We start from the raw sequence: 57671 nt of genomic DNA, 5'->3' as shown, positions 1-57671 counted from the left end.
TGTTCGGCTAATATTTCATGTAAGCCTGCCAACACATCTTCTGGAGTTGGTAGTGCATCGTTAATGTACAACGCGCTAGGAATATCAGCTGTTACATGTGAAAGGACAAAATCGGCCAGTGGTTGTAACCCATTTTCTCGAGCTATCATTGCTTTTGTACGCCTTTTTTGTTTATAGGGTAGATATAAGTCCTCCACAATTTGTAATGTTTCTGCCGATTGAATTACTTTTTGCAAATCCGGTGTGAGTTGCTGCTGCTCTTGCACTGCTTTTAAAACAGTGTGCTTACGGTCAGCCAAATCATGAACTTTTTTAGCCGTTGATTGAATATCTCGAATTTGTACTTCATCAAGTTCACCCGTCATTTCTTTACGATAACGAGAAATGAAAGGTATCGTGGCGCCATCGCCTAATAACGTGAGTGTTGCGTTAACCTGCTTAAAGGTGATGTTAAGTACTTGAGACACTTGTTTAGCAGTATCTGTTTGTGTTAGTTCTGTTATAACGAGCTCTGTCATGTTGTTGTTTACCGTTATCTTCTTTCAAAAAATAAATTATCGCACACATATCAATTATGTCGTCCGTACTATTAATTATAACGTGAATCCGAAACTGTCATCACATAAATATTTGTTCTAATTGACTATCGTGTAAATCATCAAATTACAATCTGTTGCTAACAAACTAAAAAACGCCACTTACTCCGAAGAATAAGTGGCGGGTAGGTAGATAGATTCTACCCAGTTGGTCCTTTTTATTATAGCTCACTTTTTTAAGAATAGCAATCCTTTTTTTAATGAATATGTCATAGTCATGCTAATACTAACAAGAAGATAACCTTTTCTAAACATATAACTGCCAATCTAATTCTAAATTAGTTAATGTTTTAAAATGTTTGGTCTATTTCTTGCAACAATTTTTTTGCTGCACGACCGCGGTGTGAATAACCCACCCTTTCGTTCATAGGCATTTCAGCAAATGTCTTACCATTTTCGGCTACAAATAGTGCATCAAATCCAACTGAATAGTTGCCACGTTCATTTTGTGCAACAATGATCCCACCACGACCATGGCTAGAAACTATTCTACCATGAGGCATAACTAGAACAAATAAAGCCTCTAAGTAGGCACTGCGAGTAACATCTGAATTATAAAGATGCAATAAATAATCGTTTTCTTCATGAATTGATTTTAATCCAAGTGCCTTTAATTCTCGTGAGGTTGTTAATCCAAAACGTTCAGGAAAAGCTGCAAAATAGGCGCCAGTATCATCAGCCAAGATATTATCATTTGGTAAAAATTGTTGAATATATTGTGCCTTATTTAAGGCATTAAGATATTGATTTGAGGCTGTTTCAATCGGAAATTTTTGTTCATCAATTAATTCACGATAATTAATAATTGATACGCCAAATTCCGCAAAAACACCTTGTATTTCACGTGTTTTTGCGGAATTATTGGATGCTACGATTATTTTTTTAATCATTTAACTACTCGATTCATATATTTTAACAGCGCCTGTTATTTATTCTACCATGCTGCGTTGTTTGCACCAAGTAGCATTAAAAAGACCTCTTTTAAACATCTTCAATATCATTATGAATCATTTTGTCTAGCCATACGCCATATTGGATAAGCGACGCCGCTATTTACAATATAATATAAATATTTTCCAACATTAGCAAAATTGCCTTGCATAGTAGCTTTCACTAATTGGACAAAGTTATAAAAAATCCAAAATAACCACTGGTCTTCAATTTTGAAAATATTTAATATATTTGGAATTAAAGAAAGACTAAAAACTGCACTTGCTAACCAAAATAACGGACTTGTATTTTGAAAAGCTAAATAATTCAAACCTAAACTTAATATGATTGCGCCGCCAACTACGAGTGGCAGCCATTTCTTGAAATCAGTCGCACGATTAACACGTTTGTCTTCATATTGGCGCCAGCCCTTAATCGATGCAGCATTGAGTAAAAAAGACACTGGATATGTCAATATAGCACCGTTGTTGCCGAGCATAAAATCAATGACACCTGACATGAGCGTATTGATAGTTCCCACAATGTTCCCAACTTTATTCAACCTAGCGGTCAAGCGTGTAGAAATAATAGATAAACTAGATGATATCACTGAAATTATACCAAATGGTACATATTTAGCCCATTCATTTTTTGAAAAGAATACAGTTTGCGTTAGATTATCAAAAAGATAGCCCGACGTATAGGCCGCAAAAATAACAATAAGTACCCCAAATGAGTCAAACAACCATGATTTATTAAGCGCTTTTAACATGTCGTCAAATCCTCCGTTTGTTTTTTGAAAGCTGATCTGTTGAGAACGCTCGTAGCATTCTTTGCTAAACTACTTTTCTTAGTTGCCAACAGTAACTCTTATAGGTTAACAAATTTTGTTATGATTGTGATTGATTTAACAATTTCTTAAAACTCTATTCTTTACAACCTGTTCTATTTTTTCTACAGACGTTACCTTATTATTCTAAAATATTATTATTTAGCTGTCTATTGTCGTACGATATCGACTAAAGTACGCATTTTTTCCAGATTTTTATTGCCGGCTACCTCATCACCACTAGAAATATCAACCCATTCTGGCTGGACTTGATTTATCGCATCTTGCAAATTGTCAGTTGTCAAGCCACCCGCCAACATTAAAGGTGTTTGGCGTAAGGGCTTTGGTGGTACAATACGCCAATCAAATGTTTTTCCAGAGCCAAATTCGTTATCTAGCAATACATAGTTTGCTGCTGTTTTAAGCATTGCTTGCTGTGGTTTAACCACTTGAATCACAGGAACATTTCTTTCCCGTAATAATGTTACTTCTAATTCTGATTCTTCACCATGTAGTTGTACACCTTGGATGAGGCCATTAGCAAAAAAAGTTAACATGTCCATCACATTTTGATTAACAAATACACCATATAGTGGAATACTATCATTTAAACGTTCGCGTATTTTAAGCGCCGTCATCAAATTTACTGTTCTACGCTGTCCTGGTGCAAAAATAATGCCTGCCATATCAGGTTGCACTTTATTTAAAAGGTCAGCATCTTCAACACGAAAGTTACCACAAAGTTTAATTTTAGTCATACGCACGTATTATCCCATCCACTTTTAATCATATCTATTTTATCTTTACGCTTCATAAAGATATCATCAATTGAAATATCGTCTACTTGTAAGATCTCCAGCAATACTGTGTCAGCATGTGTTTTGATGCTCAAATCAGACATGACAAGTATATCTTTAGGCATCATGTCACGTAAACGTTGTGTATTGTTAAAATTAATTGAAAAATTTTTCAAGTTACAATTACTAATGCCAAAAATTCATAAGTTCATAAGTTCGCTATGCAAGCGCAACCCCTTGTTGACAACGGACACCAATAACTCAAGAATAAATTGTCCTTAACCTATACTTGATGTTATCACTTTATTTTTCAAATATTTCTACATGTACAAGTATTTTTAGAGTCAATAAAAAGCTGTCCTGAAAATATTTGCTCATTGCAATATTTTCAGGACAACTTTCCACGGTGCCATCTGATTTTAAGATATCAAAACCATGTTAAAAAGAATGATCTCATAACTTAAGGCCCCATAGACTGCTAATGCAGACCTGAAAATTACTTTCAATTGATCTTCAATGAATTTTTTGTCAAACTGCTTTCGCCCCAGATCTCAATATCTTGGCTTCCCTGAACACACACAATTGGTTTTATTTTCATCTCATGAGTTTACTTAGACGATGAAAATATCAATACATATTAAAACTAAAAGAACATTTTAATAACCTATTTCAATATTTTTCTGACGCAAACATCGTTTAGAAAAATTTCAAACTATAAGTCCCGTTGAATGTGTCCCCTGCTGCCAAAACATTCACACCAAATTTTTCTTTAAAGTTGCCAGTTGAATCAACTGTATCAGCAATTCCCCACCATGGTTCTAATGCAATAAAGGGCGCCTCTTTTCCAGCTGGTGTCCAAATACCTAAAAATTGTGCATTATCTAACGTCATACGTAACCCATGTTGGTTAGCTAAACGTGCAAGTAAAAATGACGTTTTTTGACGATCCAACTTTAAAATAATCGCATCATCATGATAATCTTCTTGACGTAATCGTAATGGAATATTTGCATTAAAAGGAGTCGGTACATTTGGATTTGAGTAAGGACCTGTCAAACGAACGCGATCATAAAGTTTTTCCGGCTCAATCGAAACATAATAATCTGAAAATTTACCACCATCAAGTGGTAAATTAAATGCTGGATGTCCACCAACACTGAAAAATAATGATTCTTCTGTGTCCGTATTGTGAACAATATACGCAATTTTAAGATCATTATCATCTGTTAAATCATAGCGAATATCTAGCTGAAATTTGAATGGATAAACACGCATTGTCGAACCCGTATCATGAATCCGAAAAAGAGCATGATTATCGTCATGTTCAATCACGTCAAAAACTGTGTTTCGCGCAAAACCATGTTGATTCATAAAATAGGTTTCACCTGCAACTTTGTACTGATCACCACGTAAACGGCCCACAATAGGGAACAAATTAGATGCATGGCGCCCCCAATATTTTGGATCGCCAATCCAAATATATTCCAATTCGGCTTGTTTGTGCCACACGCTAGTTAATTCGGCACCTTCTTCATTAATCATCACTTTTAAGTTTTTATTTTCTAGTTTAATCATAATACCTATATTCTACCAAATTTTGAGAGATAAATGTAATTAATGTTAAGCGTTTACAGCTTTTTTTTGGCACGTGGAAAAAAATTTTGGTAATTTTTTTGTAAATTTTCACGCGTCACATGCGTGTACATTTGTGTTGTCGATAAATTAACATGACCTAATAATTCTTGTACTGTGCGCATATCAGCGCCATTATTAAGCAAATGCGTCGCAAATGTGTGACGTAACATATGTGGATGAATTTTACCAGTTAATGTCGAACGCTTCATTAATTCGTTTAAAATATATGTAATCCCTGCAGTTGTTATTGGTTCACCACGGTGATTAACAAACACAAAATCATGTGGTACTTGCTTTGCTATCAGTTTAGGACGTGTCTCTTTTAAATATTGCGATAGCGCTTGTGCTGCAAAATGACCAAATGGCACGTATCTATCCTTATTTCCCTTGCCATGAATTAAAACTAATCGCTGCGAAAAATCTAATTGCGTCATCGTCAAATTGGCAATTTCTGCCACACGTGCACCTGTAGCATACAAAAACTCTAATATAGCTGCATTTCTTTGCCACAATAAATCTTCGGGATTATATGCGACATCGAATAGTGTGGTCATTTCTGTTTCATAAAAAAATTCTGGGAGATGATTTTCATGTTTTCGAAGGGACACGTTATCAAATGGATTATCAGTCACAAATTGATTGGCAATCATGAATTGGTAGAACATACGTAAACTACTGATTTTCCTAGAAATAGTTGTTCGCGCTAATTTCCGTTCATACAAGTCGTTTAAGTAGACTCTTACATCTAATATTTGTACTGTTTTAAAGTTAGTGAATCCACCATTTTTCGTTAAAAACATCACAAATTCGTCAATATCAGATACATATGCCTTCAAAGTCAACGGCGAATATTGTCGCTCAGATGCGATATAGACTTGATACAATTGTTGTTCTCGTGTTTGCATAATTTTATTATACGCGCTATTCACTCGTTTCAAAAATTAAGAAGACTTTAATTTAGTTACAATCATTCAAACATACCCAAATTATGTTTTTTTTTCGATATAATTAGGGTTAGAAATAGTTTGACTAAATTCTTAAACTAATCACAGAGGAGTCTCCCTATGAAAATACCTATCCAAACACCATTAGAACAATTACATCAAAACGTTTTATTTTTTAAAAATAAATCATTACGCGCGATTAGCAGTTTTCGTCAAAACATTTTAGCTAATCGTGATGCGCATCATATTAATCCAAAGCAATTGAAATTATCTGATACGAGAGAAATTGCCATTGTCCCCTACGAATCAAATGCTAAAGTTGTTGACTCAAACAGTTTTGCGTATGCACTCGAGTCTGCCATGACAGAGAGCAACAGTGGCACACAGCAATCATCCAAGATACGAAACCATATAACATCTTTTTTGCATCGCCCAGCTCGTGTTTTGGCAAGTATCGTCATTATCGTCTTAATTGTCTATATTGCTATTATGGCTGGACAATCTAATTCAACAAATCAACAACCTATAGAACAAACACCACAGAAATCAAAATAATTCATGTGATCAATATTAAAATATAAAAGCGATCTTATCAAAAAGATAAGATCGCTTTTATGATAATCATAATGTTTTCACATTAATCATGTATTATGCCATGCATTTTTAGTTTTTAAATGAATGAATAGGTGCGGGAATATGGCCACCACGATTAATGAATTCTGCACTTGATTTCTCAACTACTGACATCACTGGTGCCGTTCCCAATAAACCACCATAATCAATCATATCCCCAACTTTAGCGCCATTAGTTGGTAAAATTCGTACTGCGGTTGTTTTATTATTTTGTACACCAATTGCCGCTTCATCAGCAATCATTGCCGCAATAGTTGTTGCATCGGTTTCACCTGGAATTGCAATCATGTCTAGTCCAACGGAACAAACAGCAGTCATTGCTTCAAGTTTTGCTAACGATAGTACTCCTGCCTTAACAGCATCAATCATACCAGCATCCTCAGAGACGGGAATAAAGGCACCAGATAAACCACCAACGCGTTGCGATGCCATGACACCACCTTTTTTAACAGCATCATTTAGTAACATTAATGCTGCTGTTGTCCCATGTGTCCCAACCATTTCAAGTCCGATTTCTTCCAGTACTTCCGCAACTGAATCACCACGCGCCGGTGTAGGCGCTAAGCTCAAATCAACTATCCCAAACTCGACACCCAAACGTTCAGCCGCTAATGCACCAACCATTTGACCAACACGTGTAATTTTAAAAGCTGTTTTCTTAATCGTTTCGGCAACAACCTGAATTGATTCGCCCTTAACTTTTTCAATGGCACGTTTTACAACACCTGGTCCAGAAACACCGACATTAATAACAACGTCAGCTTCACTTACACCGTGAAAGGCACCAGCCATGAATGGATTATCTTCTACCGCATTAGCAAAAACAACCATTTTTGCGTTCGCAGTATCCGACTTATCAGTAATCGCTTTAATTGTTTCACCCATCAGTTTGATGGCATCTAAGTTAATACCAGCCTTTGTCGACCCAATATTAACACTTGACATAACCAGATCTGTTTCAGTTAACACGCGTGGCAACGACTTGATCAAGGCTAAGTCACCATTGGCAAACCCTTTTTGGACTAATGCGGAATACCCGCCAATAAAATCTACTCCCACAGCCTTAGCAGCATCATCTAAAGCATGCGCGTAGTACAGCATCTCATCAGGCGTTGCTTTCCCGGCAATCAAAGCAATAGGCGTCACACTAATGCGTTTGTTTGTAATCGGAATACCAAATTCACGCTCAATTTGCTGTGTTACTTTAACAAGATTCTTTGCATAAGTTGTAATTTTTTGATAAATATTTTTTGCAGTTTCTTGTGGTGTGCCAGCTATGGTATCGAGCAAAGAAATACCCATCGTAACAGTTCGAATGTCTAAATGCTCTTCTGAGACCATATTAATGGTCTCAGTTATTTGAGTAGTTTCCATAATTTCTCCCAATTTTTTGTGTAACTAGTCTGCTATGATGCTTGACGTTACTCAAACACGACTCATTGCATCAAATATTTCTTCGCGTTGTGTATGAATTTCAACAGTAAGTTGCTTGCCAAGTAGATTTAAATCATCTTGAAGTTTATTAAATTCTTCATCTAGTTGTGCCAAACTAACTAGCATACTCATTGTGAAAATATCAGACATAATTGTCTGTGATACATCTAAAATATTAATGTTATGGTCCGATAATGTCTTAGAAACACCGGCTATAATTCCAGGTTTATCTTTCCCTATAACTGTTACAACTGCTTTAGCCATTTTTTTCCTCTTTAAAAGTTATTTAGATTATTATACAGTATTTACTTGTTCAATGCCATTTTTTTGAGAATGCTCACCTATAAACACGTTCACCATTGTGCCAACCTAAAAATTGGAATAACTTGGTGTCTTTAACAGCATTTGAATTGATATTAATATGAGAATCATACAGCTGGGATTTAAACATAGTTTCATACTGATGCACAGAAACAAGTTGCCGTTTCGATAATAATTGTTGTGTCATTTTAGCTGGTACGTGATTTTCAAAACCGTTTTGAAGGGTGACAGAATAAAGTTCTGCCTCTGCACCTGATCCATAACTAAAAACAGCTAATTTATCCCCAGATTTTAAATCAGTAGCATAACTTAGTAATGACAAGAGGCTTAAATAAACCGAACCAGTGTAAAGATTGCCAACTTCTCGGTTGAATTTTTGACTGGCTTGCAAATGATGTGTTAGCTTTTGTTGATGTGCCAGTGTTGCTTCATTTATGATTTGATCAAGTGCTTTTTTACCCATTTTTGTATAAGGTAGATGAAACGCAAATCCTGCAAAATCATTTAATTGTTGCTTTGTTTTTAATTGGTAACGCTGCCACAATGTCAGAAACATTTCTTTATAAATATCAGTTGATAAGTGCCCATCGACAAGTGCTTCTTGACGATCAACTGGACGCCAAAAATCAGAAACATTGCGACTCATATATACAGAATCAGTATTAATACTAACAATTTTAGGTGCCTCCGATACTATCATAGCGATTGCACCAGCACCCTGTGTAACTTCCCCAGGCGTTGATAAACCATAACGGGCAATATCTGATGCAACAACCAATACGCGTCTTCCAGGATGCGTTGCGACGTAATCACGCGCTTGCATTAAACCATAAGTACCCGCGTAACATGCTTGTTTGAGTTCAATAGTCCGCACAAATTCAGAAAATCCAAGCAATTTTTGTATATAAAGCGCACTTGATTTTGAATTATCGATACCAGACTCTGTCGCAAAAATAATGAGATCTGTTTTTTCACGATCATCAGCCGTCATAATTTTTATAGCTGCATTGGCACCCATTGTAACGACATCTTCAAAGTTAGGCACGACGGTTTGTCGATTCTGTCCGATGCCTATTGTATATTTATCTGGTTCATCACCACGAGACTTTGCTAATGTGACAAGATCTAACACATAGTTAGGAGTGTAGAATGCCATTTTATCAATACCTATTATCATTATTTAAAATTCCTCTGAAATTATTATACCATGCAAAAAAGCGCTACTAGGCGCTTTTTTGCATGGTATTTATTCATTACAATTTTAGTAAAGTGCCGCAACTTTTTCTTGTGTGCTCTCGGTTGAAATAAATTCATCATAAGATGTATCTACACGGTCAACAACACCTTTAGCAGAAACTTCAATAACATGATTTGCCGTCGTTGCTAAGAACTCATGGTCATGTGAAGTGATAATGATACCGCCCTTGAAATTAACAACAGCGTCATTTAAAGATTGAATCGACTCCAAATCCAAATGATTTGTTGGATCATCCATTAATAAAACATTTGCCTTGAGTAACATCATTTTGGCTAGTGTTATACGAACTTTTTCACCACCCGATAAAACTTTAATTGCTTTGAGCGAATCATCACCACGGAATAATAACTGTCCAAGCATGCCACGAAGGCTCGTGTTATCTTTTTGTTCTTCTTCTGCAAAATCACGTAACCAATCTAAAATCGTCACATCTTGATTTTCAAAGTTATCATTTAAATCTTTGGCAATGTATGACTGTGTTGTTGTCACACCCCAATTAACAGTACCGGTGTCTGGCGTCATTGTGCCAGCAATAATTTGCATTAATGTTGTCGTTGCCAAATCAGAACGTGATAAAATTGCAATTTTATCACCGGGACGCCCAATAAACGAGATGTTATCCAACACTTTTTCGCCATCAATTGTTTTGGAAATATTTTCCAAACGGATCATGTCATTTCCCATTTCACGGTTAAGTGGAAAATTAATAAATGGATACTTACGTGATGAGGGTTTAATATCATCAAGTGTAATTTTATCTAATTGTTTTTTACGTGCAGTTGCTTGCTTAGATTTCGACGCGTTCGCTGAAAAACGTGCAACGAATTCTTGTAATTGTTTAATTTGTTCTTCTTTTTTAGAGTTCTGTTGTGAAGCCAAACGTTGAGCTAATTCTGAAGATTCACGCCAAAAATCATAATTACCAACAAATGGTGTAATTTTACCGAAATCAACATCTAAGATATTGGTGGACACAGCATTTAAAAAATGACGATCATGCGATACAACAATCACTAGGTTGGGAAAATCTGCTAAGAAATCCTCTAGCCAGTTAATCGTTTGCACATCTAAGCCGTTTGTTGGTTCATCTAATACCAAAATATCTGGGTTCCCAAATAATGCTTGCGCTAACAAAACTTTAACTTTGTCGTTTTCTGTCAGTTCTCCCATTAAAGTATTATGCATCGTATCTGAGATACCCAATTTACTTAATAACTGTCCAGCTTCAACTTCAGCGTTCCAACCATCAAGCTCTTCAAATTCTGCACCTAAATCAGCAACACGGACACCATCCTCATCATTGAAATCAGGTTTAGCGTAGATCGCATCCATCTCAGTTTTAACTTCATATAGTCTTTTATGTCCTTGAACAACAGTATCTAGTACTGTGAAGGCATCAAAAGCAAAATGATCTTGTTGCAAAGAAGACAATCGCTCCCCATCACCAATGGTAATTGTCCCTTCAGTTGGTAATAGTTCACCCTGAAGTAATTTTAAAAAAGTCGATTTTCCGGCACCATTGGCACCAATAATGCCATAAGTATTTCCAGGTATCAACTTTAAAGAAACATCCTGATATAATTTAGGTCCAGCAAAGCTGAAACTCATTTCTGATACTGTGATCAATTTTTTTCCTCCAATTAAATATGTTCAATTCGCACATATCGGTAAAATACCTTATATAACTATACCAGAAAAAGCGCGAAATTTCGCGCTTTTTCACAATAATGACAATCTATTTAGTAAAAGTATACTGCTCACTTAAGACTTAAACCCACCATCAATCGGTAGCGAAAAATCTTTTTCAGTCCCAGAGGCTAGATCCTGAAAACCATTCTCAATTGGAATCAAATTTTCATCAGGGTCATCACGTGTATCACCAAAAAATGTAAATAGACTGAGCACAATATATAGCAAACTAAAATAGAAACCATATTGCGTAGCAACGAGTTTTAACCAAAACGTTGAAACACCACCAAAAATAGCTGGTACGAGTAAAATCAATAATGGCGAATAGCCATGCTTACGAATAGCATAACCAAAATATAATGTGTAACTGCCATTAACAATAAGGTACAACCAAATGACTTGATGAATTTCGCGAAAACCAATTTGTTGCGCAAAGAAAGGTAAAAAAAAGCCCAATAAAATGGCAGTCAGCCACTGATAACCATAAAATTTGTTAAATGCTTTTTTCATATCTGACCACCCTTTAATTAAAAAAAAATATGTAAGTATGTATTATTTATTATAAACTATTCATTTAACTCGCGCAAGACACTAATTGCCGACAGCGCATATAAAGGCGCTGTTTCTGCGCGTAAAATTCTTGGTCCTAGTCCGGCTGGATAATATTCACGACGAGCCAACGCTTCAATTTCTAAAATCGTCAATCCACCCTCTGGCCCAAAAATAAGATTCACATCTGTATCTATAGGCATCTCATTAATTGATTTAACCAAAGTTGCAACTTCACCCGTACGAGCAGACTCTTCCCAAGCTACCAACCCCATTTGTTTAGGTAAATCAAGCACATTTTGCCAAGTTAAAAATTGAATTTGTGGAATTAACAACCGATGAGATTGTTCAGCAGCAGCTTGTGCAATTTTTTGTAACCGCACTGCTTTTTTCGCTTCTTGTTTTTTCCAGTCAACCACTGTACGTGTCATTTCAGCAAATACAATTTGCTTTACCCCCAACTCAGTTGCTTTTTGAACAAGCCAATCGGAACGGTCATTTTTAAGTGGTGACACAATAATTGTGACATTTATTGGTAATTCAACATTGCTTTCTAATCTTGACTTAACTGCCAACGTGATCTTCGCTTCATCAATAGCTACAACTTCACCAATGACAACTTTCAAATCAACGCTCACAAACTCTGCCTGTGAGCCAACTCGTGCACGTAATACTTTGCCAAAATGTTTGAAAATATCTTGATCTTTTGTCAACGTTATATGATCACTGTTAATTAATTTTTTTAAAAAGTAACGTTGCATGATTATTTTTCCTTAATTTGTGTAATATAACTATGCCACTCACCCATTTGGGATTTTTGAACAATTTCATAACCATTAGCATGTAATTGTTCTTCAATATGTGGCGCAATGGCGTCATAAATACCCGATACTAAAAAATAGCCTTTTGGTTTTAACCGTGAAATTGTCTGTGGAATTAATCTTTCAATAACATCCGCCAAGATATTTGCCACAATCAAATCAACAGGTTGTGAATCAACATTTAATAATAAATCGCTCGTGATAACCTTGATATCTGCCGCAATTGGATTTAACATCAAGTTTTCTTTTGCAACTTTTACGGACACATCATCAATATCTGTCGCCAAAACAGAACGAACACCTAATAGTTTAGCCGCGACTGCTAAAACCCCAGAACCTGTACCAACGTCAATCATGGATTCACCACCACGTACAACTGTCTCTAATGCTTGCATCATAAGACGCGTTGTTTCATGTGTCCCCGTACCGAAGCTCAATTGCGGATCCATAATAATTGGCATTTCTTCTGATTGTTGTGGTTTAAATGTCTCCCATGATGGCACAACTGTCAAATGCCGCGTGATGCGCTGCGCATGATAATATTTCTTCCAATTATTTTCCCAATCTGACTGAGATATACCACTCACATGCACAGTTGCCGGTGAAGGATCTACCGCCATTTTTGATAATAATTGAAGTCGTGCTTGGATGTTTGAAAGGATAGGGGATAATTGGTCATTATCTTCATAATAAGCGATGACTGATATCCCATTTGTTTCATCGATTTGAACGCCATCAGCACCAACAGATATTAATAAATCGCATACAAATTCGACTGCCTCAGTATTCGTGTCGACCCTTACTGCTTGCCAATTCATAATGGTTCCTCATCGTGTAAAATAACAACTTTACCAATCATATGTCCACTCTCAACATCTTGAGTGGCCTGTTTAATGTTGTCAACAGTCAGTCCTTTGTAGGTCTTAGTTAGTGTGGATTGAATCACTTTATTATCCAACAAGTCAGCTATTTTGTTCAATGCTTCACCTTGACTTGACATGTTAACACCATAATTTCCTTTTGCAAACATAAACACCCAGTTGAATTGCGCACCAATATTTTTGAGTGGACCAATATCAATTGGTCCACTCGTTTCTACAATCGATGCAATACGACCAAATGGCTTAATTGACTCTAATACTAGTGGCCAATATTTATTGGTATCTTGTAAAATAGCAATATAGTCGACTTTATCGTGCTTGATTTGAATTAACTGTTCATGTAAATCTTGATGATAGTCTAAAATATAATCCGCGCCAAGTGATTTTACCCATGTCACAGATTCCGGTCGCGAGGCCGTTGTGATCACTGTTAGCCCTAAATATTTTGCCAGTTGAATGAGAGTTGAGCCAACCCCGCCAGCACCATTCAAAATAAAAACACTTTTACCAATTCCCTCATTTTCAATCACATCAAATCCAAAAGACTGTAGAATTTCAACTGCAGTAATTGCTGTCAAAGGCATAGCAGCAGTTTCAGCTACACTAATTTTAACTGGGGCATGTCCGACAAGTGATTCATTGACAACTTGATATTGCGCGTTAGCACCCGGATTTATTTGAACACCTGCATAATATACTAAATCACCAATTTCAAATTTTGAGACGTTTTTTCCTAATCCAATTACCTCACCAGTCGCATCAAATCCAAGAATACGAAATTGACCATCCTTTTGATAAGTACTGCGCATTTTTGTATCAACAGGATTAATGGCACTGGCAGCAACTTTGACTAATAATTCATGATCAGAAGGTTTAGGTTGCAAAATATTTTTCTCAATAAAAACGTTTGGCTGATCAATCGTTAAAGCGCGTTCGAAACCGATTGCGCGCATTCTATGGCCGCCAAACGGCCAATATTTTTTTATTTTGTCAAATAATGACATATCTGTCTCCTTGTAATATGCCTCAAATGCTGGTTACTAGCATTTTTTGACATAAGTTCATCTCATTGCACCTCTTGAAAACAGTACATTTAAATCACAAAATAGCATTAATTTCCACGTGCGTACTGCGTATCATCATCTGTTTTCAATACTGCCATGAAAGCTTCTTGTGGCACTTCAACTGTACCAACTGACTTCATACGCGCTTTACCACGTTTTTGTTTATCTAACAATTTGGCACGGCGATCCGGATCGCCTGTATGGATTTTTGATGTCACGTCTTTACGATAAGCTTTGATATTTGTACGTGCCAAAATTTTTGCACCAATGGCTGCCTGAACCGGAATCTCAAAATTTTGACGTGGAATAATTTCTTTCAACTTTGATGTAATGACACGACCACGTTCTGCTGCAAAATCACGATGAACAATAAAGCTCAGTGCATCCACTTTTTCAGAGTTTAATAATATATCAATTTTAACTAGATCAGACTGACGATACCCAAAAATTTCATAATCTAATGATGCATATCCTCGTGTGCTTGATTTGAGTTTATCAAAAAAATCAAAAATTATTTCTGATAAAGGAATTTTGTACTTCACGTTCACTCGAGTCTCATCTAAGTATTCCATCGTATCAAAATCGCCCCGTTTACGTTGTGCAAGTTCCATCACAGCGCCAACATACTCATTTGGCACCATAATTTGAGCATCAACATAAGGTTCTTCGATATATTTAATTTTTGAAGCATCAGGCATTTCAGATGGATTTTCAATTTCAATGAGTTCGTCATCATTTGTCATCACATGGTATGTAACAGAAGGTGCAGTGGTCACCAAGTCCAAGTCAAACTCACGTTCCAAGCGTTCTTGAACGACATCCATATGCAATAGGCCAAGAAAACCAACACGATAGCCAAATCCTAAGGCTTGTGATGTTTCAGGATCAAATGTTAAAGCAGCATCGTTGAGTTGCAACTTTTCTAACGCATCACGTAAATCTGTGTACTTAGCATTATCAGATGGATATAGACCCGAATAGACCATGGGCGTCATAGGTTTATAGCCAGATAATGGTTCACTGGCCGGATTATTAACAGAAGTTATTGTATCACCAGAATGCGTTGTGTGAATATCTTTGATTGCTGCTGTTAGATAACCGACATCCCCAGCCATTAAATAATCACGTTTCTGGGCACTTGGTGACATCACACCAACCTCATTGACTTCATACTCTGCGCCAGTGTTCATCATCTTAATTTTATCACCAGGCTTAACGATACCTTCACGCACCCGCATATTGATCACAACACCTCGATAAGCATCATAGGCTGAATCAAAAATCAACGCGCGTAATGGCGCTGTTAAATCGCCTGTCGGTGCGGGTAAATCAACTACAATTTTTTCCAATAATTCAGGAATGCCAATGCCTTTTTTAGCTGAAGCTAATACCGCCTCCGATGCATCAATGCCAATAAGATCTTCAATTTCTGCACGAACTTTTTCTGCATCAGCAGCAGGTAAATCAATTTTATTGATAACCGGCAAGATTTCTAGATCATTATCTAACGCTAAATAAACATTAGCAAGTGTCTGTGCTTCCACGCCCTGTGCTGCATCAACAACTAGTATAGCCCCTTCAGCAGCAGCTAGTGAGCGCGACACTTCGTAGGAAAAATCAACATGTCCTGGTGTATCAATTAAATGAAAAATGTAGGTTTCACCATCATTTGCATCGTAATGTACTTCGACTGCATTTAATTTAATTGTAATCCCACGTTCACGCTCTAAGTCCATAGTATCAAGCAATTGATTTTGCATATCACGTTCAGCTACAGTGTGTGTCTGCTCTAAAATACGATCTGCAATCGTTGATTTTCCATGATCGATATGTGCCACAATTGAAAAATTACGGATATGCTTTTGTCGTTCTTTAAGTTGTTCTAAGTTAATTTCTGTCATTTTTTTATCACGCGAGTTATGCGTATACTTTCAATTTTTCTATCTAGTCTATTTTATCATGAATAGACAGAAAAAAACGTGAGCCGTACCATTTCTGATGCGCAACACGTCTATTTTTTGAAATGATTTAATTAGTTGATATTAAAAGGATACCAATTTGTTGGAATCAGTTGACACACCTGTTGATAATAATTTCATAACCGTTAACATTTGTTCGTCACTGACAAGTTTTGGCGCACCGTTCACCAAGGTATCAAATACACTATCATATATACGCCCATAATCACCTAAAACACTAGGAACCATTTTTTCAATACGATCTCCGCTTTGATTGAAATAAACAAGTTTGCCATAATTTTGTGGTGTATCTAACCCAAAACCAACAGTTCCTGGCATAATTCCAGCTTTTAAATCGTTTTCTTGTTCATCAACATCATATTTAATAAAGGTGCCATGTGTACCACGCAATTGCCATTTTGGATACTGAATAGTTGCTAATTCAGTTGTTTGTATTGTTGCCTTCAGTGCATTTTTATAGAACATATTGACTTCTATTTGATCATCCAAAGTTGCCTCTAAAATACGTGTTGCTCGTAAATCGTACATTGCTGATTTTGGTGCGCCAAACAAACTGACAACTTGGTCGACTAAATGAACACCATGTCCATATAAAGAGCCATCAATAGCAGGCCCTTCAAAGATGCCGTCATTTGGCCTATAGTGATCCATGTGGACCTCTAAGTCTACTAAACGACCCAAATAACCGTTCTCTATGACTTGTTTTACAGTTAAAAAATCGCTATCAAATCTACGACTCTGATATGGCATAATGAATAGACCTTGTTTACGTGCTAAATCAACAAGTATTTTTGCTTCATCAAAATTTGCTGCCATTGGTTTATCAACCAGTACATTTTTACCAGCTTCAAGTAGTTTTTTAGTCATCGCGTAATGACTAGAAGATGGTGTGACAACAACTACAAGATCAATAGTACTATCGTTGATAATATTTTGTACATCAGTAGAAAAAATAGTGCCTGTTGTTTCCCATTCAAATTGATCTGCCGGCCGTTTCCCGAGTGTTGGTGTCACAATACGACTTACTTTGAACTGGTTTAATCGTAGTTTTAAGTATGGTAAATGGTAACGATTTGTACTTTTTCCAAAACCAATATATGCAATATTTAACATAATCATTCACCCTTGTTTAGTTTCATTGGTAAGTCATATAATTTTATAACTATTTAATCACAATTTGTTCTAAATCACCCAACGCAGCAATAAGTTTATCAATCATATGTAATTGCATATAACGATTGTTTTTAACCTGCTCATCATCAGCATTAACCATTGTCACTTCAAAGTAAGCTGCAATTGGTTTTTGTAGTTCAGCTAATGCACTGTACACTGCTTCTTCACCTTGAGATTTTAGCATTTTCAAATCAATCTTTTTTGTTGCCATAAATAGTGCCTGTTCGGCTTGATTTTCAAACAAGCTTTCATCGATAAGACCTTCTGTTGCTTGCTTCATGGCCAAACGCGAAACACGGGTTAATGCTTCAATAATATCACGGAAATTATCATCACCAGCATGATTTGCCAGCGTTTGCGTACGATCTGCAATGTAAACAACATCCACGTCAGGCGTCAGAGCTGTTCCCGCAGCCACAATATCTGGCCGTACATCGCCATCCAAAGCTAGTTTACGAACACGATCTAAAATAAATGTCATAATCGCAGTTACATCAGCATTCTCGGTGACCTTACCATTAGATTTTATAAATTCAGACAGTAATGGGCGTAATGCAACATGCCAGTGTTTACTTTGAAGCGTCCTAACCACCCCGTTTGCTGCGCGTCGCAAACCATACGGGTCATTTGATCCAGAGGGAATAAGATCAGCCGAAAAGAAAGTAACAATGGTATCTAGTTTATCAGCTATTGCTAACACGGCGCCAACTTCAGTTTCTGCAATGCTACCATTAGCAGAAACTGGCATATAATGTTCTCTTATGGCACTGGCCACTGCAGCGCTTTCACCAAATAGTTGCGCATAATGTTCACCCATAATGCCTTGTAATTCATCAAATTCACCAATCATGCCAGTCATCAAATCAAACTTGTATATTTCAGATGCACGTGCTAAATCAACTTTTTGTGTCTCATCAAATTGCAACTCATCAGCTAAACTAGCAGCTAGTCGCCCAACACGCTGCATATGTTCGTATACTGTCCCTATTTTTTCATGGAAAACCAATTTTTTAACCTTTGTCATACTATCTTCAATGGTTTTTTGTTGATCCTCTTGATAGAAAAATTCGGCATCTTCTAATCGAGCGACTAACACTTTCTCATTTCCCGCAATGACATTATCAAGATGTTCAGAATTACCATTACGGACAGATAGAAAGTATGGTAACAAATCATTTGATTGATTTGTTACATAGAAAAAGCGCTGATGTTCACGCATTGATGTCATTAACACTTCATCTGGCAGTTCTAAGTATTTATTTTCAAAGCCACCAGAAAATGCCGTCGGCCATTCAACAATATTATTAACTTCCTCCAACAAATTTTGCGCTGCATCTGAGCTCAAATCTAATAACCAATTATTTTGATTTGCAATATTTTCAAGTTGTGACTGTATAATACCCTTACGTGTTGCTGCATTTACAATAACATAGGCCGCCTTTAAGGTCGCCACATATGATCCCGCATTAGCAATTGTGATATGTTCATTTGACAAAAAACGATGTCCACGTGTCACACGTCCTGTTTGAACTTCTAGAAGGTTAAAATCAATCACTTCATCATCAAGTAAAGCAACAATCCATCGAATTGGTCGCACATACAAAAAGTCATTGTTTGCCCATTTCATATATGTTGTGAATTTCATTTGTGCAATAACTTCTTCACCAATACTAGCTAAAATATCAGCCGCTGGCACGCCTGACGTATGTTTAGTTAGCCAAACATAACCATCATGTTCTTCAAAGTTTTCTGGCGTCATACCTTGCCCTCGAGCAAATCCTTGGGCTGCTTTTGACCAATCACCATTATCATCTTTTGCTCGTTCAATAGATGGCCCACGCTTTTCTTCTGATAATGCCTCTGATTCAGATGACACATCACTCAACTCTACCGCTAATCGACGTGGTGTAGAGTAAGGTTGAATATGGCCTACTGACAAACGATGCTCAGACAAAAATTTTGTTGTGCGTGCAATTAATTGTGCTTCTGAACTCGTTACCAAATGTGCTGGAATTTCTTCTAAACCAATTTCTAGTAAAAATTTTGACATAGTTACATTTCCTCCTTCTGTGCATATTTACCGTTCACACCTAAATATTTTTCACGTAAATCACTATCTTTTAATAATGGGAACCCAAGCTTTGAACGGGCTTCAATAAATACTTTTGATACACGACGTGCCATTGTACGAATCCGGTGTAAATAACCTGCACGTTCTGTGACTGAAACTGTGCCACGCGCATCTAATAAGTTAAACGCGTGTGATGATTTCAAAATATAATCGTATGCTGGGTGAACCAATCCTAATGACAATAAACGCGTTGCTTCAGCCTCAAATTCATCAAAATGTCTCAACAACATTTCTTGGTCAGAACATTCAAAAGCATATTTTGAATGTTCATATTCAGGTTCTTTGAAAATATCACCATAAAGTACACCATTACCCCACTCAAGATCATACACTGTAGGGACATCTTGAATATATGATGCCAATCGCTCTAAACCATAAGTTACCTCAGCTGTAACAGAATCCACCTCAATGCCACCTACTTGTTGAAAATAAGTAAACTGTGTGACTTCCATACCATCCAACCAAACTTCCCAACCAATGCCTGCTGCACCCATTGATGGATTTTCCCAGTTATCTTCGACAAAACGTATATCATGTTCTAATGATTTAATTCCCAAAGCTTCAAGCGAACCTAAATACAATTCTTGAATGTTTGATGGGGATGGTTTCATAACAACTTGAAATTGATGATGCTGGAATAAGCGATTTGGATTATCGCCATAGCGTCCGTCAGCAGGACGACGCGATGGTTGAACATATGCTGCGTGCCAAGGTTCAGGACCATTTGCACGTAAAAATGTGTATGGCGATTGCGTTCCAGCACCAACCTCATTGTCGTATGCTTGCATTAAGTTTGCCCCTTGTTTAGCCCAGTATTGTTGGAGGGTCAAAATAATATCTTGTAATGATAATTTTGTATTTGTCATTTTTCTTTTCCTTTAAATATTTTAATTTTTAAAATTATTTTATTAAAACTTATTAGCAAAAAACCAAATTGTTGCAATTAAAACCGGAAATCCTAAACTCAGTAAATTACCAATAATAAATTTATCAATAGCAATACTTTGCACGTCATTATCCAATTTAGATAATTCACCCCATCGCGCAAATCCTTTAATAGCGACAATCATACTCATAGCACCAACATTACCCAATGAAATTAATAACATCGCAAAAGTACGTTCAATATTACCAATGAGTTGACCATGTATAAACGGATCAGCTTTTTTACCAGCTACAGGTTGCCATTTTTTTTGACCAATTTTGCTCAGAATAAAACTGATCATTACCCCATAGAGATAGCTTACTACTAACCACCCGACAACTTTAAATGCCGTGTCTATTAATTCTTGTTTCATTTACTTTTCCTCAAATACTGCTAACTGGTTATTAACAGCTTGCACATCTGCTTTGGTAACCAACATACGTGCACGGTTTTCAATTTGTTTAAGTGTGTCTGTCTCTTTAAATCCACTATTTTTTACAGCAATTAATTTTGGCAGATCATCGCGCCAATTCTCAGAATTTTGCAACGTTGAATAAATTAAACGCTTTTTATCTGTATTGAGTTCGAACTCGTAAACTAACATAAGAATGTGTTCAACTACTGACATGCTTTCATGATCAGTAGCTATTTTCAGTAAAATAGGTGCTTTTTTAAAATCAGTTTGAATGCCTAATTTTTTATCCATTTGTTTGGCTGAAATTAATTTCAACGCTGGCATCGCTATATTTCGGGCCAATACTACGGCTGACCCATTGACCAACGCTTCATCTTTTGTATTATTAAAATTTGTATCAATATTGCCAACACCAACAGCCATATATAATTGCAAAGTCATGGCTTGCATGATTAGATAGGTTGTCAATGCTTGATAAATTTTAACAATGTCATCTCGTGTATTAATTGATTGTACCGCACCAGAAATCGCGTCACCATTGTGCACTTGAAATGGCATTACTAGTGTTTGTTTAGTGAATTTGTTTAAATAATCTGTCACGTTCATGATTTGCTGTATCAACACATTATTATCTTTAACTAGTCGTGAGTTAACCACATCTAATTCGAAATAAATTGTCTGCTTTTTTTCCATATTTGAAGTATATCACACAAAAGATATATAAATACATATCTTTGCACAAAAGATATGTATTTATATATCTTTATAGCACTTTAACAGAGTTACTGAGCTTATGTCGTTTTGAATAAGAATCACATAACTTTTAAAAAATACTGTGTGTTATTTCCCCTTTCCGACACTAAAAAACCGCCCATAATCCATTCCAATGTCAAAATAATTGACATCAGGACGCTTACACGCGGTTCCACCTGATTTCCGGAAAATATTTCCGACACTTGAGTTGCTTACACACTCCATCATCGCCACATGATATCTTAGCTAGTAAACTGAATATATTTATTATGCACTGCAACTATTAAAACGTCAAGTGTTTCATCATATTTATAACGCATTGTCGTACGTTGTTGACACCGAATTAATTATTGTATTTAGCAATGGCCTCGACTGAGAAATTAAATACATCACACGAATATGACAATTTGGCATATGCCATTCCAAATAACTCATTGCTTTAATTTGACCCGTTGATGGCTCTTTGTAAGTACCATCAATACGCCAAACCTGTAAATCGCCCTGCTGTTTTAACTGAAAATAACTTTGCCCAACAATTTTTTTAAATGGCAAGCTAGATATATCAACGCCGAACCCTTGTCCCATTGTGCTGGTCATAATCAACACACGTTCCTCTTGTATGCTTAACAACCATTGTAGTGTCGAACTGTCTTGTTCCCAGTGGCCTTGAGCCGTGAAGGTCCCAAAATCATTATCTCCCAACCGCATTTCAGGTAAATTACGATAACTAGCAGTTGCTTTATCATCTGGTAACGCTTTAACTGAAATGTCAGGTATTGGTTTTTGAGTTTTTCCTGAATTATGAGTATCAGGCGCAGCACTAGATAAAATTGATTCAATATTTGTTTGACTACTAGCCGACTTGTCAATCAATTTTGATTCACGTTGTGTTTGCTGGACTTGTTGTTTTAGCGCTTTTTGCCATATATTATTAATACCAGTCATTTGTTTTTTAATCGTAAAAATTTGTAATCCAATTATCAGCACAATGATGGTAACAAAGACAATGGCATAATTTATTTTTTGTTGTATATCTAGATATGGTGTCCAATAGGCTGAACGTCGAAAGAGCAAGTAAATTATACCAATTAAATATATCAACAATAGAAATGGTGCAGCAATCAATAAACCAAGTGCAGTAATAATGCCACTAAGAATACCAATTAAAAATGGACTAAATAATATCAATGCCACAGTTTGCTGAGGTAAGCCTGAATCTCGTAATCGGCGAATGAATATGGATATATTCGGTATAAATATGAATAGACTAAATATTGAGGAAATGTAACTTGATAACATCCATTCGTTAAAAATAGTACCAACAATAAAAACTATCAAGGCAAAGATCAGGTTGTTAACAACCTGAACCAACCAATAGTCTAATCGATAAGCGCCACCGCGAAAATCAAACGCTTCTTGCCAATATCTCAAATACCTGCGCACAATAAATATCCTCCAAATAAAAAAACTTGACGATGCGTCAAGTTTTTATGATAGTTTAGTGTCACAGTATATCTGCCACTAAAAATTTTAAAACATCTTCAAATTGTCAACAATTCTTTTTCTTTTTCAGCTGCAATGACGTCGATTGCCTTAATATTATCATCAGTTAACTTTTGAACATCATCTTCAGCATTTCGTACATCATCTTCAGGTAATTCTTTGTCTTTTTTGACCGTATCCATTGCATCACGACGGACATTACGAATGGAAACTTTTGCTTTTTCAGCCTCAGCTTTCACTTGCTTAGCTAGATCTTTACGACCTTCTTCCGTCATTTGAGGAATTGCCAAACGTACAATATTCCCGTCGGAAGCTGGATTAAGTCCCAAATCAGACATGTTAATTGCACGAACAATTTCTTCTAAAGCTGATTTGTCAAATGGTGTAATCAATAAAATACGCGCCTCAGGAACAGAAATTGAAGCAACTTGCTTTAAAGGTGTCATTGCACCATAATATTCTACTTCGATACGGTCTAAAATGTGCGGATTAGCACGTCCCGTACGGATACTTCCCAATTCACGTTTTAAAGCATCTTGAGCACCTTGCATACGTGTCTTAGCGTCTGTTAAGTTAAAAGCCATTATTTTCCTCCTGTAACCGTTGTCCCGATTTTTTCACCCAGTACAACACGTTTTAAATTACCTGGTGTGTTTAAGTTGAATACTACGAGTGGCATATTGTTGTCCATTGATAGTGAACTAGCTGTTGAATCCATCACTTTCAATCCCTTTTGCAAAATATCCAAATGAGTTAGTTCGGTATACTTAACAGCATTTGCATTTTTATTAGGGTCCGAATCATAGATGCCATCAACACCATTTTTACCCATCAAAATAGCATCCGCGTTAATTTCATTTGCTCGCAATGCAGCTGTTGTGTCTGTTGAGAAATAAGGCGAACCTGTCCCAGCTGCAAAAATAACAATTCTTCCTTTTTCTAAATGACGAATAGCACGACCACGAATATATGGTTCAGCAATTTGTTGCATTGTAATGGCTGTTTGAACACGTGTGTCAACACCAGCACGTTCCAATGCATCTTGCAACACGAGAGCGTTCATCGTTGTACCAAGCATGCCAGTATAATCTGCACGTGAACGTTCCATACCAACTTTTGAAGCTGGTTCACCGCGCCATAAATTACCACCACCAACAACGATTGCAATTTGTGTTCCTAGGTCATGAACTTCTTTTAAATCTTGTGCAATTTCAGAAACTGTTTCAAGATCAATGCCTTGACCTTTTTCTCCAGCCAACGCTTCACCAGAAAGTTTCATCAAAACACGTTTATATTTCATATCCGACATGATTTACCTCATTTTCTATGCTAATCAATTATACCAAAAATATATCGCAAAAAAAGTACGTTATGATTATATAACGCACTTTTAATATTTATTACCCTAATTGTTTAGCAACTTCTTCAGCTAAATCAGTCACTTTCTTTTCAATGCCATCACCAACTTGGTAACGTACAAATGATTTTACAGAACCATTTTGTGCCGCAATAAATTGTGCAACAGTTTGGTCACCATTCTTAACAAACGCTTGATCCAACAATGAAATTTCAGCCAAGAATTTTTTAATACGTCCTTCGACCATTTTTTCTTTGATATTATCAGGCTTACCAGCTAAGTCTTCAGATGCAAGCTGAACAGCTTTTTCTCGATCAACAACTTCTGTTGGTACTTCATTATCTGAAACATATTGTGGTGCAATAGCTGCAACATGCATCGCGATGTCTTTAGCAGCTGTCTCTGAGGCACCCTCAACAACAACTAGTGAAGAAATTGACCCTGCTAAATGAGAGTATGCACCAAAATTTTCAGATTCTGATTTTTCAACAACAGTGAAACGGCGCAAAGTAATCTTTTCACCAGTAATTTGTGTTGTTCCAACAATCTTATCATTCAAAGTTTGCCCAGCTTCTATCTCCAAAGCCAGTGCAGATTCAACATCTGCAGGCGCAAATTCAACGATTGTATTTGCAACAGTCTTTAACAAGTCATTAAATTCAGCGTTTCCCGCAACGAAATCAGTTTCTGAGTTCAATTCAATAATAGCTGCTTTATTGCCAGCAACAGCAACATAAGTCATACCTTCGGCAGCAACGCGGTCACCTTTTTTAGCAGCCTTAGCCATACCCTTTTCACGAAGCAAGTCAATTGCTTTTTCCAAGTCACCATCAGCTTCAACCAAAGCCTTCTTTGCATCCATCATACCAACAGATGTCTTATCACGTAATTCTTTTACTTGTGCAGCAGTAATTGCCATTATATTGCTCCTCTAAAAATATTTATGTTTTCATTATAACATGCTTTTTACACGTTTCGGACAAATAAAAATGCCAATCCGCATCCCAAACAGGTCCGCAGGAACGGCATTTGTCATTCAAATATTAATTATTGCCTTCTTCAACGATATTAGTGATTTCTTCAATTGATTCTGTGTTTTCATTCCCAGCTACAAAAGCATCTTCAGGGGCTGAATCTTGTCCTTGACGACCTTCAATAATAGCATCAGCCATCTTAGCAGTGATTAAACGAACTGCACGAATAGCATCATCATTGGCAGGAATCTTAACATCAACAACTTCAGGGTTAGCATTTGTGTCAATCATAGCCACAACGGGAATGTTTAACATATTTGCTTCCTTAACAGCTATTTCTTCCTTCTTAGGATCAACAACAAACAATACATCTGGTAAACCAGGCATATCTTTAACACCACCCAAAAACTTATCCAACTTTTCACGTTGCTTGTTTAGCAAAACAACTTCTTTTTTAGGTAATTGTTCGAAAGTGCCATCTTCGGCCATAACTTCCAAATCCTTCAAACGTTGGATACGTGTCTTAATTGTATTCCAGTTAGTCAAAGTACCACCCAACCAGCGATGGTTGATGAAATATTGACCAGCACGTGTTGCTTCTTCAGCAATAGCATCTGATGCCTGTTTCTTTGTACCAACAAACAAGAAGTTAGCATCATCTGTTGATGCATTACGGACAAAGTTATAAGCTTCATCAACAAGTTTAACTGTCTTTTGTAAATCGATGATATGAATACCATTACGTTCTGTAAAGATGTATTCATCCATTTTTGGGTCCCAACGACGTGTTTGGTGCCCAAAGTGTACTCCTGCTTCGAGGAGTTCTTTCATTGAAATAACTGCCATGATATGGTCTCCTAGGTTTTTCCGCCGACAAATTCGACATTCACAATGACATTTCTGCACCTATGTGAACTTGTTTGCCGTGTGTATTTGTTGTTAATTACAACAGCTATTATTATACGAAATAATTAACAGCATTGCAAGCCATTAGACCCAAATTTTTGCATTAACCTGATGCGCTATCAAAAATTTCTCTTTATTTTTTCTTGTTAATTTTTTAAAACTTGCTTCGGCTCGTAGTGCGTCACTTTTTGTATCAAACTGTGCATCATAAATTAATTGTAAGGGATGTCTTGATTTGACACGTGTAAACTTCGCACCTTTACGTACCTGGTGTGTCTTAAATCGACGTTGTACGTCATCGGTAAAGCCAGCATAAAAATAACCATCAGCCGTATATAAGACGTAAAAGTAATAAGGTTTTATCATGTCCACGATTGTCCATATAAAATATTTTGTACCTGCTTTGTATATTCATTTGTTTGCTCATACGCCACAATTGGTGGCATAATGCGAACGCCACCTAAACGTCCAGCTTTTATTGCCTCAATAAGTACCATATTCGCTTCTCGGTCAGCTTTGCCATAGACAAATTGTATACGCTTAATCATTAATTTTCGTGCTGAAAATGCCGAAAAAATATCGGCCAATCGTTCTGGTCGGTGAACCATATAAAATTTGCCATTATTTTTAAGTAACTTATTGGCAACTTGGGCCAACCCTGGCAAATCTATCGTCAGTTCGTGTCGTGCTAATTCATAGTGTTCATCTTGATTTGTTTTTGTTGTATCGTTTAATGGAAAGTATGGTGGGTTCGACAAGACGGTTTCTACTGAGCCTGGTTGAATATCATCAAATATAGCTTTCATATCTGACTGCAAGACGCTAACACGACCCTGTAACCCATTCATTGCAATGCTTCGTTTTGCCATTTCGGCTAGTTCTGGTTGAATTTCCACTAATTTAATCAGTCCAGTAACTTTTGGTGCATAAAATAAACCAACAGCACCTGTACCAGCGCCTAGATCTACAGTCAATCCACGCCCTTTTCCCTTAACATCAGCAAAATGTGCCAATAAAATCGCATCTAGTGAGTATGCAAACATATCTGGATTTTGAATAATATGAATATTTTGTGAAGGTAAGCCATCGATACGCTCACCTGGATTAAGAATTGGTTCAATCATTGTTTTTTTCTCGCTTTATCGTGTAAAATAGTTAAGGTAGTTTATGAGGTGACTAATAATGAAATTTTATGATTTTTTGCGCGGCGTAGCTGTTGGCCTAATGTGGGCAGTAAATGGTCGAATCAAGTATATGAATCGAAATCGTATACCTGCTGACGATAACTACGTTTTGGTCGGACCACATCGTACGTGGTGGGATCCTGTTTGGTATGCGATTGCTGCCTACCCAAAACATTTTATATTTATGGCTAAAATTGAACTTTTTAAATTTCCACCACTTGCATGGCTCATTAAATCTGCCGGCGCATTCCCAGTTGATAGAGAAAATGTTGGCCCGAGTGTTATCAAAATACCAGTTAACGAATTAAAGCACGGCAATCGTTCACTTATCATGTTTCCTTCTGGTTCCAGACACAATGATGAATTAAAATCGGGTTCTTTATTGATCGCAAAGATGTCAGGAAAAGCGATTGTTCCCGCTGTATACCAAGGACCAGTATCCTTTGGACAGCTGTTTAAACGAAACAATACCACCATTAATTTCGGTGAACCTATTATAATAGACCGTAAAGACAGGTTAAATAAAGAAAACATTGCCAAATATACACAGATGATTCAAGACGCTTTTGATCAGCTAGATCACGAGATAGATCCTAACTTCGTTTATGTTGACCCTAAACGTGAAAAAAAATAAGCCTTTAAGGCTTATTTTTTTTGCGCTTGTTCGCTTTGTTGCTTCATCTGAGCCATCATTTGATTTAATTTCTTTTGTGATGGTTTTTGACCCATTGACATCATCATTGACTTCATCATTTCTTCTGAAATTGGTGGATTTTTTGCTAAGTAACTCTTCATTGAGTTACGTGCTAAGAAGAATCCAGCCGCCAATCCAATAATTAAAGTCAAAACTGCAATCAAGATGACGAGTCCGATACTTAAAGTCATAGTCTTCCCCTTAATAAATTTCTAAGGTTAATTATAGCATAAAGTACAAAATAATGACGTCATTATTTCTTAAAATACTAACCTCTGGCTTTCAACAATATTATCCACAGATTTTCTCTGAAATTAGACGCACTTTTAAAGAAATAATAAATGTTTTTGATAGATAACTTATTAAAACCTAAAAAAACGAACAAATGTTTGATTTATCTTTATTTTTTCGTTATAATTAGTACATATTAAATCGAGTAGTATTAAGGAATGAGATCCAAAAATGACAATTCAAATTCAAGAAAGTAAACAGCTACAGGTGCTAAGGTTTATCCATGAAGCACAAATAACAAATGGCTATCCACCTACAGTGCGTGAGGTTGGTGAAGCTGTCGGCTTGTCTTCTTCCTCAACAATTCATGGTCATATCGAACGACTAGTAAAAAAAGGATACCTTTTAAAAGATGCCTCAAAACCTCGTGCTCGTGCCATTGAAGTCACTGATGCTGGTTTAGAAGCATTGGGTGTATCGACTACTCCTGGCCGTATCCCCGTACTAGGACTTGTTACGGCTGGTACACCTATCTTGGCCGTTGAAGAAGAAGCCACTGAATTTTTTCCAATTCCTGATAATTTGATGCAATTTGATGGTGACATGTTTATGCTAAATGTTCGTGGTAACTCTATGGTCAATATTGGTATCTTAGATGGTGATAAGGTCATTGTTCGTAAACAAGATAACGCTGATAATGGCGATGTTGTGGTAGCGATGAATGATGATAACGAAGCAACAGTTAAACGTTTTTTTCGAGAAGCAGACCATTTCCGTTTACAACCTGAAAATGATGCAATGGCACCGATTATTCTTAAAAGCGTTTCTATTTTGGGTAAAGTCATCGGCTTATACCGTGATGCAATCTATTAAAAAAAATCTCTGGAGAACTTTCTCCAGAGATTTTTTAGTCGCCACTTATAATTGCCATTTGTTAGGATTTTGTTGCCAATTTTGTAATGTTGTCAATTGAGACTTGTTTAGATCACCACGTTCAATAGCTGCGGCTACCAGTTGAGAATACGTTGTTAACGATTTGAAAGTCAATTTTGCATTGGTGAAATTAGTCAATCCTTCAGATAATTCATATGAAAAAATTGATACAACACCTAAAACATTAGCGCCTTCTTTACGTATCGCTTCAGCAGCACTTAATACCGATCCTCCCGTTGAAATTAAATCATCAATTAATACAACTTTTTTACCAGCAATAACTGCGCCTTCTGTTTGACGACCTGCACCATGGTCTTTTGGCTTAGACCGTACATAAATCATGGGTTTATTCAGTTTCTCAGAAACCCATGCAGCATGTGGAATACCAGCCGTTGCAACACCACCAATGATTTCAACATCGTCAAATGATTCTTGAATTAATGCGGCTAAACCTTCATAAATATTTTGACGGACTTTTGGGTAGCCAATAGTCATACGATTATCTGTATAAATAGGGCTTTTAATACCCGATGCCCAAGTAAACGGTTTTTCTGGAGAAAATTTTACTGCACCAATTGCAAGTAAATCATTTGCTACTTGTTCTGCATAATTTAACATCTAATTGCTCCATTCTAATAGTACACGTTGGTAGGCTGACACAGGATCATTGGATTTAGTAATTGAACGACCAACAACTAAGCCAGTAGCACCCAATTCACGTGCTTTTGCGGGTGTTGTAATGCGCATTTGATCATCAGTTGAATCGCCAGTCAATCGAATTCCCGGCGTTACACGTAGAAAGGAGGCATTCGTTTTTTGTTGAATGAGGCCTGCTTCCAACGGGGCACTAATTGTCCCATCAATTCCTGATTGGTAAGCTAATTCAGCTAAATGAATGACATTTTCCGTCATGGTTGACGACGTTAATTGTGTTGCCCGCATTTCAGCTTCTGAAAAAGAAGTTAATTGCGTGACCGCTAGTAACTTCATTTCCTCACCTTTATTCGCTACAGCCTGTCGTAACATTTTTGTACCACCAGCAGCATGAACTGTCAGGTATTGAACATTTAATTTTGCAATACTAGCAACCGCATGACCAACTGTTGTTGGAATATCATAAAGTTTCAAATCCAGGAAAATTGTAAAACCTTGACTGCGTAGTTCGCGGACAAATTCTGGTCCTTCTGCAAAAAATAATTCCATGCCGATTTTTATTGCAGGCTTATCAGCCATTTTAAGAAAATCATTGAGGAAAAGTCTTGTTGTTTTTGCATCAGGAAAATCTAATGCTATAAATACCGGTCGTTTCATGATAGAGGATATTCCTTTCTAAATAAATTAATCTATATTTACTTTCTAAAGGTGTTGGTCACAGCTCGAACATCAGTAAACTCATACTTATCTAACGCCGCAGGCAGCGCTTCAATAATCTCTAACATTGCTTCAGGTCTCTGAGTTAGCGCACCACCAACTTGTACAGCACTAGCTCCTGCCATCAGCAATTCCAACACATCAGCAACACCAGTAATGCCACCGACACCAATTATCGGAATGTTAACTGTCTGAGCAGCTTCATAAACAAAACGTACAGCAATAGGATGAATTGATTTACCAGACATACCACCTATACCCCGTGCTAACCGTGCTTGACGTTTTGCCAAGTCAAAACTCATTCCCATAACTGTATTAATCAGAACAATGCCATCCGCACCAGCAACTTCAAGTGCTTTTACAATTGGTTTAATATCTGTCACATTTGGTGATAATTTAGCATAAAGCGGTAAATGAGTGACTTGTCGTAACGCAGCAATAACTTCAGATGCCGTTTGTGCATCAACACCAAAAGCCATACCCCCACGATCAACATTAGGACACGATAAATTGACTTCAATCGCAGTTACAAAACCTGTATGTGTTAACTGATGTGCTAACGCAACATATTCTTGTACAGTTTCGCCAGCAATTGAAACCATCACCGGCATGTCATCACAATATTTTTCATGAATAGCAGGCAACATATCTGATATTACCTTTTCGATACCTGGGTTAGCTAACCCAACTGAGTTCAAAATACCGCTTGGCGTTTCAATAATCCAAGGTTTCGGATTACCAACACGTGGTGTCATGGTAACTGTTTTAGTGACTAGTGCCCCTGTTTTTTCAATTCCAAATCCTTTATCTTCTAAGCCAAAATATACAGAACCAGAAGAGTTCATCACAGGATTTTTCATATTTAATCCCGGTAGGTTAACCGTCAGACGATTATTTATTATCATTTTTTCTCCTAATTTGTCTCACTGGACAATTTTATTAGTCATTTTATCAATTAACCACTATTTCATTTCATTGACTGTAAAACTACGACTCTCCAAAACATCGAGAAAAGCGTTAACTGTGTCCAGTGCTGTAAACAATGGTACAGCATTTTCGATTGCTGCATTACGGATGAGACGACCATCAGATTCTGCCCGGTCATCAGCCTGAGTTGTATTAATAACAACTTGTAACTTTTGTGATTTCAGTGCTTCTACTGAATTATTGCTAGATTCCGAAATTTTATCTAAAATTTCAACAGGCATATCATTGACCTCAAGATATGCACCAGTACCTGATGTTGCAAACAAAGCAAATCCTAAATTATTGAATCGTTTAGCCAAAATTAGCGCTTCTTCTTTATCATCGTCAGCGACTGTAAAGAGAACATTGCCATATTGTGGTACTTTAATGTTTGAAGCCACAAAGGCTTTATAAAGGGCTTTTGGTAAAGTCGTATCAGAGCCCATCACTTCACCAGTAGATTTCATTTCAGGCCCGAGTAATGAATCGACATCTGGTAGCTTGGTAAATGAGAAAATAGGTGCTTTAACATGAACCATGTCATCTGCCGGTACTAATCCAGTTTCAAATCCCATGTCAGCTAGTTTTTCACCCAGCATGACACGTGTTGCCAATTGTGCTAATGGGATATGTGTCACTTTCGAAATAAATGGTACAGTTCTCGACGCTCGTGGATTCACTTCAATGACATAAGCTGTATTTTCATGAATAACGAACTGCACATTCATCAAGCCAATCGTATTCATGGCTTGTGATAAATTGATAGCTGCCTGCGTCATTTCATCTTGAACTTTTTGTGATAAATATTGCGGTGGGTAGACGGACATAGAATCACCAGAATGGACACCTGCACGCTCAATATGCTCCATTATACCGGGAATAACAACTGTTTCACCATCTGATAACACATCAACCTCGGCTTCTTGACCAACTAAATATGAATCAATCAAGACGGGATGATCATTTGACACCTTAACCGCACGTTGCATATAATCGTTTAATTCTTCATCTGAAGTCACAATTTCCATTGCACGTCCACCAAGTACATACGATGGCCGAATCAAAACTGGATAACCTATTTCTTGTGCCGCTGCCAAAGCACCAGGAACTGTTGTAGCTGTTTTCCCTATGGGTTGTGGTAGTTTTAATTGTTTTATGACCTGATCAAAGGCTTCACGATCTTCAGCACGGTTCAAATCTTCAACTGCTGTGCCTAAAATATTAACACCATTTTCTGTCAATGGTTGTGCTAAATTAATAGCTGTTTGACCCCCAAATTGTACAACAACACCAATCGGATTTTCTAAATCAATCACATTTAAAACATCTTCTAATGTTAACGGCTCAAAATACAATTTGTCAGAAATAGAAAAATCAGTTGAGACAGTTTCAGGATTAGAGTTCATAATAATCGCTTCGTAACCCGCACGTTGAATAGCTTTTACTGCATGAACAGTAGCGTAATCAAACTCCACGCCTTGTCCAATACGTATTGGGCCTGAACCCAGTACAATGACAGATTTTTTAGGCGTTTTGATTGATTCATTTTCACGCTCATATGTTGCATAGTAATATGGTGTTTGCGACTCAAATTCAGCCGCCACAGTATCAACCATTTTATAAACAGGTAAAATACTTGCTTGTGTTCTTAATTGACGAACCTCAGCTGTCGTTTTATGCCAGATATTTGCGATAGTTGCGTCAGCAAAACCATTTTTTTTGGCATAGGCGAGTTGATCAAGATCACCAATATTATGTGCTAGATCACGTTCAATTTCAATAATATGAAGCACTTTGTCCAAAAAGAATTCATCAATTAAAGTTTTGTCGTGAATAGCCTCAATTGTTACGCCACGGCGTAATAAGTCAGCAATCATAAATAAACGATCATCACGGGCAGGCATTAATGACTGCAATAGGTCTTCGTCTGATAATTCATCAAATGTGATATCATCTAGCCCTATTGCGTCAATTTCTAATGAACGTACAGCCTTCAATAATGCCTCTTCCATGTTACGGCCAATTGCCATAACTTCCCCTGTTGCCTTCATTTGCGTCCCTAAACTACGATCAGCCGATGCAAATTTATCAAATGGCCAGCGCGGAATTTTAAATACCACATAGTCCAATGCCGGTTCAAATTCTGCCTTAGTTGTACCAGTAACGGGATTAATAATTTCATCTAAATTCAAACCAACAGCAATTTTGGCTGCCATTTTAGCAATAGGATATCCTGTGGCTTTGGATGCTAGTGCAGATGAACGCGATACACGTGGATTGACTTCAATAATGTAATACTTGTATGAATCTGGATCGAGTGCCATTTGAATATTGACACCACCTTCAATTTTTAAAGCACGAATAATTTTCAACGCAGCATCACGCATCATTTGAACTTCACGGTCTGACAGTGTTTGTACCGGTGCTGTGACAATTGAATCACCCGTATGTATACCAACTGGATCAAAGTTTTCCATTGATGCGACAACTAACGCATTATCATGTGCATCACGCATGACTTCAAATTCAATTTCTTTATAGCCAGCAATTGATCGTTCAATCAAGACTTGCGTGACTGGTGATAATTCTAAACCATTTGCCGCAATTTCAGTTAATTCTGCATGCGTTTCAGCGATACCACCACCTGTGCCACCCAATGTGTACGCTGGGCGTACAATAACCGGATAACTGTGTGTATCAGCGAATTCTAATGCTTCATCTAGTGTCGTGGCAATCGTTGATTCAGGAATAGGTTCATTCAAGCGTTCCATGAGTGCTTTGAATTCTTCGCGATCTTCAGCTTCTTCAATTGCTGATAGTTTTGTACCTAACAACTCAATATTTAAATCATTTAATATGCCAGCTTCAGACAAATCTTTAGCCATATTTAAACCAGTCTGACCACCTAATGTTGGTAAAATGGCATCGGGCCGCTCTTTACGCAAAATACGCTCAATAAAATCAATTGATAAGGGTTCAATATAAACTTTATCTGCAATTTCTGCGTCCGTCATAATTGTTGCAGGATTAGAGTTAACTAAAATGACGTAATAGCCTTCTTCTTTTAAACTTAGTGCAGCTTGCGTGCCAGAATAATCAAATTCTGCTGCTTGACCAATAACAATTGGGCCAGAGCCAATCACCAATATTTTTTTGATGTCAGTGCGTTTAGGCATTTTGTGTTGTCTCCTTCTTTGCGTTTTTAATCATGTTCAAAAAATCATCAAATAGATATTCAGCATCATGTGGACCCGGTGCTGCGTCCGGATGAAATTGAACAGAGAAAGCGTGATGATTTTTTAATCTAACACCCTCAACTGTGTGATCATTAATTTCTTCATGTGTCACAACGAGTTCTGTTTTTGATAAACTATCTCGATTAACTGCATAGCCATGATTTTGAGAAGTAAAGTCTAGCCGTTCTTTTGACAAATTACGAACCGCGTGATTGAAACCACGATGCCCAAATTTTAATTTGTATGTTTCAGCACCATTAGCTATTGCAAACAATTGATGTCCTAAGCAAATACCCATCAGTGGTAACTGTTCTTGCAATGTTTGTATTGTGGGGATAGCGTAAGCAACATCCTGTGGATTGCCTGGACCATTTGATAATAATATGCCATCAGGATTAGCAGCTAAAATAGTCTCCGCGTCAACATCTGCTGGAAACACCATGACATTGACCCCTCTTTTAGCTAAAGAACGTAAAATTGAATTTTTTAATCCAAAATCAATTAAGGCAATTGACACACCATCCGTTGGATTTTGGTATTGCGTCTTTGTTGTCGCATCAGCAACCATCCTTTTTGAAGGAACAAATTTTTTAATCTCTGAGAAAATGTCATCGGTTACTTCATTGACTAAAGCAGCTTTCATAACGCCGTTATCACGCAATTCACGCGTTAATGCACGTGTATCAACGCCAGTAATGCCAGGCATATTCGTTCGTTCTGCCCATTCTTCCAAACTCATCATTTGACGCCAATTGCTTGGCCGGCGTGCAATTTCATGGACAATGATTGCTGAAGCTGCCGGTCGTAAACTTTCAAAATCATCACGATTAATACCATAATTTCCAATTAGAGGATAGGTAAAAACAATCATTTCACCACGATATGACAAATCAGTTATTGATTCTTGATAGCCTGACATGCCAGTATTGAAGACCAATTCTGCCATCACATCCACATCAGATCCGAAGGACTCCCCTTCGTATACTGATCCGTTTTCAAGTACTATATAGCGTTTTTTCATGTCTTATTATCCTCGTTATCGTGTTTTCGTCGCTCAAAATGATTGATAAACTAACTGGCCGTCAACCCAAGTTGCAAGTGTATTACCGTAAACTTGCCAACCCATAAAGGGTGTGTTCTTACCTTTTGATTTAAAATTATCTACTGAAATAGTTTTCTGATGTTCTAAATCAAACAAAGCTAGGTCAGCCGTTTCACCAGGCTTAATCTCAGTTGGTGCCTCAAGTTTAAAAGAAGCTATTGGTGCACTTATCATGCGTTGCAAAAGTGTCTCTAGCGTCATGACGCCTGATCTAACTAAATGTGTGTACAACAATTGAAAACTCGTTTCAATTCCTGTAATCCCAAATGGTGCTTCTCGAAATGGCTTATTTTTTTCTGCCGTACCATGTGGTGCATGGTCTGTTGCAATCATATCAATTGTGCCATCCAATAATCCCGCTAATACGGCTTGTCGATCTGCCTGTGAACGTAAAGGTGGATTCATTTTGAATAGCGCATTATCACCTTTGATATCCATATCAGAGAGCAAAAGATGATGTGGTGAAACTTCAGCTGTAACATTTACGCCTTGCAATTTTGCAATTCGAACTAATGCAACCGACTCTTTCGTCGAGATGTGCGCAACATGATAGTGCACCCCTGTTGCTTTAGCTAACATCAAATCACGCGCCAGTTGTGAGCTTTCCGCTAAACCAGTAATTCCTGGAATTTCTAATTTTTCAGATTGTTTTCCAGCGTTCATAACCCCACCATGTAACAAGGAATCATCCTCTAAGTGTGCTGCTAATGGTTTATCAGCTTTTGCAGCAGCTAACATGGCTTGTAACATGGTATCAGCGGTTTGCACACCTTTACCATCGTTACTAAAGGCAACAGCCCCCGCAGCAGCCATTCCTGAAATATCTGATACTTTAGATGCTGTCAAATCAGCCGAAACAGCCCCATATTGCTTAACATGGACCGTACCATTTATTTCATTTAATTTAATTTGCGCAGCGATACGTTCGGCCGTGTCTGGCACAGGGTTAAGGTTTGGCATCGCAATAACCGTTGTAAAACCGCCGCGTGCAGCAGCTTGAGAACCAGTCGCAATCGTTTCCTTATAATCAAAACCAGGTTCACGAAAATGAACATGCACGTCGACAAGTCCACTTGATAGAAATGCACCTTTAGCATCAATCGTATCAACCTCTAAATGACAATTTTCTGATACTTTAACAATTTTTTTACCATCAATCAGCACGTCTCGTGTAACTAAATGACTATCTTCTAAAATTTTAGCATTCTTAATAAGTTGCATGATTTGTCTCCATTGTATATTCTAATATTGCCATCCTTGCAAACACCCCATTGGTCATTTGTTCGAAAATACGTGACTTTGGCGCCTCAACAAATTCATCGGCAATTTCCACGTCACGATTAACTGGTGCTGGATGCATGATAATTGCCTGCGCTTTGAGTTGTTCATATCGTGATTTATTCAGTCCAAATTTAGCATGATATTGTTTGGTTAAAAAAATTTGATTTTCAGTCTGTGTGATACGTTCATGCTGCACACGCAGAAACATCACAACATCAAGTTTTTCCCACTCTTCATCAATAACCACAAACTTACCAAATTGACTAAAATCTTTTGGTCGCCAATTTTCAGGACCTGAAAATGTCATATTAGCGCCTAATTTTTTCAAAATTTCCGCATTTGAACGTGCCACACGAGAATGCATTAAATCACCAACAATTCGAATATTTAAACCATCAAAATGACCAAATTGTTCGTAAATTGTCACCAAATCTAGCAAACTTTGAGAAGGATGCTGCCCACTGCCATCCCCAGCATTCACAAGCTGCGGTATAGCATGTCCTTCTGCACTCAGGACACTTTCATACCAACTCGTAACACTATGCCTAATAACAGCAACATCAACACCAATAGCTTTTAGTGTTTTCAACGTATCGACTAAACTTTCACCTTTTGACATTGAACTGCTTTGCGGATCAATTCTAATTTGTTGAAAACCTAACTTATTTTCTGCCATCTGAAAACTGCTATGCGTACGTGTAGAATTTTCAAAAAACAAATTACTTACCGTCAAATTAGTCTGATTGGGCTGCACACCTGACTTAAATGCTAAGGCCCGTTGAATTAATTTTAGCACATCAGATTCATTTACTGAATTTATATTCAAAAAATGTCGCATAATACTCCTCTTTATACAAAAAACCGCATAAGCCTTTTGACTTACGCGGTTCTAGAAAATTACGGTCAAAGAATGGACTTTGACCCAAGTATCTAAAAGCCTTGTAAGTCTCTCTGGACTTAATTAAAGGTTTTTATTGTTTCTCATATATTATCATTTTTTTCACAACTAAGCAAATTCAATTTGCAAAAAAAAGTTTATTCTGACTGTTAACATTTTGCTTAGCTGTTTTATTTGAATTCCAGAAAGGTACATAGACTTTTCCTCTAATATGTTGCTTATCAATAAATCCAAAATAACGACCATCATTAGACACTGACCGGTGATCACCCATGACAAAGTATTCACCTGCTGGCACCCTATTATGATTACGATCTTTTTCTTTCCATTGATCAGTAGATGATAATGTTTTCAATGACCACGTGCTGCCAAATGACATTTCAGTACCTTGTGTTTGTTCATTGATGCCAATGTAGTTTTGATTAACTAGTTTGTTATTCACATATAAATTAGAGTTTTTATATGAAACCGTATCTCCTGGTAAACCAATGATCCGTTTGACATAATCTTTTTCTCCAGATCTAATTCTTGGATCTTCCTGACGTGCATCAAACACCACAACATCACCACGTTTATATTTAGAAACTTTACTTAACAAAACCAATTCACCGTTTTGCAAGTTGGGCGTCATTGATGGCCCATTTACTCTTACAAATTCGAATAAGAAAGTTCGAATCAAGCCAACCACAACAACGGCGACCAAGATTGGTACAATCCACTCTTTTAGAAACTGAACAAATTTATTTTGCATAGTATTTCTCTCTTTTTATATACAAAAACAACCAAATTGATTGTTTTCGCACTTACTTTCGTAGTTGTGCGTAAGCATCAGCAACAGGTTTTGTGATAATATCATTAAGCTCCGTTAATAGCTTATTTAATGCCTGTTCAGCTGTTAAAAGTGCTGTAATGAGTTCATTTTTTTGCACTTCAGCTGCAATAATATCCCATTCTTTTTCTTGTTCTGGATTTGGTTGTTGTTGGACTTGCATCATTTTTTGCACTTCAACTTGCACCTCTTGGAACTTACCAAACAGGCTCTTAGCTTCTTCATTATTTTGAATTTCATCAAAAGATTTTTGCCATGCTGTATATTCTTGTGTTTGCTTCAATACATTTGCCATTTCATTGGCATTATCATAAATATTAACTGTCATTTTTCTTTTCCTTTTTGCTTTCAATAAACTGTATACACTGTCATTACTAAATCAATCGATAATTCTTAATTGCCAAATAATCCCTTAATAGTTTGCCAAGTTTTATTGGCACCTTCTACAGCATTATCAATTCCCTTTGAGAAATCAGAACCAATATCTGACCACTTAAATGCCTTACTAGTACTGTCGGTGCCACTGTTTGGATTTGTTACAGTAAAGTTTGTTCCTGGTGTATTTGGCAAAATTTCCTCTAATGAAGTTTTTACCAAAGGCCCCATAGTTGCTGTTAATCCGAGGGGCAAGCTATTATTTTTGCTCTTATCATCTAACCCCATCCAAGTAGCTTCGACAACATCCTTTGTATACGCCATTGCCCAAGAATCTTTCGATGATTGACTATTTTCCGTATCATTGGGATTTTCGGTTGTGCCTGTTTTACCAGCAATAGTAAAACCAGCCGGTGCTGCCCCTAAACCGGTCCCATTAGTATAAGTGCCGAGCATCATACGTGTCATATTATCTGCAACTCGCGAACTAATAACACGCTTTTGCTTAGCTTTAGGGTGATTCACAATTACTTTTCCAGTCGCATCAACAATTTTTGTAATAAAGTGTGCGTCACTCATGACACCATCATTGGCAAAAGCGGTGTATGCTTGTGCCATTTGCATAGGAGAAACACCAACTGTTAACCCACCTAGAGACAACGCAAGATTTTTATCTTTATCTGATAATGGTAAACCGAATTTGCGTGCACTAGCATAACCCGCATTCACACCAATCTTATTTAATAAATAAACCGCCGGCACATTGTAGGAGTGCTCTAAAGCTTCATACATAGGTACGTTATCTGTTTGCACATTCAAAGCATTATGAACTTCCCAACCATTTGTACCAAACGTGCGTGTCATATTCGGTAAGCTTGTGTCGATACTATAACCTTTTTCTAAGGCAGGTGCGTACACAGCAATTGGTTTAATTGATGAACCTGGTGACAATTTTGATTGCGTTGCATAATTAAAGCCTCGGAATGTGTGCTCTTCTTCACGACCACCCACAAGTGCACGAACGCCACCTGTTTTCGCATTTAGCACAACACTTGCTGCTTGCGCATCCGTATTGTAATTAAACATGGCACTATTATTAAAATTTTGTTGTAAATTTGTTTGATCTTGTTGATTTAGTGTTGTATAAATTTTATAGCCACGATTCATGACATCACTTTCAGTTAAGCCATATGTTTTAATAGCTTCACTGATAACTGAATCAAAAAACCATGGATATTGATATTTGTTTGAACTATCATACGTATCATTCAAAGTCATGGGTACAGCTTGTGATTGCTTTAATTGTGATGCTGACAAACGTTTTGTTGCTACCATTGTACTTAAAACGACATTTCGACGTTTAATTGCAGCTTGTGGATGATCAATTGGATTATAGAGTGCTGGGCTTGGTAACATCGCAGTCAAAGTTGCTGCTTGTGAAGTTGTCAACTCGCTAGCATGAACACCAAAATATTTTTGAGATGCATCTTCAACACCCCAAACACCATTACCAAACCAAGCGTTATTAAGATACATAGTTAATATTTGATTTTTTGTATAATCTTGTTCAACTTGCATCGATAAGAAAATTTCTTTAGCCTTACGAGTTATTGTCTGCTCTTGCGTCAAATAAGCATTTTTAACAAGTTGTTGTGTCAAAGTAGAACCGCCACCAGCGATAGTAGATGAACCTAACAATTTATTCTTGAGATTAAGTACCGCTGAACGAGCAATTCCTTTCACAGAAAAGCCATACTCATGATAAAAATTCCGATCCTCACTTGATATAACCGCATCACGCATATTTTGAGATATACGACTATACTTGACATAAGTTCCCTTTTGCGAATACAGTTCCCCAGCTTTTGTGCCTGAATCATCATAGACCGTTGTTGTTTGTGCTAACGTTGCATGTAAATTTTTAACATGCGCTGTTTTCGCTAAAGTAACCAAGTACACACTCATAATCAAAAAAAATGATAAAAAAACTATGATAAGAAAACGTCCAAACTGCCAACGTTTAGCGAATGGGGAAAGTTTTTCGTTTATTTTTTTAATAATATGCTTCAACCAATTCATAGATTATCCTATCAATGCCGACCAACGTTTAGTTAACGCTTCTGCACTTACTTCATCTGGACTTGTCACATAAATTGTGTCAAATCCAGCTAATGTTGCAATGACTTGCGGCAAGTTTGCATCGTCAATGATGCCAGCAACGGCATTACCACTTGAATCTGTTGTCCTTATAATTGTCATAAACTGAACACGCTTGACAAATACAGCATATTCAATGATAGCAGCATCTATCGCATTTTCTGTTACGATTAGGTCAGGTGTCTCACCCTGATCTTGCAATTGTTGATAACGTAAATCATTATTAATATCCTTAATTCTTACGATACCTAATGCGCGAATATCCCTTGAAACCGTTGTTTGTGTTGTTTCAACACGATGCTTTAAAAGTTCACTCAGTAATTCTTCTTGACTAGTGATTGGCTGATTCTGAATGATATCAAGAATGAGTTCTTGACGTTGTTGTTTTGAAATCATATAATTTCTCCTAATTGAGAACGTGTTAGATAACAGTTACATTTCCTCTGGTGACTTCACACCTAACAAACGTAAACTTTCTGATAGGACAATCGACACAGATTGCACTAACGCTAAACGTGCATTTAGTTGCTGATCATTTGTTAAAATTTTTGAATTAGCATAATATCTATTAAATGCTCGTGACAAGTTTAAAGCATATTTTGCAATGATACTTGCCTCACGTTGTTGCCATGCACGTTGCACTGTTTCTGGAAAACTATTAAGGATTGTCACGATGTCCCATGTTGCCACGTCATCCAAGTTTAAATTATTATCAACAATTGTTACACCAGATTTACGCAAAATTGATTTTGCACGCGCATTAGTATACTGAACATAGGGTCCTGTGTCACCCTCAAAACGAACAACTTCCTCTAAATTAAAATCAAAATTGTTTGTTCTATCATTCATTAAATCATGAAAGACAACTGCACCAGCGCCAACTTGTTCTGCCACAATATTTTTATTCTCAAGTGCCGGATTTTTTTCTTGTATTTGCTTTAATGCTAACTCATGTGCATCATCTAAGACATCTTTTAGCAACACAACATCACCTTTACGTGTCGACATTTTTTTGCCATTAAATGTAATCAATCCAAATGAAATATGCTCAATGTCGTCTGCCCATGGAAAGCCCATTAATGATAAGACTGCTTTCATTTGTACAAAATGCTCACGTTGTTCGCCACCAACCACATACAGTGATTTTGAAAAATGATACGTTTCTTTGCGATAAACAGCTGCTGCCAGATCACGTGTCATATACAATGTAGCGCCATCTGACCGCTTTATCATTGCTGGTGTCAAACTAGCATTAATAGCTGATAGGTCAACAATTTTAGCCCCCTGTGAGGACACCAAAAGATTTTTTTCTTCTAAAGCATCAACGACTTTATCCATCTTATCATTATAGAAAGCTTCGCCGTTAAAAGAATCAAATGTAATATCCAAGCGATCATAAATTGCTGTAAACTCTTTCAATGATTCCGCACGGAACCATTGCCATAACTGATGTGCTTCTGAATCGCCATCTTCTAATTTTTTAAACCAAGCACGACCTGCATCATTCAACGTATCATCGTTTTTAGCTTTCTCATGGAATTCAACATAATAACGTAATAGCGTAGCAATTGGATCAGCTTTAACTTCAGTCTCTGAACCCCAAGTCTTATAAGCATAAATCAACTTACCAAACTGTGTTCCCCAATCTCCTAAATGGTTAATTTTAACAGGAACATATCCATTTTTGGCTGTAATGTTTGCTAATGCATTACCGATAACGGTTGATCTTAGATGTCCCATAGACATTGGTTTAGCAATGTTAGGTGATGACATATCGATCGTAACATTGTTCCCATTGCCATCTGTATTACTACCAAAATGCGATTGTTCTTTAAGAATTAAACGCAAAATTTTACCTGATGTGACTGGTTTATCTAAAAAGAAATTAACATAAGGACCAATCGCAACAACTTTTTCAAAGCCTGTTTGATTAATTTTAGTGACGATGTCAATTGCAATTTGCTGGGGTGCCTGATGCAAAACTTTTGCCAAAGTGAAAGTTGGAAATGCCAAATCACCCATTTCCGATGATTTAGGTGTTTCTAACTTCATTGAAATTTCTTCTGGTTTAAAATCTGTCAACACCTTTGCTAGTGAAGCGACAACCATTTCATTATTTGCCATTATTATTCATTCCTTTTTTTACTAGTTACTATTATACCTTATTTTGATTAAATGGATAAAAAAACTCGTCTCTTGTTATTTTTGACAAGAGACGAGTTTTCACCCGCGGTACCACTCTAATAGCTTTCGCCACTCAATATATCATTCAAAACCCAAAGTACGCGCCGTTTCCATCTATTATCTGACTTTCACCTTCTCAGATTCGCTACGTATAAATGATATGAAACTATTTACTCTTCGATGTCGCCATCAACTTTTTCTGCTGCCGGAACTGGTGCATGCTTAATTACCTCGATTTCGTCCATTCGAACGATCGCTCGGTGATTCATTTCATTAACTGTTGGCTGATCTGATGGATCATTTTCAGTAATTTCAACTAAAAGTGCATTCTCATATATCTTTTCAACTTGTCCAGTAAATGGCTTTTCTAAATTGCCATAGGCTGGGGCGAGCAAAACGTCACCAATATTATACTTTGATGCCTTGCTTTCTTCTTCATCTGTCATTATTTTAGTATATTAAGATATTTTAAACTTTATTATAATTAGTCTCTGACATCATAACTAATTATCCTACTGTCAACATCTTTCCTCCTGTAATCAATATGTAACACCATATTCTATCACAAATAGTCGTTCATTTCAATGTTATCACTTGCGTCATAATAGCTCGCGCAATATCTATTTTGGATGCTTTCGATAATGTTTCTGGTAAACGGCCCGGTATCAAAATTGTAACAGCATTGTCATCTGATGAAAAACCTGTATCTGATCGGCTAACATCATTAATAATTAACATATCTGCATGCTTTTTGATTAACTTGTCTTGTCCATGTGCTAATAAATCTTGTGTTTCAGCAGCAAATCCGATCACAATTTGATGACTCTTTTTAGATTGACCGATAGTTTGTAAAATATCTGCATTTTGCACAAGATTTAGTGTTAAACCATCATCATCTTGCTTTTTAATTTTATGCATCGCTTTTTCTGCAGGTTTAAAGTCAGAGACTGCTGCGGCGCTGATAAAGATGTCAGCCGTTGCAAATGCGTGTATTGCCTCATCAAACATCTCTTGAGCTGAACTAACAAATATTTTTTTTACCCCAAATATATCTTCACGTGCTATTGTTGTAATCAAAACAACTTCTGCTCCCATTTCAACAGCAGCGTGAGCTAAAGCGTAACCCATCTTACCACTGGAACGGTTAGTTAAATAACGTACTGGATCTAGCGCTTCATGTGTGCCACCGGCCGTAATAATGATCTTTTTTCCTATTAACAGGCCATCTTTTGCACGTAATCTCACAGCAGACTGCTGTAAAATATCAACTGGTTCAGGTAAGCGGCCTTGTGCTGCATATCCTTCAGCTAAAAAGCCAACAACAGGTTCAATTACGAACCAGCCGTCTTTTTTTAATGTTTCTATATTACGCACAACAGCCGGGTTTTCCAGCATGTTATCATTCATTGCTGGGGCAATTATTTTGTCAGCAGTTGATGCCATAATAGTTGTCGTTACAGCGTCATCTGCTATTCCTTGTGCCAGTTTACCAATAAGATTAGCTGTAGCAGGTACAACAAAAATGATATCAGCCCATTTCGCCCAGTCGATATGGACAATATCTGATGTATGACCAACAAATAAATCCGTTAAAACATCATTTCCTGACAGAATTGATAAGGTTTTACTTGTAATAAACTCTTGTGCTGCAGATGTCATACCAACTCGAACCTTGGCACCAGACTTTATCAATAAGCGTACCAAGGTTGCAGACTTGTAAGCGGCAACGCTACCAGAAACCATTACTAAAACATTTTTTTCTTTAAACATTTTCTCCACCAAATAAACAAATTTAATATATGTTATTACAGTTGCTCTTGTTCACACAAGCAATGACAATATAGACTGTGTCTTCTTTATCTATCAAAAATATCAATTAACAGTTGTCAATGCATTTACTTGGTTTTGTGTTTTAATAGTGTCAATAATAATAATAACTACTTCAATGATTCATTAGTAACAATGATATCTTAAACTCACTATTTCAATGAAAATAATTTTTGTGTCATTATTTCAAACCTTTTTCAAGTAACTTACCAACCACAGGTAGTTGACCAAGTTGAGATATTTCTTTACCATCAACAATGACTAGATTAGCTGCAGAACTAGCTAATGTTGTAAATGCATTAATTGATTGGTTTTGGAAATACTTATCATCAGCTCCAGCTAGTCCAGCTTGTACTGTATCAATACGATAACGTTCTGCATCAGCTCGCGTTTTAGTTGCATCCGCTTCTGCTTTAGCCGTTGCCATCAACGCATCATTTGTCGCTTTTGTAGTGAGCTCAATCGAGCGTGCTTGACCCTCTGCCCTAGCAATTGTAGCCACACGTTCTCGATCAGCTGTTAATTGTTTATCCATGGCTTCCTGAATGGATACCGATGGTCGTAATTCATCAATATTTATACGATCAACGTTGATGCCATAAGTATTGGTTAGATCACCAATTGCTTCCGCTAATTGTACATTAATTTTCGTTGTTGAACCTAATGCTTCATTTAATTCCATACGACCAATAATATCTCGTAAATGTCCACGTACCAATTGTGCCATTGACTCTACAGAGTCAGTGTTTTCATACATATACTTCACAGCATCTGTTACATGATAATTCAACGTCACACTAGCCTTAATATCAGCGTTATCAGCAGTAATAACTGAATAGTCTGGTAAACGCAGTGGACGCATGGCCAAGCTGACATTTCGAATTGTTTGAAGAAATGGCACATAAAAATGCAAACCAGCTTCCTTACGACGACTATATTTGCCCAGTGTTTCGACTAATCCAGCATTATTCTGTGGTACAATTCTAAAAAAAATCATGTTTTTCTCCCTCACTCAATGAGCTTATTGAATTAAAAATAATTCCCTATTTCAATTCTCGTAATGTTAAAATATTTCCGTTTGCTTCAATGATTGCATATCGTGCATCTGCTTTAGCCATTATCGCATTATCAATCAAATAACGATAATAAATACCCGAAACTGATACTAAACGACTGGATAAATCAAAATTTTCACCTGAGATCACTTGACCTACAAACTGACGATCTTCGAAATTCTTGGGTCGCAAACCATCCTCTAATAATTTTGTTAAATAATTATTCAGAGAACGCCCTTCTTTGTTTGCACGCGTTACAAGTACTTCGTGCAATTCCGGATCAATTCTCAATGGTATTTTACCTGATTTTTTGTGTGATTCATCAATTGGATTTGTCATATACTAATGATATCATATTTATCATTAGCATAACAGCCAAGCCGTCAAGTTGATTTTCTAATCAAAAAAATAGAAGCGTACACTTCTATTTTTTTGATTCAGTTTAGTCATGATAACTTTGAACAACTGCATAATCACCAATATATGGTACATCCGTACCATTAATTTTTTGGTAGGGATCTTCACCTTTACCAGCAACTATAACAATATCTCTCTCTCCTGATTGCTTAATAGCTTGAAAAATCGCCTTGATACGATCCATTTCAAAATGAACCTCAAGCTGTTTATTATTAATATTTTCAGCAATTTCATCGGCAATAGCCTTTGGCGATTCAAACTGGGGATCGTCAGCTGTCAAATAGACAATATCCGCCAGTTCCGAAACTACTCGCCCAAAGTCAGCGCGTCGCGATACCCCTTTATTGCCAGGAGATCCAACAACAACTAACACTTTACCTTCTGGATACTGGTTTTGAGCAAAATTAAGTAATGCACGCATCGATGCATAATTATGAGCATAGTCTACAAAGGCAACGCCATGACCTGCAATTGGCAAACTTAACATTCGACCAGGTATAAAAACAACATCTAATCCATGAACCATATTTTCGTGTTTTGCGCCAGCCAGTGCAGTCATAATTAATGCTGCCATAGCGTTTGACTCATTAAAGTCACCTGGTAAATTCAAGCGGTACTCACCAGCAAGTTCATTTAAATCACTTGTCTCAACAATTAATCGACTTTCGTGAATAGCGCTTTCTCGTGAGACATAAGTATAATCACCACCTTGACCCGCTAAACTGTATGTATAAACCTTATCATGTGTTTGCCCCGCATGTCCCAAAACGGTATTAAGATGCTCACTTTCAGCATTCACAATAACTTGGTCTGAATGATTAAACAGCATCATTTTATGCGCCAGATAATCTTCAAAATTTGGGTGTTCATTCGGTCCGATGTGATCCGGCGAAATATTTAAAAACGCGCCAACATTATAGCGTAGCCCGTAGACACGTTGTTTCAAGTAAGCTTGAGAGCTTACTTCCATAATCAAATGCGTCATACCATTGTCTACCGCTTGACGCATATCTTTAAATAGTTCGTAAGATTCCGGTGTTGTTAAATCCGATTTTTTCTTGTCTCCAGGTTCTGTACCTGTAATACGATCAACCGTTGAAAACAAAGCTGTATGATTGTTTGTAGCATCTTTTAAGATATTAAATGCCATATACGCAGCTGTTGTTTTACCTTTTGTTCCTGTAAAAGCGCCAATCCACAAGGCTTGTTGTGGGTAATCAAAAAAAGCCATTGACAACACAGCTAGTGCTTTTTGAACATTTGTCACTTGCCACTGTGGTAAAGAAACATCTAATACTGTCTCAGTAATTAGACCTTTTATATCAGCTGTATGCGTCAAGTATTCAGCTCGGAAGGAGCCTTTAACGACAAGTAACGTGTTGGCTTTCACCTGTCGCGTGTCATAATGTAAAAAGTCAAAAGCCATATCAATATTTGGTTTTGATACCAATAGCTGTTGCTCAATTAATAGTTGTTCAATTGTTTTGCTTGTAAGTTTCATACTGCTATTATACTAACTGTTGTAACATCAATGTTTACGATTGGTGTTCCCAACTAAATCCCAACTTTTTATTTTAACAATTTAATTATACCATTGATAGCAAGATGTACATATTTTTGCAATAATAAAAACCACGTAACTTAATACGTGGTTAGTCCATTTTTTCAGGTATAGGTAAATTGCCTGCTTCAAAATTTTCTTTCATCTTTTTATTAAAAGTCTCGATCAAATTATCAGTAACTTCCAATACATCATCTTCATGGCCTGAAATGTTGCCGTTTTTTATTTCATTCTCAAATCTGTTGAATGATACATTAGTAACATCGATATCATGTTTTTTGAAATACAGCATGTAATCTAGTAGCTCGGTCACGCGTTCCTTGTTGTGAATGTGGTATTTTAACCTCCAATAACAATAATTATACTACTAGAAAGACGTGGGTTGAATTAGAGTTTTGTTCAATAAAACATTATTTTATCAGCTTATTGATTATAGAACTTGCTAAAAATACTGTAATTAAAACTACAAAGAACGATATCGTCCTCTCAAGATTTAACCAATCCGTAATTAGCACGATGACACCTGCAGATATACCGGTATACAAGCCGACCTGGTGTTTATTTTTCATGTTCAAATACCTCCGATATAACTATTGTACTACTAGAGGGTTAAGACTTTATTTAAATTGAACTATCACTCCCGCAACCACAGCAACCATACCAGTAATTGCAAATATAGTACATATGATATCATCTTTATCCATAATTCACTCCAATAAAAAAGCGCAACCTATTTTTAAGATTGCGCTTTTTTGGTATTTAGTTTATTTTTGGCTAGCTTTGCGTAAGAATGCGTAGTATTCGTACAAAGCTAATGCAACAAACATTGCTAGCGCAATGTAAATTGAACTAGACACCGCCGTCACAGCAACCACTGTTAAACCAATTGCCGATGTGGTGAAAATTAACGAAAACTTTTGTAGTTTGGTTAGTTTTTCAGTATCACCTTGAAATGAAACAGAGGTCATGATAACTCCAACTAATATCATTAAACCAAATAAAATATGTAATGCGATCATGAATATTTCTCCTTTGTAATTATTATATGATAAAAATGAATATTATGCATGTACGAATACTTGTTACATAAAAAAGCACCCATATAAAGTGCTACTTTAAACTGGTCTTTTTCAACCAGTTTAGTTTTTACGTACTAAAAAACCGCCATTAGATTTAACTAACTAGCGGCTTATATATTAAAATTCTAAATTAACATTTCCTTAATAAACATTACTTGGCTATTTTCTATCGACATTTGTGCCATAACTCATCGGCGATAAGATTGTAATGGCTAAAACACCAGCTGTAATACATTGATATGTCATTGTATTATAATAACGGAACAGACGAAGGAAAATTGTCGGCAATGAAAAAAATCAGCAACTTGTTTTGAAAGTTACCGACTTTTAAACTATTTTATATGCAAAATAGACTTTATTTTATTTTTCAATCTTGATTTAACAGCTTTTTATGCACATATATTATTGAGAGACAATAATACTGCTATTATACAAAAAATTGTTGTTTTGTTAGTCATATCGGATTTTTTAACCATTCTACCATGTCTTCATAGGTTAATATTGTCAATTTAACAACATGTTATTAACCAAAAATACAATAAGGCACTAATTATATTTTTTTGTTTCCTGTGCCAATTTTAGTTGATTAGCTACAGCCACATCTGCACTTGCGACGCCGTTATCGCGATAAATATGTTCATCTGCGGCGACTTCCGCATACACTTTTGCTAATTCACGATCTAATATATCACGTACTTCCTCGGTTGCATGTGTTTCCATCAATAGTTGACGTAATGCTGAGGCGTGTGCAAAACCACGCAAATATATTTTGAAATAACGTTTCAATGCTTCAAAATGTTTGGGTGCAATATTTGCATTCACATCGTCAAACAAATCCAATTGTAATTTCAATAGTGCAATTGATTCTTCTAAAGTATGCTGTTGGGGTTTAACTTCAAACGCATATGGATTTTCAAATATACCTCGGCCAATCATAATACCATCAATACCAGGATGATCTTTTACAAGTTGTATCCCCGCTTGACGTGTTTTAATATCACCATTTATTTGGATCAATGTTTGAGGCGCAATGGCATCTCGCATAGCTAAAATTTCATCTATATACTCTTCATGTGCAGGTGCCTTTGACATTTCCTTACGTGAACGCAAATGGATAGTTAGTACAGCCACCTGTTGACGTAAAATAATAGGTAGCCAATCACGAAATTCTTCTGCTTGATAAAAACCTAATCGGGTCTTAACAGATACTGCTAGACCTGATTTTTTAGCAGCAGAAATAATTTCTTTTGCCAACTCTTGATGACGAATCAAGTCCGAACCGGCACCATTTTTAATTACAGTTGTATCTGGACAACCCATATTGATGTCAACTGCCTGATACCCCATTGTTGCCAAAATTTTTGCAGCGCCAGCGATTTCTTCTGGTCGGGAACCCCAAATTTGAGCAACCGGTTGCTTTTCATCTTCTGCCACAGCTAAGCGACCCTGAACGGAAAATTTAGCTTGTGGATGAACCATTGAACTAGCATTTGTAAACTCGGTATAGTAAACATCTGGTCCACCAGCTTGTGCTATGACGCGTCGAAAGACGGTATCCGTTACGGCTTCCATTGGTGCCATACTAAAAAAAGGTTGTTTCTCTGTTTGCTTATTTACTAGTTGCGCCTGTTTTACGACGTCATCCCAGAAAAAATTTTGAGGAGACTCTACAGTCATATCTCTTCTCCTTAATTATTATAAACGATACAATTATAGTAGCTATAGGCAGTATCGTTGTGTCATTATATCAAAATAGTCATGCCATTCGGTGGTCCTTTTGAATCGCACTTAATGTGTAAAAGGAACCCGTTACAACAATCAGAGCCTGTGATGATTCTCGGACACGCATAGCAAGTGAAATAGCTGCCGAAGCATCACTTGCTATTTCGACATCAATGTTTTGGTAGTTTGTCAATAACTCAGCCGCGAGTTCATCTGCAGATAATGCGCGTGTTTTATTATTTGGCGTAACCGTTATAATCCGTTGTACAACAGGTACAATAGTATCCAACATTTCATGATAATCTTTATCTTTTAATACACCCAAAATCAAGGTTGGTTTAATTTTTAAATGCCAAGCATTAAGCGCCGAAACCAAACCGTTTATCCCATCAACATTGTGAGCCGCATCAAACAAAATATTTGATGTCTTATGATAATTCATACGACCCACCAGCTTGACATTTGCAAGGCCTTCTCGCGTTTTGCCTTGTATAAATGTGTATCCCATCGCAGTCAAAGCCGCTTTTATTTGTAAGACAATACTAAAATTATGCACTTGAAAAGCACCAGGCATACTCAAAAAATAACCAGGTGTGCCATTAATTATTAAATCTAGCCCTGACGGTGCTGTATTAGCAATAATGATTTGATCTTGTTTATATTCAAACCATTTTGCACCGACAGCCTCTGTTTGGGCCTTTAAAACTTTTCGTGCAGTCAGATCTTGACCAGCATAATCAATAACCCAAGTGCCTTTTTTAATAATTGCGGCTTTATTTTTTGAAATTTCAGTTAAATTTCGACCAATTAAATTCTGATGATCAATGCTAATTTTTGTAAAAACGGTTAACAAGGGTGCATCTATTGCATTTGTTGCATCTCGAAGGCCACCTAATCCCGCTTCAAACAAAACAAAATCGACTTGATGATCTACAAAATATAATAAAGATATAATCGTAAAATATTCAAAATACGTCAAATAGTTTGCGGAGACACCATTAAGTTTAAAACATTTGATGAGCTGTTCGTAGTAATCAACAAAATCACTTTTAGAAATCATCTCGTCATCAATACAAATTTGTTCTCTTGCTGAAAGAATAAAAGGGCTTGAAAAACGACCATATGAATAACCATTGGCCTGTAATACTGCCCCCATCATAGCACCAGTAGAGCTCTTACCATTAGTCCCAGCGATATGAATTATTTTTAGTTTTTGATCTGGATGATCTAACCACCCCAATACTTGACGAACAATTGGTACACGTGTGTCATCTACTATATGCCAAGTATTATCTAAACTTTTAATAATATTTTTATAGCGAATCGCTATACGAGCCTCACGTTTTTCTGATGCTTTTTCCAAAGTAATCCTCCAACAATTTCTCTGAAATCTATTTTATCACATGTCTATACTAAAGAAACAATGTTTCATTGGTATAGACATGCTTTCAAGCATATACTTTATAAATCACCACGTGTGTCATATTGCTTTCACTTCTGGAAAATCCGTAAAAATAGCTTCAACTCGCCATTTCTCCAATTTTTCAGCCACAATCATATCATTAACTGTCCACACATTCACCTGTAAATGATTATCAATCAATTTTTTAGTTTGATCTTTTGTAAGATAATCAACATCAGGATGAACATATACAGCTCCGATATTTTTAGCAATTGCAACAATGTTATCTGGTAGTTTCCCCTCAATTAAAACACCTATTTGAACATCAGGCATTAATACATGAAATTTTTTAAGCAGAGTAATATCAAAACTTGACACAATAATTTTAACCTTTGAACTAACCTGCCGTAATGCCTGACAAACAGATGTGAGATAGGCATTTTGTTTGTCAGATTTCAATGCTGTTTTGAGTTCAAAATTAACATTAAAATGATAGTGATTAATAAAATCAATTAACCATTTCAGGGTCACAATACGCTCATTAGCATACTCGTCACTAAACCACCGACCAAAATCTAGTTTCTGTAAATCAATTAGCGTCATATCATTGACAGAACCACTGCCATTTGACACACGATCAACTTTATCGTCATGAATGAGGATTAATTCACCATCAGACGTCATATCAATATCTGTTTCTAACCACTCAACATTCAATGCTACCATTTTTTTAAATGCGGCACGCGTATTTTCTGGTGCTTGAGCTGAGATGCCACGATGCGCAATTTTTTTCATAAACGTTCTGTGTTCCCTCTTAATTATTAAACATGCCAGCTCTGGTATGTTCTTATATTTTAGTATCCTTTATCAAGATTGACAATATTGTATTGAATCGTGCCGTTTGTTACAAATGAAGGGACATTCTTTTCAAATAAGCGAAATAGTCCGCCAGTGCGCCCCGCATTAGCATTCTCCCCCCAACTCGTATGTTGTGTCAATAATACTTGTGGTCTGTCGAATAACGGATGATTTTTAGGTAATGGTTCAGGTGTAGTCACATCTAACGCAGCATATTTAACACGGGAATCGTCAATTGCTGCCAACAAGTCATTTTGATTTAAGGTTGTCCCACGACCAATATTAATAAATAAAAACAATTGATTAACTTGATCAAAAAAATGATTATTAAAAAAATTATCCGTTTCAGGTGTACCTGGTAAACCGTCAACAACAACGCGAGATTTTGCTAATGCTTTTTGATAGTCATGCATGCTATAGACTTCGTCAAAACCATCAACCATATGACCGGTTGTATTCACACCGTAAACCGTCCCACCAAATGCTTTAATATGACTGGCAATTTGCTGACCAATACGCCCCGTACCAAATACTAAAACAGGTAATTCTGTGATCAAGTATTGATTTGTATAAGGTTCCCAATGCGTTCGTGATGCATAAATATTTAAACCACGTGCAAAATATAGAATATAACTTAAGACTGTTTGTGCAATTGGAATGGCTTTTAATCCGCTGGCATTTGTGACAATAACACCAAAGTCTTTTAGTTTCTTTAACGGTAAATAATCTACACCTGCCGATTGTGTTTGAATCCATTTTAATTTTGCATTTGGATTTGCTAATATTTTTTGGCCAATGGCATCATCCCATGCGTAGCTAATGACAATTTCAGGTATTTGTTGTGCCGTAATCGTATCGGGTGTTACAACAGTGACACCATATTGTGACAAAAATTTGCGGTTTGATTCAGTTATTCCTTTTACTGCCAAAAGTAACATAAATCTGCCTCCAATCTCATTTACTACATTATATCAAATACTCATATGTTTGACACAAGATGAATTTAAGATTACGCTGTTGACATTTAATTAATTTAATGACATAATACTAAATATTAAATAAAAGGAAACTAATGAGATGTTCACACTAAACTCATACAATTTCACAAATCTCATTACGATCAACGTAGTCATTATTATCTGACTCCTCGCTGGTCTGTTTTGTCTACCAGTTGAGAAGTCATTTTCTTAACTGGCGTGAATATGTTGAGTTTCTCAATGTTTTCAAGAGGCGCTAGTAAATTACTAGCGCCTCTTTTTATTTTTTTATACATTTCAAGAACCAGTTCAGTTGTTAGTTGTAAAAATTATTTTATCACTAGCAAAACGATACTTAGGAGGACTTACAATGAATCAAGCAACCCCGCTCACACCAGCTAAACATGATAACATATCACCATCACCAGGTAACCAGAAAAAACCACCCTCATCCGTTCGCGATGTCGTGTTTGATGTCTCAACTGGTATTTCAAATGCCATTCTCGCTGTACTTGGCATGGGACTATTGATGTCTTCAATCGGAAATATAATTGGATACACACCTTTAGTGCAAGCTGGCCTAATGGGTCAAAAACTACTTGCCCCCGCACTTGGTGTTGGCATTGCCATCATGATGCGTGCTAATATTTTAACTACTGGTGCTGCTCTGATCGCCGCCACAGTTGGTTCAAACGCTGTTTATTTTACTTCAACTGTCGCGCCACAAACTCACACAGCAACGGGGTGGGTAGCAGATCAGGCTGCTGGATCAATTGTGTTGACTTCTGGTCAACCAATCTCTGCTGTTTTAGCAGCCTTATTGGCTGTACTGATTGGTAATTGGTTAACCGGTAAGACACCGCTAGACATGATGCTTGTGCCGCTCAGTGCTACACTTGCCGGTACATTCTTTGGTTTAGGAACAGCAGCAGTAACTACGCCGTTTTTAAACTGGGTATCTGAATCATTAGCTTCGACAATGAATGTCAATCCTTTTCTTGGTTCTTTCATCGTTTCAGTCGTTTGGTTTCTCTTCTTAATGACACCAGCTTCTTCTGCAGCGCTTGCTATTGCTGTCATGTTAGATCCCCTTTCGGGTGGTGCAGCGTTAATTGGCACCACCGCAGGATTCGTTGTTTATACAGCTATGGGTTGGACACAAAATAACGTAGGTGCAAATATTGCCCAAACAATTGTTACACCAAAAGTGCAATTTCCTAATTTATTAAAAAGTCCATTACTTATGTTTGGCCCAGCTTTCATAGCTGGTATATCAGCCATGGTCGCTGTTGGTGTATTTAATTTAAAAGTCCCATTTGCTATTGCTGGACTTGGTTTAAATGGCTTTATTGCCCCAATAGCATTAGCTTCCTCAGATCCTCGGGCACTGCTACTTGTCGCAATATTTGGTATTGTTGTCCCAATTGTCGGTAGTATGGCAATGTATTACACCTTAAAAAAGGTTGGTAAAACGCGACCAAATGATTTACATTTAGATGTTGTTTAATTATGCTATAAGCGTTATAGTAAAATTATTATATTTTTATAAGAAAGAAGAAGAAAATGTCACAGAAGAAAGCGCAACCCAAAGATTTTAATTGGTCAGAACTTGGATTTGAATATCACGATCTGCCTTATCGATTCCGCGCATATTTTAAAGATGGCAAGTGGAGTGAAGGTGGCCTAGAAACTGACTCAAATATACCAGTGAATGAAGCAGCCACTGGCTTGCATTATGGACAAAATATTTTTGAAGGACTGAAAGTATACAGACGTCAAGATGGCGGTGCTAACCTCTTTCGCCCTGACCGGAACGCACAACGCTTACAAAATTCCGCTGCAAGATTAATGATGGCTCCAGTACCTGAAAAATTGTTCTTGCGTGCCCTACAGGAAGTAACAAAGGCAAATAAAGATTTTATCCCACCATATGGTACTGGTGCAACACTTTATCTTCGACCATTTGAATTTGGTGGTGGACCAGTTGTTGGTGTTCATCCTGCAGATAATTATGTTTTTGAAGTTTATGCAACACCAGTCGGTGCATACTATAAAGGCGGTTTAACGCCAACAGCCTATGTTACTAATGAATATGACCGTGCAGCTCATGGTGGTACGGGTGCAGCTAAGGCTGGCGGTAACTACGGGGCATCAATGCTTGCTGGGGATCAGGCACACGCTGCTGGATACTCTGATGTCGTTTATTTAGATCCCCGTTTACATGAAAATATTGAAGAATTAGGTTCAGCAAACTTCTTTGGTATCACCAAAGATGGTCGCTTCTTAACACCAAAGTCACCCTCAATTTTACCTTCAGTAACGAAGTACTCACTTCTTGAAGTCGCAAAGGAGCTTGGGCTTGAAGCCGAGGAGACGACCATCTCAATAAATGACTTGGACCAATTCACCGAGGCAGGAGCTATGGGTACTGCAGCAGTTATTTCTCCTGTTGGTTCAATCACACATCATGGTAATAAACATGTATTTTATTCGGAGACAGAGGTTGGTCCATGGACACAAAAATTGTACGACCGTCTAACTGCTATTCAATACGGCGATGAAAAAGGACCCGAAACTTGGGCCGTCGATGTTCCTCTTAATTAATTTTTTTGCTTCACGCAGCGTCTTTCAATACAACAGTCGCACCAAAAAATAACAATTTTTAGTTTAATCATTGACGAATAAACGATTTCTTGTTATACTAATATAGTTGTTTGGTAGATATCAAGCATCACTGACCATGGCTCGTTGGTCAAGCGGCTAAGACGCTGCCCTTTCACGGCGGAATCGAGAGTTCGATTCTCTCACGAGCTATAAAAAGCACTACGTTACGTT

At 37.0% G+C, this 57671-nt stretch carries 57 protein-coding genes and 1 tRNA gene (1 of these 58 running past the window's edge); 6 read left to right on the top strand and 52 right to left on the bottom strand.

Going from position 1 to position 57671, the window contains the following annotated elements:
* The 7 genes from EUI_RS0105385 to xerC form a co-directional block, all read right to left on the bottom strand.
* Positions 1-518: the start of a Tex family protein gene (locus tag EUI_RS0105385; RefSeq protein ID WP_010016638.1), read on the bottom strand. Its footprint begins 1675 nt before the window's first position; the window shows 518 of its 2193 coding nt (coding positions 1-518); its start codon is at positions 516-518; the stop codon falls past the left edge of the window.
* A gap of 368 nt (positions 519-886) precedes the next feature.
* Positions 887-1486 carry a non-canonical purine NTP pyrophosphatase gene (locus EUI_RS0105380; RefSeq protein WP_010016637.1) on the bottom strand — a complete coding sequence of 200 codons (600 nt, stop codon included), beginning with the start codon at positions 1484-1486 and terminating at the stop codon, positions 887-889.
* Positions 1487-1596: 110 nt separating this feature from the next.
* Complete coding sequence (locus EUI_RS0105375; protein WP_010016636.1) at positions 1597-2298, bottom strand: nicotinamide mononucleotide transporter family protein; 702 nt, start codon at positions 2296-2298, stop codon at positions 1597-1599.
* Between the two features lie 227 nt (positions 2299-2525).
* Positions 2526-3113 carry a phosphoribosylanthranilate isomerase gene (locus tag EUI_RS0105370; RefSeq protein ID WP_010016635.1) on the bottom strand — a complete coding sequence of 196 codons (588 nt, stop codon included), beginning with the start codon at positions 3111-3113 and terminating at the stop codon, positions 2526-2528.
* Positions 3110-3343: a beta/alpha barrel domain-containing protein gene (locus EUI_RS0105365; protein ID WP_081460645.1), complete on the bottom strand. Its 234-nt coding sequence runs from the start codon at positions 3341-3343 to the stop codon at positions 3110-3112. Before EUI_RS0105365 ends, EUI_RS0105370 begins: the two co-directional genes overlap by 4 nt.
* A gap of 505 nt (positions 3344-3848) precedes the next feature.
* Positions 3849-4727 (bottom strand): aldose 1-epimerase family protein, encoded by an 879-nt coding sequence (locus EUI_RS0105360; RefSeq protein WP_010016633.1) that lies wholly within the window; start codon positions 4725-4727, stop codon positions 3849-3851.
* A 53-nt stretch (positions 4728-4780) separates the two neighbouring features.
* Complete coding sequence (gene xerC / locus EUI_RS0105355) at positions 4781-5692, bottom strand: tyrosine recombinase XerC (RefSeq protein ID WP_010016631.1); 912 nt, start codon at positions 5690-5692, stop codon at positions 4781-4783.
* A 159-nt stretch (positions 5693-5851) separates the two neighbouring features.
* Between xerC and EUI_RS0105350 the strand changes: the two genes are divergently transcribed.
* Positions 5852-6286: a hypothetical protein gene (locus EUI_RS0105350; protein ID WP_010016630.1), complete on the top strand. Its 435-nt coding sequence runs from the start codon at positions 5852-5854 to the stop codon at positions 6284-6286.
* Positions 6287-6394: 108 nt separating this feature from the next.
* On the opposite strand, the gene EUI_RS0105345 is transcribed toward EUI_RS0105350, so the two are convergent.
* The 21 genes from EUI_RS0105345 to EUI_RS0105245 form a co-directional block, all read right to left on the bottom strand.
* Complete coding sequence (locus EUI_RS0105345) at positions 6395-7738, bottom strand: PFL family protein (protein ID WP_010016629.1); 1344 nt, start codon at positions 7736-7738, stop codon at positions 6395-6397.
* Between the two features lie 51 nt (positions 7739-7789).
* Entirely contained in the window at positions 7790-8062 is a 273-nt protein-coding gene (locus EUI_RS0105340; protein WP_010016628.1) for an ACT domain-containing protein, read from the bottom strand.
* 73 nt (positions 8063-8135) lie between these two features.
* Complete coding sequence (locus EUI_RS0105335) at positions 8136-9296, bottom strand: hydroxymethylglutaryl-CoA synthase (RefSeq protein ID WP_010016626.1); 1161 nt, start codon at positions 9294-9296, stop codon at positions 8136-8138.
* A gap of 84 nt (positions 9297-9380) precedes the next feature.
* Positions 9381-11003, bottom strand: coding sequence for an ABC-F family ATP-binding cassette domain-containing protein (locus EUI_RS0105330; protein WP_010016624.1), 1623 nt, complete (start codon positions 11001-11003; stop codon positions 9381-9383).
* A gap of 135 nt (positions 11004-11138) precedes the next feature.
* Positions 11139-11576, bottom strand: coding sequence for a hypothetical protein (locus tag EUI_RS0105325; protein WP_010016623.1), 438 nt, complete (start codon positions 11574-11576; stop codon positions 11139-11141).
* Between the two features lie 56 nt (positions 11577-11632).
* Entirely contained in the window at positions 11633-12376 is a 744-nt protein-coding gene (locus tag EUI_RS0105320) for an RsmE family RNA methyltransferase (RefSeq protein ID WP_010016622.1), read from the bottom strand.
* A gap of 2 nt (positions 12377-12378) precedes the next feature.
* Entirely contained in the window at positions 12379-13254 is an 876-nt protein-coding gene (prmA, locus tag EUI_RS0105315; RefSeq protein WP_010016621.1) for a 50S ribosomal protein L11 methyltransferase, read from the bottom strand.
* Positions 13251-14321: a zinc-binding alcohol dehydrogenase family protein gene (locus EUI_RS0105310; protein ID WP_010016620.1), complete on the bottom strand. Its 1071-nt coding sequence runs from the start codon at positions 14319-14321 to the stop codon at positions 13251-13253. The genes prmA and EUI_RS0105310 overlap by 4 nt, the downstream gene beginning before the upstream one ends.
* A gap of 107 nt (positions 14322-14428) precedes the next feature.
* Complete coding sequence (lepA, locus tag EUI_RS0105305) at positions 14429-16282, bottom strand: translation elongation factor 4 (RefSeq protein WP_010016619.1); 1854 nt, start codon at positions 16280-16282, stop codon at positions 14429-14431.
* 141 nt (positions 16283-16423) lie between these two features.
* Complete coding sequence (locus EUI_RS0105300) at positions 16424-17473, bottom strand: Gfo/Idh/MocA family oxidoreductase (protein ID WP_010016618.1); 1050 nt, start codon at positions 17471-17473, stop codon at positions 16424-16426.
* Between the two features lie 49 nt (positions 17474-17522).
* Positions 17523-19583 (bottom strand): glycine--tRNA ligase subunit beta, encoded by a 2061-nt coding sequence (gene glyS / locus EUI_RS0105295; protein ID WP_010016617.1) that lies wholly within the window; start codon positions 19581-19583, stop codon positions 17523-17525.
* Positions 19584-19585: 2 nt separating this feature from the next.
* A complete protein-coding gene (gene glyQ / locus EUI_RS0105290; protein ID WP_010016616.1) occupies positions 19586-20530 on the bottom strand; it encodes a glycine--tRNA ligase subunit alpha in 945 nt (314 codons plus the stop codon).
* 42 nt (positions 20531-20572) lie between these two features.
* Positions 20573-20962, bottom strand: coding sequence for a hypothetical protein (locus tag EUI_RS0105285; RefSeq protein WP_010016614.1), 390 nt, complete (start codon positions 20960-20962; stop codon positions 20573-20575).
* The gene (locus EUI_RS0105280) at positions 20963-21697 is read right to left on the bottom strand and encodes a hypothetical protein (RefSeq protein ID WP_010016612.1); all 735 of its coding nucleotides are present in this window, start codon (positions 21695-21697) and stop codon (positions 20963-20965) included. It abuts the gene before it with no gap.
* Between the two features lie 369 nt (positions 21698-22066).
* Positions 22067-23200, bottom strand: coding sequence for a DUF805 domain-containing protein (locus tag EUI_RS0105275; protein ID WP_010016611.1), 1134 nt, complete (start codon positions 23198-23200; stop codon positions 22067-22069).
* A gap of 98 nt (positions 23201-23298) precedes the next feature.
* Positions 23299-23844: a ribosome recycling factor gene (gene frr / locus EUI_RS0105270; protein WP_010016610.1), complete on the bottom strand. Its 546-nt coding sequence runs from the start codon at positions 23842-23844 to the stop codon at positions 23299-23301.
* Complete coding sequence (gene pyrH, locus EUI_RS0105265) at positions 23844-24569, bottom strand: UMP kinase (protein ID WP_010016609.1); 726 nt, start codon at positions 24567-24569, stop codon at positions 23844-23846. Before pyrH ends, frr begins: the two co-directional genes overlap by 1 nt.
* Before the next feature lie 91 nt (positions 24570-24660).
* A complete protein-coding gene (gene tsf / locus EUI_RS0105260; RefSeq protein ID WP_010016608.1) occupies positions 24661-25536 on the bottom strand; it encodes a translation elongation factor Ts in 876 nt (291 codons plus the stop codon).
* Between the two features lie 124 nt (positions 25537-25660).
* Complete coding sequence (gene rpsB, locus EUI_RS0105255) at positions 25661-26437, bottom strand: 30S ribosomal protein S2 (RefSeq protein ID WP_010016607.1); 777 nt, start codon at positions 26435-26437, stop codon at positions 25661-25663.
* A gap of 144 nt (positions 26438-26581) precedes the next feature.
* A complete protein-coding gene (locus EUI_RS0105250; protein ID WP_010016606.1) occupies positions 26582-26863 on the bottom strand; it encodes a GIY-YIG nuclease family protein in 282 nt (93 codons plus the stop codon).
* On the bottom strand, positions 26860-27621 hold the full coding sequence (locus EUI_RS0105245) for a tRNA1(Val) (adenine(37)-N6)-methyltransferase (RefSeq protein WP_010016605.1): 762 nt from the start codon (positions 27619-27621) through the stop codon (positions 26860-26862). The genes EUI_RS0105250 and EUI_RS0105245 overlap by 4 nt, the downstream gene beginning before the upstream one ends.
* 58 nt (positions 27622-27679) lie before the next feature.
* Between EUI_RS0105245 and EUI_RS0105240 the strand changes: the two genes are divergently transcribed.
* Entirely contained in the window at positions 27680-28315 is a 636-nt protein-coding gene (locus tag EUI_RS0105240; protein WP_010016604.1) for a lysophospholipid acyltransferase family protein, read from the top strand.
* A gap of 11 nt (positions 28316-28326) precedes the next feature.
* On the opposite strand, the gene EUI_RS0105235 is transcribed toward EUI_RS0105240, so the two are convergent.
* A complete protein-coding gene (locus tag EUI_RS0105235) occupies positions 28327-28566 on the bottom strand; it encodes a YneF family protein (protein WP_010016603.1) in 240 nt (79 codons plus the stop codon).
* A 271-nt stretch (positions 28567-28837) separates the two neighbouring features.
* On the opposite strand from EUI_RS0105235, the gene lexA reads away from it, so the two are divergent.
* Positions 28838-29479, top strand: a complete 642-nt coding sequence (gene lexA, locus EUI_RS0105230) for a transcriptional repressor LexA (protein ID WP_010016601.1) — start codon at positions 28838-28840, stop codon at positions 29477-29479.
* 45 nt (positions 29480-29524) lie between these two features.
* Here lexA and pyrE read toward each other — a convergent pair whose 3' ends face one another.
* The 23 genes from pyrE to EUI_RS0105105 all read right to left on the bottom strand — a co-directional run bounded on the left by pyrE (position 29525) and on the right by EUI_RS0105105 (position 54797).
* Positions 29525-30157: an orotate phosphoribosyltransferase gene (pyrE, locus tag EUI_RS0105225; RefSeq protein WP_010016599.1), complete on the bottom strand. Its 633-nt coding sequence runs from the start codon at positions 30155-30157 to the stop codon at positions 29525-29527.
* Positions 30158-30850 carry an orotidine-5'-phosphate decarboxylase gene (gene pyrF / locus EUI_RS0105220; RefSeq protein ID WP_010016598.1) on the bottom strand — a complete coding sequence of 231 codons (693 nt, stop codon included), beginning with the start codon at positions 30848-30850 and terminating at the stop codon, positions 30158-30160.
* Between the two features lie 38 nt (positions 30851-30888).
* Complete coding sequence (locus EUI_RS0105215) at positions 30889-31815, bottom strand: dihydroorotate dehydrogenase (protein ID WP_010016597.1); 927 nt, start codon at positions 31813-31815, stop codon at positions 30889-30891.
* Positions 31816-31872: 57 nt separating this feature from the next.
* Positions 31873-35052, bottom strand: a complete 3180-nt coding sequence (gene carB, locus EUI_RS0105210) for a carbamoyl-phosphate synthase large subunit (RefSeq protein WP_010016596.1) — start codon at positions 35050-35052, stop codon at positions 31873-31875.
* Positions 35045-36133 (bottom strand): carbamoyl phosphate synthase small subunit, encoded by a 1089-nt coding sequence (locus EUI_RS0105205; RefSeq protein ID WP_010016595.1) that lies wholly within the window; start codon positions 36131-36133, stop codon positions 35045-35047. Before EUI_RS0105205 ends, carB begins: the two co-directional genes overlap by 8 nt.
* A gap of 33 nt (positions 36134-36166) precedes the next feature.
* The gene (locus EUI_RS0105200) at positions 36167-37435 is read right to left on the bottom strand and encodes a dihydroorotase (RefSeq protein WP_010016594.1); all 1269 of its coding nucleotides are present in this window, start codon (positions 37433-37435) and stop codon (positions 36167-36169) included.
* Positions 37422-38333, bottom strand: coding sequence for an aspartate carbamoyltransferase catalytic subunit (locus EUI_RS0105195; protein ID WP_010016593.1), 912 nt, complete (start codon positions 38331-38333; stop codon positions 37422-37424). The genes EUI_RS0105200 and EUI_RS0105195 overlap by 14 nt, the downstream gene beginning before the upstream one ends.
* A gap of 178 nt (positions 38334-38511) precedes the next feature.
* Positions 38512-39144 carry a signal peptidase I gene (lepB, locus tag EUI_RS0105190; protein WP_010016592.1) on the bottom strand — a complete coding sequence of 211 codons (633 nt, stop codon included), beginning with the start codon at positions 39142-39144 and terminating at the stop codon, positions 38512-38514.
* Between the two features lie 52 nt (positions 39145-39196).
* Positions 39197-39550: a YlbF family regulator gene (locus EUI_RS0105185; protein WP_010016591.1), complete on the bottom strand. Its 354-nt coding sequence runs from the start codon at positions 39548-39550 to the stop codon at positions 39197-39199.
* 65 nt (positions 39551-39615) lie between these two features.
* The gene (locus EUI_RS0105180; protein WP_010016589.1) at positions 39616-41676 is read right to left on the bottom strand and encodes a PBP1A family penicillin-binding protein; all 2061 of its coding nucleotides are present in this window, start codon (positions 41674-41676) and stop codon (positions 39616-39618) included.
* 3 nt (positions 41677-41679) lie between these two features.
* Positions 41680-42150 carry an arginine repressor gene (locus EUI_RS0105175; protein ID WP_010016587.1) on the bottom strand — a complete coding sequence of 157 codons (471 nt, stop codon included), beginning with the start codon at positions 42148-42150 and terminating at the stop codon, positions 41680-41682.
* A gap of 36 nt (positions 42151-42186) precedes the next feature.
* The gene (gene argS / locus EUI_RS0105170; RefSeq protein ID WP_010016586.1) at positions 42187-43878 is read right to left on the bottom strand and encodes an arginine--tRNA ligase; all 1692 of its coding nucleotides are present in this window, start codon (positions 43876-43878) and stop codon (positions 42187-42189) included.
* Between the two features lie 230 nt (positions 43879-44108).
* Positions 44109-44384 carry a hypothetical protein gene (locus tag EUI_RS0105165; protein WP_010016585.1) on the bottom strand — a complete coding sequence of 92 codons (276 nt, stop codon included), beginning with the start codon at positions 44382-44384 and terminating at the stop codon, positions 44109-44111.
* A 130-nt stretch (positions 44385-44514) separates the two neighbouring features.
* Positions 44515-45708: a bifunctional phosphopantothenoylcysteine decarboxylase/phosphopantothenate--cysteine ligase CoaBC gene (coaBC, locus tag EUI_RS0105160; RefSeq protein ID WP_010016584.1), complete on the bottom strand. Its 1194-nt coding sequence runs from the start codon at positions 45706-45708 to the stop codon at positions 44515-44517.
* A 238-nt stretch (positions 45709-45946) separates the two neighbouring features.
* Entirely contained in the window at positions 45947-46762 is an 816-nt protein-coding gene (locus tag EUI_RS0105155; RefSeq protein WP_010016582.1) for an SPFH domain-containing protein, read from the bottom strand.
* Between the two features lie 46 nt (positions 46763-46808).
* Positions 46809-47159: a toxin-antitoxin system HicB family antitoxin gene (locus EUI_RS0105150; protein ID WP_010016581.1), complete on the bottom strand. Its 351-nt coding sequence runs from the start codon at positions 47157-47159 to the stop codon at positions 46809-46811.
* Between the two features lie 103 nt (positions 47160-47262).
* Positions 47263-48738: a UDP-N-acetylmuramyl-tripeptide synthetase gene (gene murE, locus EUI_RS0105145; protein ID WP_010016580.1), complete on the bottom strand. Its 1476-nt coding sequence runs from the start codon at positions 48736-48738 to the stop codon at positions 47263-47265.
* A gap of 151 nt (positions 48739-48889) precedes the next feature.
* On the bottom strand, positions 48890-49111 hold the full coding sequence (locus EUI_RS0105140) for a hypothetical protein (RefSeq protein ID WP_010016579.1): 222 nt from the start codon (positions 49109-49111) through the stop codon (positions 48890-48892).
* A gap of 451 nt (positions 49112-49562) precedes the next feature.
* Complete coding sequence (locus EUI_RS0105125; protein ID WP_010016576.1) at positions 49563-49817, bottom strand: hypothetical protein; 255 nt, start codon at positions 49815-49817, stop codon at positions 49563-49565.
* A 606-nt stretch (positions 49818-50423) separates the two neighbouring features.
* A complete protein-coding gene (locus EUI_RS0105120) occupies positions 50424-51554 on the bottom strand; it encodes a tRNA dihydrouridine synthase (protein WP_010016574.1) in 1131 nt (376 codons plus the stop codon).
* A gap of 79 nt (positions 51555-51633) precedes the next feature.
* A complete protein-coding gene (locus EUI_RS0105115) occupies positions 51634-52962 on the bottom strand; it encodes a bifunctional folylpolyglutamate synthase/dihydrofolate synthase (protein ID WP_010016573.1) in 1329 nt (442 codons plus the stop codon).
* A 117-nt stretch (positions 52963-53079) separates the two neighbouring features.
* Complete coding sequence (locus tag EUI_RS0105110; protein ID WP_010016572.1) at positions 53080-53796, bottom strand: glycerophosphodiester phosphodiesterase family protein; 717 nt, start codon at positions 53794-53796, stop codon at positions 53080-53082.
* A gap of 59 nt (positions 53797-53855) precedes the next feature.
* Positions 53856-54797, bottom strand: a complete 942-nt coding sequence (locus tag EUI_RS0105105; RefSeq protein WP_010016571.1) for an NAD(P)-dependent oxidoreductase — start codon at positions 54795-54797, stop codon at positions 53856-53858.
* Positions 54798-55206: 409 nt separating this feature from the next.
* On the opposite strand from EUI_RS0105105, the gene EUI_RS0105100 reads away from it, so the two are divergent.
* The 3 genes from EUI_RS0105100 to EUI_RS0105090 all read left to right on the top strand — a co-directional run bounded on the left by EUI_RS0105100 (position 55207) and on the right by EUI_RS0105090 (position 57650).
* Positions 55207-56343, top strand: coding sequence for a PTS transporter subunit IIC (locus EUI_RS0105100; protein WP_010016570.1), 1137 nt, complete (start codon positions 55207-55209; stop codon positions 56341-56343).
* 56 nt (positions 56344-56399) lie between these two features.
* On the top strand, positions 56400-57440 hold the full coding sequence (locus EUI_RS0105095) for a branched-chain amino acid aminotransferase (protein WP_010016569.1): 1041 nt from the start codon (positions 56400-56402) through the stop codon (positions 57438-57440).
* A gap of 138 nt (positions 57441-57578) precedes the next feature.
* Positions 57579-57650: transfer RNA gene (locus EUI_RS0105090), tRNA-Glu, on the top strand.
* Positions 57651-57671 lie beyond the last annotated feature (21 nt).

Origin of the sequence: Leuconostoc gelidum subsp. gelidum KCTC 3527 (assembly GCF_000166715.1) — a bacterium.
Classification (GTDB): domain Bacteria; phylum Bacillota; class Bacilli; order Lactobacillales; family Lactobacillaceae; genus Leuconostoc; species Leuconostoc gelidum.
This window is presented reverse-complemented; position numbering and strand designations above follow the sequence as displayed.

What these genes read in the sequence shown, in the direction of transcription:
- EUI_RS0105120 (WP_010016574.1), bottom strand. Translation starts at nt 51,554, where the DNA reads ATGACTGTAGAGTCTCCTCAAAATTTTTTCTGGGATGACGTCGTAAAA.
- prmA (WP_010016621.1), bottom strand. Translation starts at nt 13,254, where the DNA reads ATGAATTGGCAAGCAGTAAGGGTCGACACGAATACTGAGGCAGTCGAA.
- xerC (WP_010016631.1), bottom strand. Translation starts at nt 5,692, where the DNA reads ATGCAAACACGAGAACAACAATTGTATCAAGTCTATATCGCATCTGAG.
- argS (WP_010016586.1), bottom strand. Translation starts at nt 43,878, where the DNA reads ATGGCAAATAATGAAATGGTTGTCGCTTCACTAGCAAAGGTGTTGACA.
- EUI_RS0105150 (WP_010016581.1), bottom strand. Translation starts at nt 47,159, where the DNA reads ATGACAAATCCAATTGATGAATCACACAAAAAATCAGGTAAAATACCA.
- pyrF (WP_010016598.1), bottom strand. Translation starts at nt 30,850, where the DNA reads ATGAAACGACCGGTATTTATAGCATTAGATTTTCCTGATGCAAAAACA.
- EUI_RS0105325 (WP_010016623.1), bottom strand. Translation starts at nt 11,576, where the DNA reads ATGAAAAAAGCATTTAACAAATTTTATGGTTATCAGTGGCTGACTGCC.
- EUI_RS0105125 (WP_010016576.1), bottom strand. Translation starts at nt 49,817, where the DNA reads ATGATCGCATTACATATTTTATTTGGTTTAATGATATTAGTTGGAGTT.
- EUI_RS0105335 (WP_010016626.1), bottom strand. Translation starts at nt 9,296, where the DNA reads ATGATAATAGGTATTGATAAAATGGCATTCTACACTCCTAACTATGTG.
- EUI_RS0105340 (WP_010016628.1), bottom strand. Translation starts at nt 8,062, where the DNA reads ATGGCTAAAGCAGTTGTAACAGTTATAGGGAAAGATAAACCTGGAATT.
- EUI_RS0105320 (WP_010016622.1), bottom strand. Translation starts at nt 12,376, where the DNA reads ATGCAACGTTACTTTTTAAAAAAATTAATTAACAGTGATCATATAACG.
- EUI_RS0105185 (WP_010016591.1), bottom strand. Translation starts at nt 39,550, where the DNA reads ATGACAGTTAATATTTATGATAATGCCAATGAAATGGCAAATGTATTG.
- EUI_RS0105205 (WP_010016595.1), bottom strand. Translation starts at nt 36,133, where the DNA reads ATGAAAAAACGCTATATAGTACTTGAAAACGGATCAGTATACGAAGGG.
- EUI_RS0105350 (WP_010016630.1), top strand. Translation starts at nt 5,852, where the DNA reads ATGAAAATACCTATCCAAACACCATTAGAACAATTACATCAAAACGTT.
- lexA (WP_010016601.1), top strand. Translation starts at nt 28,838, where the DNA reads ATGACAATTCAAATTCAAGAAAGTAAACAGCTACAGGTGCTAAGGTTT.
- EUI_RS0105200 (WP_010016594.1), bottom strand. Translation starts at nt 37,435, where the DNA reads ATGCAACTTATTAAGAATGCTAAAATTTTAGAAGATAGTCATTTAGTT.
- pyrH (WP_010016609.1), bottom strand. Translation starts at nt 24,569, where the DNA reads ATGTCGGATATGAAATATAAACGTGTTTTGATGAAACTTTCTGGTGAA.
- EUI_RS0105370 (WP_010016635.1), bottom strand. Translation starts at nt 3,113, where the DNA reads ATGACTAAAATTAAACTTTGTGGTAACTTTCGTGTTGAAGATGCTGAC.
- EUI_RS0105195 (WP_010016593.1), bottom strand. Translation starts at nt 38,333, where the DNA reads ATGCGACATTTTTTGAATATAAATTCAGTAAATGAATCTGATGTGCTA.
- coaBC (WP_010016584.1), bottom strand. Translation starts at nt 45,708, where the DNA reads ATGTTTAAAGAAAAAAATGTTTTAGTAATGGTTTCTGGTAGCGTTGCC.
- carB (WP_010016596.1), bottom strand. Translation starts at nt 35,052, where the DNA reads ATGCCTAAACGCACTGACATCAAAAAAATATTGGTGATTGGCTCTGGC.
- EUI_RS0105240 (WP_010016604.1), top strand. Translation starts at nt 27,680, where the DNA reads ATGAAATTTTATGATTTTTTGCGCGGCGTAGCTGTTGGCCTAATGTGG.
- EUI_RS0105310 (WP_010016620.1), bottom strand. Translation starts at nt 14,321, where the DNA reads ATGTCATTATTTGACAAAATAAAAAAATATTGGCCGTTTGGCGGCCAT.
- lepB (WP_010016592.1), bottom strand. Translation starts at nt 39,144, where the DNA reads ATGCAAAATAAATTTGTTCAGTTTCTAAAAGAGTGGATTGTACCAATC.
- EUI_RS0105280 (WP_010016612.1), bottom strand. Translation starts at nt 21,697, where the DNA reads ATGGAAAAAAAGCAGACAATTTATTTCGAATTAGATGTGGTTAACTCA.
- EUI_RS0105250 (WP_010016606.1), bottom strand. Translation starts at nt 26,863, where the DNA reads ATGATAAAACCTTATTACTTTTACGTCTTATATACGGCTGATGGTTAT.
- EUI_RS0105155 (WP_010016582.1), bottom strand. Translation starts at nt 46,762, where the DNA reads ATGATTTTTTTTAGAATTGTACCACAGAATAATGCTGGATTAGTCGAA.
- EUI_RS0105375 (WP_010016636.1), bottom strand. Translation starts at nt 2,298, where the DNA reads ATGTTAAAAGCGCTTAATAAATCATGGTTGTTTGACTCATTTGGGGTA.
- EUI_RS0105300 (WP_010016618.1), bottom strand. Translation starts at nt 17,473, where the DNA reads ATGTTAAATATTGCATATATTGGTTTTGGAAAAAGTACAAATCGTTAC.
- glyQ (WP_010016616.1), bottom strand. Translation starts at nt 20,530, where the DNA reads ATGACAAATACAAAATTATCATTACAAGATATTATTTTGACCCTCCAA.
- EUI_RS0105180 (WP_010016589.1), bottom strand. Translation starts at nt 41,676, where the DNA reads ATGAATTGGTTGAAGCATATTATTAAAAAAATAAACGAAAAACTTTCC.
- glyS (WP_010016617.1), bottom strand. Translation starts at nt 19,583, where the DNA reads ATGTCAAAATTTTTACTAGAAATTGGTTTAGAAGAAATTCCAGCACAT.
- pyrE (WP_010016599.1), bottom strand. Translation starts at nt 30,157, where the DNA reads ATGTTAAATTATGCAGAACAAGTAGCAAATGATTTACTTGCAATTGGT.
- EUI_RS0105095 (WP_010016569.1), top strand. Translation starts at nt 56,400, where the DNA reads ATGTCACAGAAGAAAGCGCAACCCAAAGATTTTAATTGGTCAGAACTT.
- tsf (WP_010016608.1), bottom strand. Translation starts at nt 25,536, where the DNA reads ATGGCAATTACTGCTGCACAAGTAAAAGAATTACGTGATAAGACATCT.
- EUI_RS0105380 (WP_010016637.1), bottom strand. Translation starts at nt 1,486, where the DNA reads ATGATTAAAAAAATAATCGTAGCATCCAATAATTCCGCAAAAACACGT.
- EUI_RS0105110 (WP_010016572.1), bottom strand. Translation starts at nt 53,796, where the DNA reads ATGAAAAAAATTGCGCATCGTGGCATCTCAGCTCAAGCACCAGAAAAT.
- EUI_RS0105165 (WP_010016585.1), bottom strand. Translation starts at nt 44,384, where the DNA reads ATGACAGATGAAGAAGAAAGCAAGGCATCAAAGTATAATATTGGTGAC.
- lepA (WP_010016619.1), bottom strand. Translation starts at nt 16,282, where the DNA reads ATGACAGAAATTAACTTAGAACAACTTAAAGAACGACAAAAGCATATC.
- rpsB (WP_010016607.1), bottom strand. Translation starts at nt 26,437, where the DNA reads ATGGCAGTTATTTCAATGAAAGAACTCCTCGAAGCAGGAGTACACTTT.
- EUI_RS0105105 (WP_010016571.1), bottom strand. Translation starts at nt 54,797, where the DNA reads ATGTTACTTTTGGCAGTAAAAGGAATAACTGAATCAAACCGCAAATTT.
- EUI_RS0105245 (WP_010016605.1), bottom strand. Translation starts at nt 27,621, where the DNA reads ATGATTGAACCAATTCTTAATCCAGGTGAGCGTATCGATGGCTTACCT.
- EUI_RS0105175 (WP_010016587.1), bottom strand. Translation starts at nt 42,150, where the DNA reads ATGATTTCAAAACAACAACGTCAAGAACTCATTCTTGATATCATTCAG.
- EUI_RS0105345 (WP_010016629.1), bottom strand. Translation starts at nt 7,738, where the DNA reads ATGGAAACTACTCAAATAACTGAGACCATTAATATGGTCTCAGAAGAG.
- EUI_RS0105285 (WP_010016614.1), bottom strand. Translation starts at nt 20,962, where the DNA reads ATGAAACAAGAATTAATAGACACGGCATTTAAAGTTGTCGGGTGGTTA.
- EUI_RS0105360 (WP_010016633.1), bottom strand. Translation starts at nt 4,727, where the DNA reads ATGATTAAACTAGAAAATAAAAACTTAAAAGTGATGATTAATGAAGAA.
- frr (WP_010016610.1), bottom strand. Translation starts at nt 23,844, where the DNA reads ATGGCTTTTAACTTAACAGACGCTAAGACACGTATGCAAGGTGCTCAA.
- EUI_RS0105100 (WP_010016570.1), top strand. Translation starts at nt 55,207, where the DNA reads ATGAATCAAGCAACCCCGCTCACACCAGCTAAACATGATAACATATCA.
- murE (WP_010016580.1), bottom strand. Translation starts at nt 48,738, where the DNA reads ATGAAACTTACAAGCAAAACAATTGAACAACTATTAATTGAGCAACAG.
- EUI_RS0105215 (WP_010016597.1), bottom strand. Translation starts at nt 31,815, where the DNA reads ATGATAATAAATAATCGTCTGACGGTTAACCTACCGGGATTAAATATG.
- EUI_RS0105235 (WP_010016603.1), bottom strand. Translation starts at nt 28,566, where the DNA reads ATGACTTTAAGTATCGGACTCGTCATCTTGATTGCAGTTTTGACTTTA.